The sequence below is a fragment of the Winogradskyella endarachnes genome (assembly GCF_009741275.1).
GTDB lineage: Bacteria > Bacteroidota > Bacteroidia > Flavobacteriales > Flavobacteriaceae > Winogradskyella > Winogradskyella endarachnes.
This window is the reverse complement of sequence record NZ_WOWS01000004.1, coordinates 115,344-173,014: the sequence shown is the minus strand read 5'-3', so window position 1 is coordinate 173,014 and position 57,671 is coordinate 115,344. Positions and strand designations below refer to the sequence as shown.

Sequence of the window (57,671 nt, the reverse complement as noted above, 5' to 3'; positions counted from 1 at the left end):
TGTATGTTGTTGATTTTAGATTATTTTTTAATTGATAGAAGTCAAGAAAATAGAAGAGATAAAAAATAAAAAAGCCTCTAAGAGAACTTAGAAGCTTTTTGAGGTGTCGAGCGGATTCGAACCGCTGTAGATGGTGTTGCAGACCACTGCCTAGCCACTCGGCCACGACACCTTATAATCATCTCAATAGATTTATTGAGAGCGCAAATATAAAAATTATATATGTTTTAGCCTAAATAGGATTACTTTTTTCGCTTCTGACACATTTTTATGGTAACCATCTCAACGTCACCACCTATTGGAGGATTTATTTTACTAACCGCAATTGTTGTTTTGGTAATTAATGAATCTTCTTTAAAAACACGGTCTAAAATACGCTGAGCAACCGTTTCTAAAAGTTTAGAAGGTTTAGCCATTTCTTCACGCACAACTTTGTTTAGAAAAACATAATCTACAGTATCACTTAAGTCATCAGATTTAGATGATTTTTTTAAGTCAGCCTTAACTTCAATATCAACTCTATAATCACTTCCAATAGCTGTTTCTTCTTTTAAACAACCATGATTTGCAAATACACGGATGTTTTCAACTTTTATTATTCCCATGATTCAAAAGTAATATTTCTTAATGAATTTCAGTCGCTTTTCGCAGTTGAAGGGATGTTCTCAGCAAACGTCTGGATTCTTGTCTATAACAGCGAAGCGGACTTTTATCTTTTTATACTAATTCGTAAATAAATCAAAAACATTACTCAATGCACTAGTTTTCGCTTTATAAAATTCTGTATAACTACATTTTTTACAAGTAACAGAGCTAAATTTTTTATTCTGAATATCAAATATTTTAGACCATCGTCCACCAGTGGCTCTCATTTCATCGACTTCATAGGTGGTATTATCACATTTTGGGCAGTTATAATTCATAATTTTCTGTATGTTTTGATTTATACTATCAGTCTAAAAAGATAAATAAATGTTACATTTTGTTTAATTTTACCAACTGGAATAATGATGTTGATATTTAGCGTTATGTATATATGTTTTACTTAGCACTAATAGCCAACAGCTAATACCTTACACATGTCAGAAGAAACAAAATCACTCAATTTTATTGAGCATATTATAGAAGAAGATTTAGCTAATGGTTTAGCAAAAGATAAACTTCGTTTTCGTTTTCCACCAGAACCAAATGGCTATTTACACATTGGTCATACTAAAGCTATTGGAATTAGTTTTGGCTTAGGAGAAAAGTATAACGCACCTGTTAATTTAAGGTTTGATGATACTAATCCTGCAAAAGAAGAACAAGAATATGTAGACGCTATAAAACGTGATATTGCTTGGCTAGGTTATAAATGGGAAAATGAATTGTACTCTTCAGATTACTTTCAGAAGTTATACGATTGGGCCATTTTAATGATAAAGGATGGTAAAGCTTATGTAGATTCTCAATCTTCTGAAGCTATGGCAGAACAAAAAGGAACACCGACACAAGTTGGTACTAATAGTCCTTATAGAGATCGTTCTGTTGAAGAAAATTTAGAATTATTTGAAGGCATGAAAGCCGGAAAATTCTCAGCTGGTACACATGTTTTACGTGCTAAAATAGACATGGAAGATCCAAATATGTTAATGCGAGATCCTATAATGTATCGTATTATGTATGCGCATCACCATAGAACTGGTGATGATTGGTGTATTTACCCAATGTACGATTGGACGCATGGCGAAAGTGATTATATAGAACAAATTTCACATTCATTATGTTCATTAGAATTTAAACCTCACAGAAAACTTTACGATTGGTTTAAAGATAATGTTTATGAATATAGTAAAGAAAACTATCCATTACCACCAAAACAACGCGAATTTGCACGCCTTAATTTAAGCTATACCATTATGAGTAAGCGTAAATTATTACGTTTGGTAGAAGAAGGTGTTGTCTCTGGTTGGGATGATCCACGTATGCCAACAATTTCTGGCTTGCGTCGTCGTGGTTATACACCAAATTCAATCAGAAAATTTATTGAAAAAGTTGGTGTTGCAAAGCGCGAAAACGTCATTGATGTTTCACTTTTAGAATTTTGTATACGAGAAGATTTAAATAAAACAGCAAATAGAGTTATGGCTGTTTTAGATCCCGTAAAAGTGGTAATTACTAATTATCCTAAAGATAAAGAAGAATGGTTAGAAGCCGAAAATAACCAAGAAGATGATTCAGCCGGATTTAGAAAAGTACCATTTTCTAGAGAAATCTATATTGAAAGAGAAGATTTTAAAGAAGAAGCCGGAAATAAATTTTTTAGATTAAAATTAGGAGGTGAGGTAAGATTAAAAAATGCTTACATCATTAAAGCTAATGAGGTTAGAAAAGACCAGAATGGCGATATTCTAGAAATTCAGTGTACCTATGATGAGGATACTTCTAAAAAAATAAAAGGGACGTTGCATTGGGTTTCTGTAAAACATGCTATTATTGCTGAGATTAGAGAATACGATCGTTTGTTTAATGATGAAGCTCCAGATAGTCATGGAGAAAAGGATTTTATGGAATTCTTAAATCCAAATTCTTTAACTGTAAAAACAGGTTATTTAGAACCAAGTTTGGCAGAAGCTAAAGTAGGAGAGCAGTTTCAGTTTCAACGTTTAGGTTATTTTAATGTAGATGATGATTCTACAACAGAGAAATTAGTTTTCAATAAAACGGTTGGTTTAAGAGATAGTTGGGCAAAACAAAAGCCTAATTCTCAAAATAACCAAAATAAACCTAATCCGCAACAGCAAAAGCGTTCTGCGATTAGTGTTATTCAACAATTTGGTAAGAAATACACTAAATTTCCAGAAGAAAAACAATTAAAGGCTAAAGCCGAAATACAAGAGCTTGCAAAAGATGTCTCTTATGATGATTTAGAGCCGTTATTTGGCACTGCAGTAAAAAAAGCAGGCACACGTATCGTTGTTTTAATTGCGTTAAAAGAATTGCTTAAAAATGGCTTAGAAAAAAACGAAGCTATTTCTCAATTTATTGAAAAAGCAAAAGAAGATAAAAATGACATTTTAGTTGCAGAAGCTTCTGATATTTAACAGTTTATTGAGAGCGTTTGTTTCTGTTAATTTGTAACTTATGGTAAACACTATAAATTATGAAAGAATCACAGAAAATATTAACAGAAATTTCAGCAGTAACCAGAGATATTGAAGACAATTACCCAGAGCTTCAAAAACATTTAGATGAAACACGAAGTACATTACCACAAGGTTCAAATGATAGTGCAAATTTAGATACTGCTGATTTAGAAAACTATCTTAACGAGTTAATCTCAATTAGAGATAAGTATAAAGAAGAACATTATTATTAAAATAAGAAAACCTCATAATTACTGATTATGAGGTTTTTTATTTGTGTCAATTTTAAAATTAAATTTTCTCTACCTGAACGGCATCCTCAGGGATTTCAAAACTGGTTTCAAAATTTGGAGCAATCTTATTTGCTAACACTTCATTTTTTAATTGTTTAGCTTCTATAAACCACCAATAGTTATCAACATCATTGTAGATACCAACAAAATGAATTGTAGATTTTACGCGTTGGCCAGACATAATCATTTCTGTATAACTTGTCATTATACAACGCGATTGACCTTGTTCTTTAGTAACTTTAGAAACACTAATAACGTCTGATTTCTCAATTACTAAACCTTGTGCTTTTGCACCTTCCATTGTAGATTTTAAAACTTGTAATGCGGCTTCTTTTCCACCCATCATATCTAGTACAGCAGGTAAAGTATGCTTTACTACAATATCAAAATTCATGTCTAAATTAGCTTTTACTGCAGCTGTAGCATCATTTAATGCACTTTCTTTAGTTTGAGAAAATGCAATTGTACTTACAGTGATTAAAGCTAACAGAACTATTTTTTTTAGTTTATTCATTATCTTTCTTTTTGTTTTTTGCCGCTTTCATAGCTTCTCCAATTTGGTTACTTGCTGTAAAACTAGCCACCATGTCATTTAACATTTGGCTACCAGCTTGTGGAGAATTAGGTAATAATATTAGGTTACTGTTTGTTTCTTGTCCTATAGATTGTAAAGTATCATAGTGTTGCGTCACAACAATAAGAGCTGATGCTTCTTGAGAGTTAATACCAACTCTGTTTAATACATCTACAGATTCTTCTAATCCACGTGCAATTTCACGTCTTTGGTCTGCAATACCTTGTCCTTGTAATCGTTTACTTTCTGCTTCTGCTTTTGCTTTTTCAACAATTAAGATTCTTGCGGCATCACCTTCATATTGAGCAGCAGTTTTTTCACGTTCTGCAGCGTTTATTCGGTTCATTGCAGCTTTTACTTGTGCATCTGGATCTATATCAGTTACTAAGGTTTTAATAATATCAAAACCATATTCTAGCATGGCATCATTTAATTCAGCTTTTACGGCTAATGCAATATCATCTTTCTTTACAAAAACATCATCGAGCTTCATTTTTGGTACTTCTGCTCTTACTACATCAAATACATAACTTGTTATTTGCTCATGCGGATAATCTAGTTTGTAAAAGGCATCATATACTTTTTGACTTAGTACCCGATATTGTACAGAAACTTTAAGACGCACAAATACATCATCTAATGTTTTTGTTTCAACAATTACATCTAATTGCTGAATCTTAAGACTTAATTTTCCTGCTACTTTATCAATTAATGGAATTTTTAACTGTAAACCAGAATGCCGTATACTTTGAAATTTACCAAAACGCTCAATAATTGCAGCAGTTTGCTGTTTTACTACAAAAAAAGAGGATATTAAGATAACAATTGCAAAAAATAGAATTGGAACGAAAATAAATTGACCCATAATATTAGTTTTTAAGATTAGAATTTAGAATGACTAAAAGTAAGTTATTTTAAATAATTTTAACTAGGTTTGTTTAGAACACCTATAATTTTTGTTATGAAAAACTTTAAGTCTATATCATTAGTCGCTATTTGTTTACTATTTGTTACACTAAGTTACGCACAACGTAAAAATTATAAGATTAAAAACGGAATTGGATTACAAGGTGGTATTACCCAATTTGATATTCTTACAGATAATTTTGAAACCAAATCTAATACAGGGTTTATTGGTGGAATGTCGGCTTCGGTAGATATTCCTCATAAGTGGTATAACGTAAGTTATAATATACAATTATCTCAAAATCATATAGATATAAGCGCTTCACCAGTTGGCCTTTTAACTAATGAGTTTGTAGAATACAAAATGTTTACAGCTGATATTTCCTTTTTACTTCATGTAAAATTAATAAGTAACAATTTAACTTTAGATGTTGGACCAATGCTGCAATATAATAGTGAGTTAGAACTTAAGGACAATTCTAAAGAAGGCTACATTTTAACTGGTTATAATAATTTATTGACAGAAGATATTAGAGAAATCTCTAACTTTAATGCTAATGGAGCAATTGGTTTATCATTAGGAGTAAGAAGATTTCAATTACGTGCGCAATATATTTATGGTTTTACCAATATTTTAAGAAAATTAAATGACAAAGATTTTAATCTTATTAATGATGAAAAATTTAAAGGGAATCAATCTTTAATTGCTTTAACGGCTATAATTACCTTATAATTAGTAGTTTATTTCTTATTTTCAGCATTTATTACTATTTTATGACATATTCTATTTAAGTTATTTTATGAATGCAACCAACATCAATGAGATTGAAAAATTTATACTAAACTATTTTAAACTATATTCTGCCAGAGATTTAGGTATTACAGATTTATTTACTGAAGATTTTATTGGTCTAGATGGTATTACCCAAACTATTTATAACAAAGAGAAATGGATTGAGGCTATTAAAAATGATTATAATCAAATTAATTATCCTTTTAAAATTAGTATCATAGAACAAGATGCTAGAGTAGATGACAGCGGACTTATTATTAGTGCAGTTGTATCGTTCTGGGACATTCCTTATTTTAAAGATTTTCCAGAATTTGATAAAATGAGATCAATTTTAGTACTGAAACCAGAAGGAGATTCTTTTAAAATAGCCCATTTAAGCAACTCAATAAGTTTAGTAACTATTAATAAAAAAGAAGTATATCCGTTATCGTTAATAAACCTATTGAGAAGTTTTAAATAATTTTGAAATAGAAATTAAGCGATTAATTGCTCAATACGTTTTACGGTTTCAGCTTTACCAATCATAAACATAATATCAAAAACATCTGGTCCTTGTAAAGCACCAACTAAAGCCAAACGTAAAGGCATCATTACTTTACCAAAACCAATCTCGTTATCAGTAATCCAACCTTTAATGTTAGTTTGAAGGTTTTCAACCGTAAAATCTTCAGTAGCATTAACAAGTTCTATAACCTTTGTCATAATTTCTGCAGTCCCTTCTTTTATGGCTTTTTTAGACGCTTTTTCATCATAAGATGTCGGAGCCGTAAAAAAGAAATGACTTAAATTCCAAAAATCAGAAATAAACGTTGCGCGTTCTTTTATCAAGCCAACACATAAAGCAATGTAATTAATATCAATATCTGCTAATTCTGGTTTAGAAGCTTTAAATTGCTCAGCTAAATCTAAATCTAACTGCTGTTGCATATAATGATGATTAAACCATTTCGTTTTATCTGGATCAAAACGTGCGCCAGCTTTGTTTACTCTCGCTAAATCAAAATCAGTAATCAATTGTTCTAAGCTAAAAATCTCTTGTTCGGTACCAGGATTCCATCCTAAAAAAGCTAAGAAATTTACAACCGCTTCTGGGAAGTAACCATCTTCTTTATAACCTCTAGAAACGGTTCCATCTGCTGCTGTATATTCTAAAGGAAATACAGGGAATCCCATTTTATCACCATCTCGTTTGCTTAGTTTTCCTTTTCCTGTTGGTTTTAAAATCAATGGTAAATGCGCAAATTCTGGTGCTTCCCATCCAAAAGCATCATATAATAATTTATGTAATGCTAAAGATGGTAACCATTCCTCACCACGTATTACATGTGTAATTTCCATTAAATGGTCATCTACAATATTGGCTAAATGATAGGTTGGCATACCATCACTTTTAAACAATATTTTATCGTCTAAAACATTAGTATCAATCTTAATATTTCCACGAATAATATCAGTTAAATGAAGCGTTTCATCTTGAGGCGATTTAAAACGAACCACGTAATGTTCACCAGCATCAATTTTAGCTTTAGTTTCTGCTTCAGTTAACACTAAAGAGTTTACTAAACGTCCTTTTTCGCGGTTATGCCAATTATAGATAAAGGTTTTGCCTTCCGCTTCATGACCTTTTCGTTCGGCATCTAATTGTTCAGCAGTATCAAAAGCATAATAGGCTTTTCCGTTTGCAATTAGTTCATCTGCATATTGCTTGTATAAATCCTTACGTTCACTTTGTCTGTATGGACCAAATTTTTCGTTTTTATCTGGACCTTCGTCAAACGAAATACCACACCAATCTAATGATTTAACAATATATTCTTCAGCACCTTCCACATAACGATTTTGGTCTGTATCTTCAATTCTTAATACAAAATCGCCACCATGTTTTTTGGCAAATAAATAGTTGAATAAAGCAGTTCTTACACCACCAATATGTAAAGGTCCTGTTGGACTTGGTGCAAAACGCACACGTACTTTTTTAGACATAACGGAAAATAGAAATAGTTTGTCATTCTGAATTTATTTCAGAATCTCGCGCAAAGATAAAATTATAGATTTTAAGTAGGAAGAACCAAGTGTGAAGTTTTATTTAAATTAAAGAATCGATTAACTAAACATTAGTTAAAATGCAATAAGCATCAAAAAAAGTCCTTTTTAGCCGAAATTAACACCAAATAAAGCACATATTAACAGAATCTTACCAATTTTACCGAATTTACATTTAAAATAAAATCGTAGTTTAGTCAGTTGATATTAGTAAGTAGTTGTTAGTTGGTAAGTTGTTAGTAAATTGAATACCTAATAATTGGCATCGAAACATTGAATCTTTATTGAATTAAAATTTCATTAAAAGTAAATAATTGTCAATGTATTAGCGATTAATGGTGCTTGCAATTTTCTAATAAATCGTTTTAAAATCGAAGATTCACGGCATCCTATTTAATAAAATATAAAAGTGAGTAATTTTTGTTTTGTATCAAGACAACTGCAAAGCACATCACGAATTCATCTATAAACTATGGAAACAGATGAGTAAAATGAAAAGAGAAAAAAGAGTAACGCAAATATTAAAAAGACAAATAAAGAATTGACCAATTTCGAAAATATAAAACAAAAACTAGAACAGTTCATAAAGAGGTACTACACCAATGAACTTCTAAAAGGCGCAATACTATTCTTCGCCATTGGCTTACTTTACCTAATTATCACAATTTTCATAGAATACGTACTTTGGTTGAATCCAACGGCCAGAACCATTTTATTTTGGGTATTTATAGCTGTAGAATTAGCCTTATTCGTAAAATTCATCGCCATTCCGTTGTCACATTTATTTAAATTAAGACAAGGTATTAATTACGAAACGGCGTCAAAACTCATCGGAAACCATTTTCCTGAAGTGAACGATAAATTATTAAACGTTTTACAACTCAACCAAAGCCCTCAACAATCCGATTTACTATTAGCAAGTATAGAGCAGAAGTCCCAAGAATTACAACCCATTCCGTTTAAATCTGCGGTTAATTTTAAATCGAATACCAAATACTTAAAGTACGCAGCAATTCCAATCGCAATTCTTTTATTGTCCTTTTTAACAGGAAAAATAAACTGGTTCAGTGATAGTTATGAGCGTGTAGTAAACTACAAAACTGCATACGAGCCACCAGCACCTTTTCAGTTTTTTGTATTAAATGAAAATTTACAAGCTATTGAAAATAAGGATTTTAAGCTGAATATCTCTACCGCAGGAAATGTAATTCCCGAAAACGCACAAATCAAATTCAATGGGCAATCTTACTTTTTACAACAAGTAGCCACTGGCGAATTTCAATACACATTCAGTTTACCAAAAGAAGCTATTGAATTTACATTATCAGCCAACGATGTTACATCAAAACCTTATAAATTAACGGTAGTTAATACACCAAATTTGGTCAATTTTGAAATGGTGTTAGATTATCCATCGCACACCAAAAAGCAAGATGAGGTTTTAAAAAGTACAGGTTCTGCTGTGATACCAGAAGGTACAAATGTCACATGGAAAGCAAAGACAAAATCTACAACAGGTGTTCAAATTTATGCCGAAGACACCTTAAGTTTTAAGTCCAATAGTAACGGAAATTTTGAAGCCTCAAAACGACTTTACAAAAACTACAATTACAGTATTACAACCAGTAATGAGGATTTAAAAGATTACGAGAATTTAGCCTACAACATCAGCGTCGTCAAGGATACTTATCCTGAAATGAAAATCAAGGTGCAAAAAGATTCCGTAGACCAACAGAGTTTATATTTCTATGGACAAGCGAGTGATGATTATGGATTAACCAAGTTACAGTTGGTCTATTATCCTACGGACGATGAGTCTAAAAAAGAGGTAGAACCGATAAATATTTCTAAATCTAATTTTACAGAATTTGTAAGCGCGTTTCCAAATCAATTTAATTTAGAAGACGGAGTAAGTTACCAATTGTATTTTGAAGTTTTTGATAACGATGCCTTACATAAATATAAACGCACCAAAAGTTCTACGTTCAGTTATCGAAAATTAACAAAAGATGAGGAAGAGCAGAAGCAGTTGAATGAGCAGAATGAAACCATAAAAGATATTAGTAAAACATTTAATAAACTTCAAGAACAAGATAAAAAGCTAGAAGAGTTTTCTAAAACCCAAAAGGAAAAAGAAAGTCTAAATTTTAATGATAAGAAGAAATTTGAAGAGTTCTTAAAGCGACAGAAAAATCAAGAACAGTTGATGAAAAATTTCAACAAAAAATTGCAAGATAATTTAGAAGAATTTCAAATAGACGAAAAGAAAGACGACCAGTTCAAAGAAGATTTAAAAGAACGTTTAAAAGAAAACGAAGAGCAATTAAAAAAGGATGAAGAATTGCTTAAAGAATTGGAAGAATTAAAGGATAAAATAAACAAGGAAGAATTCACGCAAAAGCTTGAAGAATTAGCCAAGCAAAACAAGAATAAAAAGCGAAGCATGAAACAGCTTTTAGAATTAACGAAGCGTTTCTATGTGATGAAAAAGGCTGAGAAAATGTCTAATGAATTAGAAAAGCTTTCTGAAAAACAACAAAAATTATCCGAAGAAGACAAAGTAAACAATAAAGAGGCTCAAGATAAATTAAACAAGGAATTTGATAAACTTCAAAAAGAACTTGAAGAATTAAAGCGTGAGGATAGACAACTTCAAAGACCAATGAAAATTGCAAGAGATGAGTTTTTAGAAGATGAAATAAAATTCGACCAAAAGGAAGCTAAAGAAGCGTTAGAAAAGAAAGAAGAAGCTGAATCTAAGGACGACCAAAAAGAAGCGCAAGAACAGAAGCAAAAGGCCAAAAAACAGCAAAAGAAAGCCGCTCAGAAAATCAAACAAATGAGCGACATGATGAAAATGAAAGCTGGAGGAGGTGGTGGAGGCGACCAAATGTCTGAAGATATTGACGCACTTCGTCAAATTTTAGAGAATTTATTATTGTATTCTTTTGACCAAGAAGCGCTCATGGAAACTTTTGAAAGCATTGGAATTAATAACAACAATTACGGAAAATACATCATAGAGCAAAGTAACCTTAGAGAACATTTCGAGCATATTGATGATAGTTTATTTGCACTGTCTTTAAGACAACCAAAGATTTCCGAAAAAGTAAATTCTCAGATTACTGAGGTGTATTTCAATATTGATAAGGCATTGGAGCAATTATGTGAAAATAGATTATATCAAGGTGTCGGAGCGCAACAATACGCGGTAACATCTACTAATGAATTGGCTAGTTTTTTAAGTGATGTTTTAGATAATATGGAAATGCAAATGAATCCTTCACAAGGGGAAGGTGGAGACTCACAATTAGAGGACATTATAATGAGTCAAGAAGAACTCAATAAAAAGATGGAAGAAGGCGTTAAAAAAGGAGAAGAAGGCAAAGAAGGTGACGAGGGAAATGAAGGCGAAGGTGAGAAACCAGGTAACGATGGAAAAGAAGGAAAAGAAGGACAAGGTGAAAAGCCTGGTGAGCAAGGTAAAGCTGGCAAGGAGGGCAAGGCAGGAAAAAGCGGAGAGAATGGAAAGAGTGGCGAAGGACAAGGTAAAAGTGGTCAAGGTGGTAAGTCTGGACAAAATGGGGAACAGCAAGGTGATGGAAACCAAAATGGACAAAAAGATGGTAGAAATGGCAAAGGTGAAGGTGAGAATGGTGAAGGCAAAAATGGTCAAGGAAAAGGAAAAAGTGGAAAAAATGGAGGTGATGGTAATGGTAATGGTGACGGCGAAGGTGATAAGAACGATGGTTATGGTGAAGGAGGAAGTGAAGAACAGAATGGTGAACTTTACAAAATCTACCAGAAACAACAATTATTGCGTCAGGCTTTAGAAGACAAATTTGCAAAGGAAGGAAAGATTGAATCTGCCGGACAATTAATAAAGCAAATGGAAGAGATAGAATTGGATTTATTAAACACCGGTTTCACAAATCAAACCCTTCAAAAAATGATGGATGTGCAGCATCAATTATTAAAATTAGAGAATGCAACCTTTATGCAAGGGCAAGATACTAAGCGTAAATCTGAGACTAATACAGAAGAATTCAATCATAATAATGGAAGTCAGATACCTACAGCAAAACAATATTTTAATACTACTGAGATTTTAAATAGACAAGCGTTACCTTTGCAAAATCATTTAAAAAAGAAAATTCAAGAGTATTTTAATAAAGCCAATGATTAGTTTTAATTACGAAATCGATTTTAATTTAGAGGACGAAGAACATATTTCAACCTGGATATCAAATACCATTCAAGAAGAAAATTGTAAAGAAGGAGATATAAATTACATTTTCTGTTCAGATGATTATTTATATAAATTGAATGTAGATTTTCTAAATCACGATACTTTAACGGACATTATTAGCTTCGATTACTCAGTAGGAAAAGAACTACATGGAGATATTTATATTTCTGTCGATAGAGTGAAGGAAAATGCTTCAGATTATATGGTCTCTTTTGAAGATGAAATGGCAAGAGTTATCATTCATGGAGTACTTCATTATTGTGGTTACAAAGACAAATCAGAAGACGAAGGGAAGTTAATGCGTTCTAAGGAAGATTACTATTTAGGGAAGCGATAAATTTCTTTGAAGAAATAAAGCTCTAATTCGGATAGCAAAAAGCCATTAATGAGAAGAGATTCAATTTCATTGTATATTTGCAGGCTGAAAATTTCGATTATAAAAAACTATGATTGTTCCACGTGGAACAGTTCTTTTTTAGAAGAGAAAACGTTCGAATTTATAGTTCTGAAATTGTTTTAGTATCTCGTAAAAAAGGTTATATATTTTCTGAAACAAGTTGAGAATTATAAATGTGATTTTTTAGGACTCAAGAATAAATTAAGATAAACCAAAGTTATGTTTAACGAAGAATATGATGTTGTAGTTGTTGGAGCAGGACATGCAGGTAGTGAGGCTGCTGCTGCTGCTGCAAATATGGGAAGTAAAACATTGTTAATTACAATGAATCTTCAAAACATTGCACAGATGTCTTGTAATCCTGCTATGGGAGGAATTGCAAAAGGACAAATTGTTAGAGAGATTGATGCGCTTGGTGGTTATAGTGGAATCGTTTCAGATACATCTGCTATACAATTTAAGATGCTTAATAAATCTAAAGGGCCAGCAATGTGGAGTCCAAGAGTGCAATCTGATAGAATGCGTTTTGCTGAAGATTGGAGAATGCTTTTAGAAAAAACTGATAATTTAGATTTCTATCAAGAAATGGTTTCAGGTCTTATTGTAGAAAATCATAAAGTTGTTGGTGTAAAAACATCACTTGGAGTTGAGGTAAGAGCAAAATCTGTTGTTCTCACAAATGGTACTTTTTTAAATGGCTTAATTCATATAGGAGATAAAAATTTTGGTGGTGGAAGAGCAGGTGAAAGAGCTGCAACAGGAATCACAGAACAACTCGTTAATTTAGGTTTTGAATCTGGTAGAATGAAAACGGGAACACCACCTAGAGTGGATGGTCGTTCTTTAGATTTTTCCAAAATGATAGAACAACCTGGAGATGTAAATCCTGAAAAGTTTTCTTATTTAGATACTACAAAGCCATTAACAGAACAACGTTCTTGTCACATGTCTTACACAAGTGAATTGGTTCACGATTTGTTGCGCGAAGGTTTTGACCGTTCACCAATGTTTAATGGTAGAATTAAAAGTGTTGGACCAAGATATTGTCCTTCAATTGAAGATAAGATTAATCGATTTGCTGATAAGGATAGACATCAATTATTTGTGGAACCAGAAGGATGGAATACTTGCGAATATTATATCAATGGATTCTCAACATCCTTACCAGAAGATGTTCAATTTAAGGCATTACGTTCTGTAGTTGGTTTTGAAAATGTTAAGTTCTTTAGACCTGGTTATGCTATAGAGTACGATTATTTTCCACCTACACAATTAAAACATACGTTAGAAACGAAGTTAGTTGAAGGTTTATATTTCGCAGGTCAGATTAATGGAACAACAGGATATGAAGAAGCAGCGTCTCAAGGTTTGATGGCAGGAATTAATGCGAGTTTAAAAGTCCAAGAAAAGGAAGCATTTACATTGCAACGTGATGAAGCTTACATAGGTGTTTTAATAGATGATTTAATTACTAAGGGAACAGAAGAGCCTTATAGAATGTTTACATCGCGAGCTGAATATAGAACGTTGTTAAGGCAAGATAACGCAGATTTTAGATTGACACCAAAAGGATATAAATTGGGTTTAGCTTCAGAACAGCGTCTAAGACGTATGGAAGAAAAACAAGCTAAATCGGAAGCTTTTGTTCAATTTTTTAGAGACACTAGTGTTACGCCAGAAGAAGCAAATCCGGTTTTAGAGTCAAAAAATTCTGCATTAGTGAAACAGCAAGACAAAATGTTTAAGTTGTATGCAAGACCTAATATTACAATAGAAGATGTTAGAAAATTTGAAGCTGTAGAGAATTATATTCAAGCTAATGATTTGGATAGGGAAGTGATAGAACAAACAGAGATTCAAGTTAAATACGCTGGTTATATTGAAAAAGAAAAGAACAATGCAGATAAACTTAATAGACTTGAAAATTTAAAAATTCCTGCTGATTTTGATTATTCAAAATTGAAATCTATGAGTATTGAGGCAAGACAAAAACTAAATAAAATACAACCTGTAACCATTTCTCAGGCATCTCGAATTAGTGGAGTTTCACCTAATGATATTTCTGTCTTATTAGTTTATTTAGGTCGCTAAATATCTTTTAAATAGGAAATCGAAGTTTCAGCGAAGCTAATCTCATGAAACATTATTTTAATGTTCCACGTGAAACAAATTGTTTTATTTGTGCAAATAAACACCCCTAAAGTCCCCTCAAGGGGACAATCGTTCTATTAATATTTAGTGGTTCTGATTATAAATATTTGTTTTAAATAGACCTTTTTTATCAGTAAATAAAATTTTTAAAATATAAATTGTCCCCTTGAGCGGACTTTAGGGGTGTTAGAAAAACGATTAAGATTATAAGAATAAATTTAGTTCAAGTTCAAAATTACTATTTGATAAACCATTATTACCTTCGAATTAGTGCCAAACAATAAACCAACATACCTAACCCTAAAAGACCATTCCGTTTCAAAAGAAGAGTTCCAATTGTTATACAATAAGGCACTCGATATGTTAGAAACTTATCCAGAACCTAAAGGTGAAAAACTTTCAGAATATTATAAAAGTGAAGATTATATTTCGCATACAGATACGAAGCGAAATCTATTAGAATTTGCCTATCACAAAGTGAGGGCAATTTCTCTAAAGCGAAAACTTAAATTAATCAATTCTTTTCAATCAGAAACAAAACAACTTTTAGATATAGGATGCGGAACAGGTGATTTTTTACAAACGGCTTTAAATGATAATTGGAATATTACAGGAATAGAACCAAATGAAAGCGCAAGACAAATTGCAAATTCCAAAACCAACAATGCTGTCTATGAAACCGAAGAATTATCAAAATTAAAACCTAACAGTTTTGATGTGATTACGCTATGGCATGTGCTAGAGCATTTACCAGATTTAGAAATGCACACGGCATTATTTAAATCCTTATTAAAGCCAAATGGTACTTTGGTCATTGCAGTTCCTAACTATAAAAGTTACGATGCGCAGTATTACAAAAACTTTTGGGCAGCTTATGATGTGCCAAGACATCTTTGGCATTTTTCTAAAACATCGATTTTAGAATTATTCAAAAAGAAAAGTATGACTTTAGAAAATATCTTACCAATGAAATTTGATGCTTATTACGTATGTTTACTTTCAGAAAAATATAAATCTGGATATATGAATGCTGTGAAAGCATTTTGGATTGCTTGGCAATCAAACCGGAAAGCAAAACGCTCTAAAGAGTATTCTTCACATATTTATATGCTTAAGAATGCTAATTTGTGATTTAAACACCTTCTTTATTTACTTCTTAGAGCGTAAGGCCTAAATATACCAGAAATTTTAGAAATGCGCTTAAAACGTCTTAAATGAAGTCGTTTTTAATAGGTTTTAAAAATAAAGGAGTCTGTTTTCTATAGAAAATATCAATATTTAAATTTTTCGATATTTCAGAGACTAAGTTTTATACATTTGCAAAAATTAAATTGAAACATAACAAGAAAGATTTTAGATTTCATAAAAAGTAAATAACAAGACAAAATGAAAAAAATAATTTTAGGTTTAATAATTTTAGTTGGAGCGGCTTCTTGCCAAGAACAACAAAAAATCGCTTTTGTAGATAATGCAAAAGTGGTGAACGAATTTAATAAGAAAGTTGATTTTGAGGCAAACTTTAAAACCAAAATAGATGCTTTTAATAAAAAGGCAGATAGTCTTAATAAAATGATCCAAATGGAAGCGCAAGCTTTTCAAGCGTCAGCATCAAAAATGAAGCAAAGTGTAGCAGAAGAAAAATACAATACGCTCTTGCAGAAAAAACAAATGCAAGATTATCAAATAAGCAATGAAGAAAAAGCTTTAACTGCAGAAGGGCAAAAGCAATTAGATACTATAGTAAAAGAAGTAAAAGCTTTTATTAAAGATTATGGTAAAACTAATGGATATACTTATATTCTAGGTGCTAACGATGCCGGAAGTGTTTTATATGGTAATGATACAAATGATATTACAGAAGAAATACTTTCAGCGTTAAATAAAGATTCTGAAAAAGAAGACGTTAAGTCTGAAGAATAAATTTCAACATTTTGAAATGAAATAATCTTAGAGTCAGGTGAAAAGCTTGACTTTTTTTAGTTTAAATAAAAACAACTATTGCGTTTGAAAACTAAACAAACAAATAGAATTGCCTTAAGTGTCTATTTTTTTCTGTCTGGTTTGTGTTTTGCCACTTGGGCATCTCGTATTCCTACGTTAAAGGAATTTTTTAATTTAAATGACGCTCAATTAGGTAGTATTTTACTTGTAATGCCAATAGCTGCTTTAATAGGTACAGTATCATCTGGCTGGTTAATTTCTAAATTTAATAATAGAGATTTACTACTGTTTTCTTTTCTATTTTTTGCCTTTGCTCTATTAGGAATAAGCCTTGTGCAAAGCACGTTTCTTTTAATTATTGTTTTGGCAATATTCTCTATTTGCATGCGTGTTTTAAATATTGCAATGAATGCGCAATCTATTACGTTACAAAGTCTGTTTGATAAAAAAATTATTGGTTCCTTTCATGGTATTTGGAGTCTTGGAGGTGTTATAGGCGTCTTATTTTCTACAATTATGGTAGAGTTTAGGGTTAATATTAAAAATCACTTCTTAATTGTTGCTTTAATAACCATTATTGCTGTTATGGCAGCTTATAAAAACACGCTAACAAAGGATAAATCTACTACAGGAAATAAGTTAATTATTGGTAAACCAGACCCATTTATATTTTATTTAGGTTTACTGATCTTTTTTGCTGCTTTATGTGAAGGAGGTATGTTTGATTGGAGTGGTATATATTTTAAAGAAGTGGTTAAAGAAGAGGTATTTACCTATGGTTATTTAATTTTTATGATTTTTATGGCATCATCGCGTTTTTTTCTAGACCAAATTCTAGATAAAATAGGTATGCCAAAGCTCTATATCATTAGTGGTTTGTTAATTTCTACAGGTACTTTAACTACTATTTTATTACCAAAATTTTGGACCGCTTTAATAGGCTTTTGCTTAGTAGGAATAGGTGTTTCAGCTATTTTTCCTATGACTTATATTTTGGCCGGTAAATCAAAAAAGTATTCGCCAGGCATGGCTATTTCAATAATAGGTACTTATGCAATTGTAGGCATGTTTATTGGGCCACCATTAATAGGCTATTTATCGCATAATTTTGGGTTAAAAAAGGCCTTTTTTACCTTAGTGTTTTGTGGAGCCATGTTTATACCAATTTCTCAATTGTTTTTTAAAACTCAAAAAGATAATCTATAGTTTATTCAGATTTTTTATGTAATAATCTAGTAAGTTTTATAGATAAATCCGTTAAAATTATCTTAGAATTACCATTACGCTCTATGTGATAAATAGCATCTTGCAATTGCTCTGAGATTTCCATAATATTAGAATTATGAACAAAAGGCGCAAAGTTTTCAAGCTTAAAATTATCTGATTTTGGTTCTAAATACACCAATTCATTGGCCTTATAATTAAGTAGTAAGGCCTGTCTAAAATAATCTAAGCAAAAGTTGAGAAATTTCTTCTGAGTTTCTCGTCCTGTTTTAGCAATTTCTTCAGACCAAGAAATTAAATCGTGAATAGCCGCTTTATTACCTTTAGCTTTAAATGCAGAACGAATCCATATAACAAACCATTTTTCAAATTGTATATCTTCACTATCTTGGTAAATTAAATCGCAAGCTTTGTTGTAATTTCCATTAGCCTGATGTGCAATTTTAATAGCAATAGATTGCTCAATTTGATAGTTTTTAACCAAAGCTTCAGAAATAGCGTCCTCAGCTAAAGGCGGAAAATGTAAAATTTGACAACGCGAGCGTATTGTATTAATAATTTGCTCCTCATCTTCAGCAATAAGTATAAATATGGTTTTTTCTGGTGGCTCTTCAATGAGTTTAAGTAGTTTGTTTGCACTAGCTGAATTCATCTTTTCGGCCATCCAAATTAGCATTACCTTGTAACCACCTTCGTAAGATTTTAGTGTCAGAGATTTTACAATTTGTAAGGCTTCTTCAACACCAATTTGCCCTTGTTTATTATCAACGCCAAGCATTTTATACCAATCGAATAGGTTACCATAAGGTTGTTGGTCTAGGAGTTGTCGCCATTCTTCGAGATAAAAACTAGAAACGGGTTTACTTTTTACCTTATCACTTGTGGTTACCGGAAAAGCAAAATGTAAATCTGGATGCGAATAGTTTTTAAATTTAAGATTACAACTGTCGTTTCCTCCACTATTTTCGCCATTGGTATTATTGCAAAGTATATACTGTGCATAAGCTAAAGCCATAGGTAACGTACCAGAACCTTCCGGACCAACAAATAATTGTGCATGCGCTATTCTACCAGCATCAACGCTTGTGGTAAGATGATTTTTAATATGTTTTTGCCCTAAAACTTCAGAAAATTGCATAACGCAAAACTATGTTTTTTTTATCAATCTGTTATTTAAATTTTAGATGGAAGATATACGTAAAATCTTTAATTGAATTTTTTGTTTAAAAATTACGTAATTACGAAAAGGTTATCGTAAATAATAGTGTGTTATTACTTAATTGGAACACTATGAAGTCTATATTTTAACTTTCAAATCTTTATATTTGTTATTCAAAATAAAAAATTTTTCACAACTTATTTATATTCTCATGAAGACACTAAACGATTTCAATTTTCAAAATAAAAAAGCACTAATCAGAGTAGATTTTAATGTGCCATTAAATGATAATTTTGATGTTACAGACGCAACTAGAATTGTATCTGCAAAACCAACAATTATTAAAATTTTAGAAGATGGTGGAAGCTGTGTTTTAATGTCGCACTTAGGCAGACCAAAAGGTGTACAAGAGGAGTTTTCTTTAAAACACATTATTCCAAAAATTGAAGATATTCTTGGTGTAGAAGTCAAATTTGCTAGTGATTGTGTTGGAGAAGAAGCTGAAGAAAAAGCAAATGCATTGCAACCTGGTGAAATTTTATTACTTGAAAATTTAAGATTTCATGATGAAGAAAAGCAAGGAGATAAGGCCTTTGCAGAGCAGTTATCTAAATTAGGTGATGTTTATGTAAACGATGCCTTTGGTACAGCACACAGGGCACATGCCTCTACTACAATTGTAGCTGAGTTTTTTAAAGATGCTAAATGCTTTGGAAGTTTATTGGCTAAAGAAATAGAGAGTATAAAAAAGGTATTAGAAGATGGAGAAAAGCCTGTTTTAGCAGTTCTTGGAGGAGCTAAAGTATCTTCAAAAATTACGGTCATTGAAAATATCTTAGACAAAGTAGATCATTTAATTATTGGTGGAGGAATGACGTTTACCTTCATTAAAGCAAGAGGAGGCAAGGTTGGTGATTCTATCTGCGAAGATGATAAAATGGAATTAGCATTAGATATTTTAAAGCAAGCCGAAGCAAAAGGAGTACAAGTTCATTTACCAGTAGATGTTATAGCTGCCGATGCATTTAGCAATGATGCAAATACACAACTTGTTGATGTTTTTAATATACCAGATGGATGGCAAGGTTTAGATGCAGGACATAAGTCTATAGAGATTTTTGATGATGTTGTTAACAAATGCAATACCATTTTATGGAATGGTCCTTTAGGTGTTTTTGAAATGGAAACCTTTTCTAAAGGAACTATAGCACTTGGTAATTCTATAGCCAATGCTACCAAAAATGGTGCTTTTTCTTTAGTTGGAGGAGGAGATTCTGTAGCAGCCGTAAAAGAATTTGGTTTTGAAGATAAGGTAAGTTATGTAAGTACAGGAGGAGGAGCTATGCTAGAAAGCCTAGAAGGTAAAACACTTCCAGGTATTGCTGCCATATTAGAAGAGTAGTAAAAAAACACTATTTTTAGCGATTCTAACGTTATTGTAACGTTGCTTAATAAGAATCAATTTTCAAACCATGACATCAAAAATGTTTTTATGGGCTTGCTTATGCTTGTCTTTTTTTAATGGATTTTCGCAAATAAAAACGGATAGTATTAGTTCATCTAAAGGAAAAGTTATAGATGGTAAGCTTTTTTCAAATGAAAAAGATATCAAAGCCAAAACAGATACTTTTGATATAAAAACCTTAAAAGATTTACCAGAAGCTGCTGAATTAGATGAAAAATGGTTAAAAGAGCTTTATAGTAATTCACTTTATGATACTATATATAAATCTGTAACTGAATTAGATTATAAACCCGTTTACTATCCAGATTTACCTACAGATACCTTAAAGGCTAGGTTAGCAACATTAAATGCTAGAACACCGTTTAATGTAGAATATAATCCTTCATTAGAAAGTGTAATAAAGGGGTATTTAAAACATAGACGATCGTCTATGGAGCGTTTAATGGGCTTAAGTCATTTTTACTTTCCAATGTTTGAACAAGAGTTTGACAACCATGATATTCCACTAGAAATGAAATATTTGGCCATAGTAGAATCTGCTTTAAAACCTAGAGCACGCTCTAGAGTAGGAGCAACAGGTTTATGGCAGTTTATGTATGGTACTGGAAAGGAACACAATTTAAATGTTAGTAGCTATGTAGATGATAGAAGAGATCCTATTAAATCTACAACAGCGGCTGCAGAATATTTAGGAAGAATGTACCGAATTTTTGGAGATTGGGATTTGGCTTTGGCAGCATATAATTCTGGACCTGGAAATGTAAATAAAGCTATAAGACGATCTGGTGGCTATAAGAATTATTGGAATATAAGAAGTAATTTACCGAGAGAAACGGCGGGTTATGTTCCGGCCTTTTTGGCAACTATGTATATTTTTGAATATGCCGAAGAACACGGTTTTAAACCAGAAAGACCACCTTTTCAATTAATAGAAACAGATACAGTACATGTAAAAAGAATGATTTCTTTAGATCATATTGCAGAGGCAACAGGTATTAAAATTGAGGAATTACAGTTTCTAAATCCTTCATATAAATTAGATATTATTCCAAAGATTGAAGGTAAAACTCATGTATTAAGATTACCTAGAGCAGCCGTAGGTACTTTTGTAACCAATGAAAATCTTATTTACGACTTTGCAAAGACAGAATTTGATCAACGAGAAAAACCTTTGCCGCAACTTTTTAACGCAGATACTAAAGTAAGTTACAGAGTAAAAAACGGAGATTATTTAGGTAAAATTGCCAGAAAATATGGTGTTAGAGTAAGCCAATTAAAACAATGGAATGGCTTAAGAAGTAATAATCTAAAAATAGGACAAAGGTTAATCGTTTATCCAAGAAATAGAGGTGCAATTACTGTATCATCTCCACCTAAAAAAGTAATTAATACTGAAGGAAAACAAACCTATAAAGTGAAGTCGGGTGATTCACTTTGGACCATTGCTCAGAAATTTCCGGGTGTATCAGTTCAAAATATAAAAGATTGGAATAAAATTAGCAGTAATAAACTTAAAATTGGAACAATTCTTGTTGTTTCACAGTAATTAACCAATTAAAACTTAAATCTATGAAAGCGATTTACACTCTATTATTTTGTGTATTGTTATTGTCTTGTGGAGAAACCAAAAAAGATGATGGCAAAAAATACTTACCAGACTCTAATGGAAATTTAAACACATTATCTGTTGTTGTAGATAACATGTTATGGGAAGACAATATTGGTGAAAATATTAGGAAGATATTTGCAGCACCTTTAAATGGTTTACCAACAGATGAACCAATGTATGATGTAAGACAAATTCCACCTCAAGTTTTTGATGGATTTGCAGCACGTAGTAGAATTGTTTTAAAAATTGAAAAGGGAGATGTAGAGTCAACAACAAAAATGCTTCATGAGGCTTACGCTAAACCACAAACAGTTGTTGTTGTAGCAGGTAAAACAGATAAAGAAATTATAGCGCAATTAACAGAGAATAAGTACAAAATTCTCGATGCATTTAATAAAGAAGAAGTAAAGGAGAATTTAAGACGTATTAATCTGTCTTTAATGGATGATAAAGCCATGGAAGATAAATTAGGTATCACTATTGATATTCCTTCAGCTTATAGAATAGGTAAGGCAGAAGATGACTTCTTTTGGATTAGAAAAAGTCTTTCTAACACAAAAACAATTGATTTAATGCTTTATGAAGTACCAATAGAAACCATTTCTAAAGGCGATAGTACAATCGTAGATATTGTTAAAATGCGAAACAAAATCACTAAAGAAAAAATTCTTGGAGAAGACGGTATTTATATGGCAGTAGAAGAAGCATATGCGCCATCTTTATTTACAACTATAATAGACAATAAACCAGCTTACGAGGTAAGAGGAATGTGGGATATGCAAGGTTACAGTATGGGAGGGCCATTTATTACCTATGCCATAGAAGATAAAATTAATAATAGATATTTGGTTGCAGATGGCTATGTTTATGCACCATCATTACCTAAACGAGACTATGTTTTTGAGTTAGAAGCTATGATTAAATCTATTGTAATAAATTAAGCTTTTAATTTTATTCAATTAAAAAAAGGTCTTCTAAAAATTATTTAGAAGACCTTTTTTTATAACGTAACTTAATTGTTGTTATTCTTTTTCCTTTAAATCTTTAGTATCATCTTTACTAGCGTCTTTAAACTCCTTTATTCCGCTACCTAAGCCCTTCATTAATTCAGGTATTTTTTTACCACCAAACAACAAAAGTATCGCAAGACCAATAATTACGTATTGCCATGGTCCAATGAACAAAAATATATTGCTGAAAATCATAATTTTAAAATTTAGATTACAAAGTTAGTAATTATAGTTTAAATAAAACGTTGTATTAACAACTTTAGGACTTTAAAATGGTACTATTTGAGTATTTTAATTAATTTTGTTTTAATGGCAAAAAAGAAAATAAAGGAAAAGAAATTAGCTAAAAAACTACTACATAAGTATCGTTTAGTCATATTAAACGAAGATACTTTTGAAGAACGTTTTGCTATTAAGTTAACACGTCTTAATGTTTTTATTTTAACATCAATATCTGCTATTTCACTGGTTTTTCTAACGGTTTTATTAATTGCTTTTACACCATTACGAGAATACATTCCTGGCTATTCGTCAGCAAAATTAAAGAAGGAAGCTACAATGCTTAACTACAAAACGGATTCTTTAGTTCAAAAACTAGAAGTTGATAAATTATACTATGCTTCAATAAGAAAAGTGTTAACAGGTGACGTTTCATCATTAGAATTAAATAGAGATTCTTTAATAGAAGCAGCTAAAAATGATTTAGATATTCTACAAGTACCAACAAATAGAGAAGACTCATTATTACGTGAAAAAGTGGGTAAAGAAGATAAATATAATTTGTTTGAAATTGCTGGTGACCAATCTAGTTATGTGCTTTTTCCACCAGTTAATGGTACCATTTCAGAACGTTATAATTTAGAAGAAAAGCATTTTGCTGTAGATGTTGTTGTCCCAGAAAACACACCAGTTAAAGCAACAGCAGACGGAACCGTTATTTTTGCAGAATGGACTGTAGAAACAGGTTATGTAGTTATCATAGAACACAATAGAGAATTAATTTCTGTATATAAACACAATGCTGCAATTACAAAATCTCAAGGAGATTTAGTTAAATCTGGGGAAGTAATTGCTATGTCTGGTAATAGCGGAGAATTAACCACAGGACCACATCTTCATTTTGAGTTATGGAGTAAAGGATATCCTGTAAACCCAACAAATTTTATAGATTTTGAATAATGCCATCAATTAAAGTCGCTCTTTCAAAACCGTTTGCAAAATATATTGCAAAAAAAATTAAAAAATGGTCATCTAAACCTATCGAAACCCAACATAAAGTTTTTAAGAATTTAATAGCAGAAGCTAAACAAACAGCATTTGGTAAGGACCATAATTTTAGTTCAATTTCGTCTTTTAAAGACTTTCAAAACAATGTTCCTGTAAGAGATTACGAAGAGTTAAAACCTTATGTAGAACGTGTTGTTGCAGGTGAGGAAGATGTCCTCTGGAAAGGCAAACCTATTTACTTTGCAAAAACCTCTGGAACAACTTCTGGTGCAAAATACATTCCTATCACCAAGGAGAGCATGCCAACACATGTTAATGCTGCTAGAAATGCAATACTGCTTTATATTCATGAAACAGGAAATGCAAAGTTTGTAGATGGTAAAATGATTTTTCTTCAAGGCAGTCCAATTTTAGACGAAAAGAATGGTATTAAACTCGGTAGGTTATCAGGAATTGTAGCGCATTATGTGCCTAAATATCTTCAAAAAAATAGAATGCCTAGTTTAAAAACCAATTGTATTGAGGATTGGGAAACTAAGGTAGATGCTATTGTAGAGGAAACCATAAATGAAGACATGAGTATTATCTCTGGTATTCCGTCTTGGGTACAAATGTATTTTGAAAAGTTAATTGAAAAATCAGGAAAAAGTGTTGGTGACCTTTTTAAGAACTTCAATCTTTTCATTTTTGGAGGTGTAAATTACGAACCATACAGGGCAAAATTTGAGAATTTAATAGGCAGAAAAGTAGATAGTATAGAATTGTATCCTGCGAGTGAAGGGTTTTTTGCATTTCAAGATAAACAAGATGAAAAAGGCATGTTACTTCAGTTAGATTCAGGAATTTTTTATGAGTTTATAGAAGCAGAGCACTTCTTTGAAGATAACCCAAAACGTATCACAATTGCAGATGTAAAGTTAAGTGTAAATTATGTTATGATTATTTCTACAACAGCAGGACTTTGGGCATACAATATTGGAGATACTGTTCAGTTTACATCACTAAAACCTTACAGAGTTATTGTAAGTGGAAGAATTAAGCATTTTATATCGGCTTTTGGAGAACATGTTATAGGAAAAGAAGTAGAACAAGCCTTAAGGGAAGCCACAGAAAATACCTCAATTTCGGTTAATGAGTTTACGGTTGCGCCGCAAATAAATCCTGAAGAAGGCTTGCCATACCACGAGTGGTTAATAGAGTTTGAAAACGAACCAGAAAATGAGGCTCAATTAATTGAAGGTTTAGAAGCCTCATTAAAACAACAAAATTCGTATTATTTAGATTTAATAGATGGTAAAGTTTTAAGACCTTTAAAAATTACAAAAATTAAGAAAGACGGATTTCAATCTTACATGAAATCTATTGGGAAGTTAGGTGGACAAAATAAAATTCCAAGATTATCTAATGACCGAAAAATAGCTGACAGTCTGTACCAATTTAATCTGACTAAATAAAGCTATATTTGTGTGTTAAAGTAATGAATGAATTCAATGAAAAAAATAGATAAAAGAACTAGAGCACAAGAAAGTTCTAGCGCCATAGAACGCATGTATATTACAATGCGTCACCTCTTTAATCGTGGGTTTTATAAACCTATGGGAGTTTCGGGTGAAACACTAAGGGAAGCCTTATTGCTTTTAAGACCAGAAATATATGGTTCTATTGGAGAGGAAAAAGCAGAATTAGAAGGTTTACTTTATGTTGTAGACAGATTACCTCAAGGTATTGAAGAATGTACGTTTATAAACCTTACAAGTGATGAAGGTTATGGAAATTCGCATTTTAAAGCTATAATTCCACCTAAAAGAAGACGTAATTGCTATCGCATTGACGATGAACAAATGAACATAGAAATTACCAGAGGGCGTTCTGAAATATATGATATTTTAACACACCTTACCTTCTTGTTTGTTGAGTCTCATAAAATAAGCAAACGTGTTATTATTGACGAAGATGGTTCAACAGTTAGAGATTGGAATAAATTAGAAAATGCCGTTACATCAACCAAAAAGTTAACCCAAAAGGAACGCGAAATTGCTATTACGCATACGGCCAATATTTTAGGAAGAACATTTAATGAATTAACGGAAGCATATCCAAAATTTGCAACAGATAATCAGCCAGAACGTTTATTACATATTGTATACTGGTTAGGTAAGTTGGCTATTGAAGAAACCATTAATAATAACAAACGAACTATTACATTTAGTCCGGTTTTAAGAGAGCGTTTAGGTCATCATATTCACGGAGAAATATGGGCAGATACTATTAAATCTACACTACACAAACATGGTTTATTAGAGCGACCAATTCACATTATTAGTGCAAATATGCACAGTGTAATGAATTCGCTGTTTGCAAAAGGAACACTTAAAGGCGCTGAGCTTAAAAAAGACATATTTGAAACCTATGAATCTTTAAGTGATTCTAAGAATGGAGCATTGCGCAATAAAGTAGAAAAGTCAGCGTTGCAAAGTGGAATGATTCAAATAAAAGACACCTCTGGTACCAATATAGATGTTCAGATTTTTGACACCGATAAAATAGATTTTTCTAAAACAGATTTTAAATATTTAGAGGAAGTGGTGGAGAATAAAGCTGTCATTTTTGTTATGGATTATGCGTTTGGAGAGCAAGCCTATGAAACCTTAGATGAATTTTTAAAACCAATAAAGGTTGATGGTAAAAAGATTCATTTAGATGTAAAGTCTATTTCTATAATGGGTAAAGCCGGAATTTTAGAAGGCGGAAAAGGTGACGTAATGATACCTAATGCTCACATTTTTGAAGGTACAGCAGATAACTACCCTTTTAAAAACGAATTAAGCAAAAACGATTTATCAGATTGTGGCGTTGATGTTTATGAAGGTACAATGGTAACGGTTTTAGGGACTTCGCTTCAAAATAAAGAGATATTAAAATTCTTTAAGAATTCTACATGGAACGTTATTGGTCTAGAAATGGAAGGCGCACATTATCAAAAGGCCATACAAGCAGCATCTAGAGTGCGAGGCAGTATTAATGAAGACGTTAAAGTAAGATATGCATATTACGCTAGTGATAATCCATTAGAAACAGGGAGCACATTAGCTTCAGGAGGCTTAGGAACTTCAGGTGTAAAACCTACATATGTAATTACAAAAAAGATATTAGAACAAATATTTAATTCATAAAATATGAGTGAAAAATTACCACAACAGCCAAATAACGAAGAGGTTGATTTAGGACAATTATTCAATGCTATAGGTCGTTTATTTGAAAGGTTATTTGCATTTATTGGAAGTGTTTTTAAGGGCATTTTCTCGGCGATTATATACGTTATAAAACCCTTGGTAGATAATTTTAAAATTGTGGTATCAGTTCTTGTTATCTCGGCCATATTAGGTTACATCTATGAAAAATCTAAAGATCCAATTTATTTTTCAGAAATGGTGGTTAAACCACATTTTGATTCTAAATATCAACTGGCTACTAATATTGGATATTTTAATACCTTGATAGGTTCACAAAACTATATTGAATTATCTAATATTTTTAAAATAGATACTTCTGATGCAAAAACATTGGTGAGTTTTGAGTTAGAAGCTGGTCCAGAATCACAAAACGATTTGTTTATAGAATATGATGAGTACGTACAGTCAGTGGATACTTCTTTGGTTGATGAGTTAAGTTTTATTGATTATATAAACAATAGAGATTTAATGTCTAGTAGATTATTCGCGATAAAGTCTAAATCTACTAAGATTGATATTTTCCCTCATTTACAAAAAGGGTTTAAGGAGACATTTGAGAACGATTTTTCCGGACATCAAAAAAAGGTTAGAGATACTTTAGCGTATATAGAACAAGAATCCTTAAAAATGCAATTGGATCGACTAGACAGCATTCAAAAAACGTATTTAGAAGCAATTAAAAATGATTCTAAAAATTCAAATTTATCTCTGGGATTAGGCAATGTTTTACCGCTTCAAGAAGAGAAAACAGCGACTAAGGAATTCGATTTATTTTTAAGAGAACTTAGCTTGAGGAGAGAATTAAGTCTCTTAAATAAAACAGTTGCTGAAGAAAATACATTTTATGATATTCTTTCTCCTTTTGATAAAATTGGTAAAAAAGACTACAGTTTTAAGCAACGTTACTCTTTATTGTTTCCTCTAATTTTATTAGTGCTTTTTCTATTTTTCTTTTTGTTTTTAAAAGTATTTAAATTCATTAAAAACTATGAATAAAAAAATTCTTGTAACTGGAGGTGCTGGTTTTATAGGTGCAAATTTTATTACTTATTTATTAAATACTAATACAGATATTGAAGTTGTTAATCTAGACCTATTAACCTATGCAGGTGACCTTGCTAATTTAACTGCATTAGAGTCAAATAATAATTATACTTTTATTAAAGGTGACATTTGCGACACCCAGTTAGTGGAAGCATTGTTTGAGCAATATAAATTTTCTGGAGTTATACATTTTGCCGCAGAATCTCATGTAGATAATTCTATAAAAAATCCCGATGCATTTATTAATACAAATGTATATGGCACATTCAATCTTTTAAATGTTGCAAAAAAGCATTGGATGGAAGCACCATTTTTATTTAAAGATGGTTGCAAAAACAATAGGTTTCATCATATTTCTACAGATGAGGTGTATGGTACATTAGGTGAAACAGGTTTATTTACAGAAAAAACACCTTATGCACCTAACAGTCCTTATAGTGCCTCTAAAGCATCTTCAGATTTTATTGTAAGAAGTTATTTTCACACCTACGGAATGAATGTGGTAACTACTAATTGTAGCAATAATTACGGACCTAAACAACACGATGAAAAGCTAATTCCAACAATAATAAGAAAAGCAATTAATAATGACCCAATTCCTATTTATGGAGATGGAAAAAACATTAGAGATTGGTTGTATGTAGAAGATCATTGTAAAGGAATTTATTTAGCCTTTAAAAATGGCAATCCAGGAGAAACTTATAATATTGGTGGTAAAAACGAACGTACTAACTTATATATTGCTAATAAAATCTGTGATATTTTAGATGAATTATTACCAAAATCTAAATCGTATTCTGAGCAAATTTCATTTGTAAAAGATAGACCTGGACATGATTTTAGATACGCAATTGATGCCTCTAAAATAGAGGACGATTTAAACTGGAAAGCCGACGAAAATTTTGAAAGTGGTATTATTAAAACTATTGAGTGGTATCTAGATAAATACAAAAAATAATTAATTATAATTTTTGATTAAAAAGTATAACAAACCAATAATATGAAAGGAATAGTTTTAGCAGGCGGATCTGGCACAAGATTACATCCATTAACCTTGGCTGTGAGTAAACAATTAATGCCTATATACGATAAGCCTATGATATATTATCCCGTATCCACTTTAATGTGGTCTGGGATAAGAGATATTCTCATTATTTCTACACCTCAAGATTTACCATTATTTCAAAAATTATTAGGCGATGGTAAATCTTATGGTTGTAACTTTCAGTACGCAGTACAAGAGGCTCCAAATGGTTTGGCAGAAGCCTTTATCATAGGAGAAGAATTTATTGGTAATGATAAAGTAGCATTAATATTAGGTGATAATATATTTTATGGTTCTGGTTTATCAGAATTACTTCAACAAAATAATGATCCAGAAGGCGGAATTATTTACGCGTATCATGTACACGACCCAGAACGCTATGGTGTTGTAGAGTTTGATGCTAATGATGTTGCTATCTCAATTGAAGAAAAACCAGAACATCCTAAATCTAATTACGCTGTTCCTGGTATTTATTTTTACGATAATACAGTGGTAGAAATAGCAAAAAATATAAAACCAAGTAAAAGAGGAGAGTTAGAAATTACAGATGTAAACAAGGCTTATTTAAAAAAGGGAAAGTTAAAAGTAAGTGTATTAGATAAGGGTACAGCTTGGTTAGACACAGGTACTTTTCAATCTTTAATGCAAGCGTCCCAATTTGTACAAGTTATAGAAGAGCGCCAAGGCTTAAAAATTGGTGCTATAGAAGAAGCAGCTTTTAAAATGGGATACATAGATAAATCCCAATTTAAAAAAGTCATTCAACCATTAACTAAAAGCGGTTATGGTAAACATTTATTAAGCTTAGTATCTGAATAATTATGACGATAAAAGAGACTAAATTAAAAGGGTGTTTTATTCTTCAACCTCAAATTTTTAAAGATAAACGAGGTTATTTTATTGAGTCTTTCAATCAACAAACTTTTAATGCAAAATTAGGATTAGATATTCAGTTTGTACAAGATAATGAATCTAAGTCATCTAGAGGTGTTTTAAGAGGTTTACACTATCAAATGGGCGAATATGCTCAAGCAAAACTTGTACGTGTTGTTAAAGGGGGTGTTTTAGATGTTGCTGTAGATATGAGAAAGGATTCCCAAACGTTTGGAGAACATATTTCTGTTGAATTAACTGAAGAAAACAAAACACAATTATTTGTACCTAGAGGATTTGCTCATGGATTTATAGTTCTAGAAGACGAAACTATTTTTAGTTATAAATGCGATAATTTTTATAATAAAGCCTCTGAAGCAGGCGTAATTTATAACGACGAAGATTTAAATATCAACTGGCAACTACAATCGTCTGACTTTATACTATCAGACAAAGATTTGTTATTGCCTAAATTTAAAGATGCACAATCATGTTAAAAGTATTAGTTACTGGAGGAGGAGGTCAGCTGGCTCAATGTATTAAAAGTGTAGCTGGTTTATACCCAAAGCTTAAGTTTACATATAAAACATCCTCAGAACTAGATATTACTAATAAAGATGAGGTTGAGTCTACTTTTAATTTTCAGGCCTTTGATTATTGTATTAATTGTGCGGCTTACACCAATGTAGATAAGGCAGAATCTGAAAAGGAGTTGGCCTATAAAATTAACGTATTAGGGCCTAAATATTTAGCAGAAACGTGCAGTAAACACCAAGTAACATTAATACATGTTTCTACAGATTTTGTGTTTGATGGTAATGCATCAAAACCATATAAAGAAACTGATAGTACAAATCCTATTGGTGTATATGGAAAAACTAAGTTAGAAGGCGAACAGCAAATTATAAACACAATAAAAAATCATTTTATTATAAGAACATCATGGTTATATTCTGAGTTTGGTAACAACTTTTTAAAAACCATGCTAAGATTGGCTGATCAAAGAGATGAACTAGGCGTTGTAGGTGATCAAATAGGTAGCCCAACCTATGCTATAGATTTGGCAGTGGTGATAGTAGAATTAATTGAATCTAAAAACAACGCATACGGTGTTTACCATTATAGTAATAAAGGAGTTATTAGCTGGTATGATTTTGCCAAGGAAATTTTTAGATTAAACCAAAGCAACATTCAATTAAATAAAATAGGAACTAAAGATTACCCAACACCTGCTAAAAGACCAAAATATAGTGTATTAGATACTTCTAAAATATCTCAAATATTAGATAAAAAAACTCTAAATTGGAAGGACAGTTTAGTTGTAGCTATTTCAAAATTGTAGTACTTTTGATAATTAAATATACTCAACTCTGCCTTCTAATTTACCACTTATAACAATATTGGGCTTCAATTTATTAATTTTTTTCATCTACATTCTCAAAATAAGACCGCTTGTTATACAAGATTACTATTGTATCTTTGTTTTAAGATTTTAAAACACAATTTCATGAGAAAAGTATTAGTAGTTTTTATTTTGCTAACACTTTTTTGTTGTGAGGAAAAAAATAAATCTTCTTCAATTGATAAAGCTAAAGTAAAACAAGGATTTTTAACCGTTATAGTAAAAGCTACTGTCTTAGAAGATGATATTTTTAATATGTTTTTTTCAGAGCACATTTTTAGTCAATATAGGTCAGACAATCAGGTAAGCGTGGGTGTAAAAGGAAGCAAAAAAATCCAAGAGTTAGTTTTTAATCTTCCTGAAGAAATATACCCAGTAAAACTTCGTTTTGATGTTGGGTCTAAAAAGCATAATTCCGTTATTAAAATTGATGAAGTCGTTTTTTCTTCTGGTAATAATAAAAAGATAATTAATTCTAATGAGTTCAACTTAATTTTTAAACCAAACAAACACTTAGTTAAAACAGACGGAATAAATACATATAAAAGACAAACAATAAATAATTTCTATGACCCATTTTTTATCACAGTAAATATTAGTGATATGGTAACGAATTTATTTAAGTAGAGTTATGAAAAAAGAATTTAAGACACTCGATTGTACATTAAGAGATGGTGGTTATTATACTAATTGGGATTTTAACAAAGATCTTGTTTTTGATTATTGTAAAACAATGGAGGTTCTTCCCATTGAATATGTAGAAATTGGTTATCGAAGCACACCATTAAATGGTTATTTGGGAGAATATTTTTATTGCCCAAAACATGTAATGGCAGAATTGAAAGCTTTAATGCCTACAAAAAAACTAACTATTATTCTTAATGAAAAGGATATAAGAGGTCATCATGTAGAAGAATTATTAAAGCCATGCCTTAAATATATTGCTATGGTTAGGATTGCAATAGACCCAAAAAACTTTAAAAGAGCAATAGAATTAGCAAAAGCCATAAAGTTGATGGGTTTTGAGGTTGCTTTTAATGTTATGTATATGTCTAATTGGAAACAAGATTCTGATTTTTTAAATGGCTTAGAAGGATTAGAAGATACTATAGACTATTTTTATATGGTAGATTCTTTTGGAGGTATTATGCCAAATGATGTTATAGATATTATGACTTTAGTAAAAACCAAAACGAATGTAAAACTTGGTTTTCATGGACATAATAATTTAGAAATGGCGCTCATTAATACTATTACTTCAATAAATGAAGGTTGTGAGATTGTAGATTGTACAATTACAGGAATGGGAAGAGGAGCAGGTAATCTAAAAACAGAACTTTTCTTAACCTATTTAAATAAGGTTAAAAACATAGAAATAGAGTATACTAAATTAGGTAAAGTGGTTGCTTTATTTGAAGAAATGAAAAAGAAACATGGATGGGGAACAAATTTACCATATATGTTTTCTGGTGCTTTTTCACTTCCTCAAAAGCAAGTAATGGAATGGGTAGGGATGAATAGATATCCTATGAGTAGTGTTGTAAATGCTCTTAAAAATCAAACGGAAGATATTAAGGATAATTTTAAATTACCAACTCTACAAAAAAAAGAAAAGATTTACAATTCGGCAATAATATTAGGAGGAGGGAAATCTGCAAAAAATCATAACAATGCCATTAAAAAACTAATAAATAAAGAAAAGAATGTTTGTCTAATACATGCTGGGGCCAGAAATGTTTCTGATTATTTAGATGTGAAATGCGATCAGTTTTATGCTTTATCTGGTTTTGAGAGTGAAAAGTTATTAAGTAACATAAACGATCACACAAAACTATCTCAAACCTGTATATACCCGCCATTTCCTAGGGTAATGGGTACGGTTATTCCCAAAGAGATTAAATCAATATCTAAAGAACTCTCTTCTATAAGTTTTACTAAATCATCCACGGAATCACCTCTAACTATTGCTATTCAAATAGGATTAGATCTTGGAGTCTACAATGTGTTTTTAGTTGGTTTTGATGGTTATGATGCTTTAATTAACCAAACACAACAGATATTAGCACAAGAAAATCAGGCTATTATTAACGATTTGTTATTAATTAAAAACTTAAATGTATTAGCCTTAACACCTACAAAATATAAGAATTTATCAACATCTTCAATTTATAGTCTAATATAATGATGACAGTATTTTTACCATGTAGAGCAGGTAGTGAAAGAGTTCCTAACAAAAACACGAAGCCTTTTGCTGAAGTAGAAGGAGGATTATTATTTTTAAAGATTAAACAATTATTAAAAGCTAAGCTAGTTGACAATATAGTTGTTTCTACGAATGATAATGAAGTGAAGAAAATTGTAGAGCGCTTTGGTGATAAAATTATTGTAGACAATAGACCAGAGCATCTAGCATCATCCTCTACTAGTACAGATGATTTAATTAAGTATGTACCTAAAATAATTAAATCTGGTCATGTATTATGGACACATGTTACATCACCATTTTTAAAATCAGAACATTATGATTTAGCTATAAAAACTTATCTTAAGAATTTAGAAGAAGATACATTTGATAGTTTAATGTCTGTAAATAACTTACAAACGTTTTTATGGGATAAAAACGGAAGTATTAATTACGATAGAAATAAAGAAAAATGGCCAAGAACTCAAACCTTACCAAAACTATACGAGATAAATAGTGGTATTTTTATAAATTCTGTTTCTAATTACAAGGTTATGTTAGATAGAATTGGTGCTAAACCATTTCTGTTCGAAACAAAAGGCTATACTTCATTTGATATAGACTGGCCAGATGATTTTGATATGGCAGAATTAATATATAAACACAATAATTAAATGAAATTTAAAACAATTCTATGGGATTTTGATGGTGTAATATTAGACTCCATGCAAGTTAGAGACTTTGGGTTTAGAGAGATTTTTAAAGATTTTAAACCGTTAGACGTAGATAAGCTTATTGACTATCATAGATATAATGGAGGTCTTTCTAGATATGTTAAAATAAGATATTTTTTTGAAGAAATTATTGGTAGAGCAACAACTGAACAAGAAATTTTAGAATACGCTAGTCGTTTTTCTGATATTATGCTAAATGCGCTTGTAGATCAAAAGAATCTAATAAAAGATAGTGTATCATTTATAAAGGGAAATTATAATAACTATAAGTTTCATATAGTCTCAGGATCTGACCAAGAAGAACTTCGGTTTTTGTGTAAAGCATTAAATTTAGATAAATATTTTTTATCTATTGAGGGTTCTCCAACAGCAAAATCCAAGTTAGTTAAAGATATTATTATTAAACATAACTACGCAATGGAGAGTACATGCTTAATTGGTGACTCTATTAATGATTTTGAAGCCGCTGATAATAATGAAATATCTTTTTTTGGTTACAACAACGAAACTCTAAAGGAATTAAGTCCCAATTATATTTCTACATTTAGAAAAGATGCTATAAAACTAAATTGAAAACTCAATTAAAATATAGTGCGAGTAATTTTATTAGACTTCTAGAGACTTTAGTTTTAAATATTGGTTTAGCTAGAGTAATATTAGATGTTTCAGAATTTGGTAAGCTTCAACAGTTTTTTGTTATCTTAACCTTTGCTGTAACGGTTGCATCTTCATTTCCTACATCACTTAATTATTATATTAGTAAATACACTACTTTATTAGAGAAGAATGCCTTATATAAGCGATTTTTCTTTAGTATGATGTTCTTTTCGGTATTAGCCGCATTTCTTTTTTTTGTACTAAAGGACAAGCTTGCTCTATGGTTCGAAAATGATTTTTTCCCAATCTATATTGTCTATTTTGTATTTATTATTTTATTTAAAATAACTAATACTTTTTTCTCTAATTTTTTCTTATTCTCTAATAAGCTCAATTATCTAAACGTAACGAGCTTTTTGTTTTTAATTAGTTATCTAGGTGGCTTTTTTTATTTCGGTACCCATGAGTTTACAATTACTGAAATCTTACAGTTTTTTCTTATATATGAAATTGTAAAGTTTGTAGTGTTTAGTATTCCTTTCGCTAAATCTTTTAAAACATTTAATTTTAAAACAGATGTTAATTTAAAAAATGAAGAGTTAAAATTTGTTTTGCCAACCATATTTTTGGTTTTAGCAGGTATATTAAATATGCAGATAGATAAGTATATGATTTCTGGTTTAGAAACTCCAGAGGTATTTGCTTTTTATCAAGTAGGAGCATTTAATATTCCTTTTATTGCTGTGATTACAACATCTTTGTTTACAGTTGTTACGCCCCAAATAACAGAATTATTGAGAGCCAATAATATTGCCGAAACACTAAAAATCACAAAAGCAACAACCAAACAAACGTCAGTTTTACTGCTGCCGATTATAGTTTTTTGTTTTTTGTTTTCTGCTGAAATAATCATATTTTTATTTGGTTCTCGATTTGAAGCATCAGGAAGTATTTTTAAAATATATACCTTACGTTTTTTAATCTCAGTTTTTCCGTTTAGTATTTTTATGGGTATAATTGGCCTAAAGAACTTAGCACCAATCCATGTTATTGCTAGCGCTGTTGTTAATGTGTTTTGTAATCTAATATTAATTCCAATATATGGTAATATTGGTGCTGTTATAGCAACATTAATAGCAAGCTACACTACTGTAATTATTCCAATTTTATTTATTAATAGAAGGCTATCAACAAATTTGTTGTCGTACTTTCCTGTTGTTCAGTTTTTTAAAGTAATAGTGGTGTCTGCTTTAGTAGCTATTCCATTTTATTACATTGCAAAAAATCTATTCATAACTGATGAAAAAAAGTATTACATAGTACCTTTGTCTATCTTTTATTATTTAATTACTTTATTAATTTTAGAACGTAAATTCTTCAAAAACCTGTTGAATAAGTTTAAATGAAAAATCTCTTTTATATACATAGCCATTTAACTTATTATGTGACTAAAGCAATAATTAAAAAATTTAAACTAAAAAACGATGAAATTGTTTTAGTAACCTCAAGAAACTATAAGCATAAAGAGATTGGTAGTTATACTGTTTTAGACGTTACAACTATACATGATCATTTAGACTCTTTTAATATTTATAACTTCTATAAAAAGCATAAATATATCAACCAGATTGATGAATTGTTAAATAATTTATTTAGCCAAGAAATAAAGTTCAGGGCCTATTTGCCTCATGTTTTTCACCCAGTAATGCAAATTATTGCAACTCATAATTTATGTGAAGAAGTCCATATAATAGAAGAGGGCGTTAATGCATACTCTAAGTACTTAATGCATAAAAAAGACAAAAGTTTAATAAAAAAAATGGTTAAGAGTACTATAAACGCATTATCATTTATTGGTAAAAACCGTATTTTTTATGTTAAAAACTTTGATTTAACAAGGTTTGCAAAAAATACACCACCAATATTTTATTCTATTACTTCAAAAGGGTTTCAGGGTTTATCATATCATGTAGAAAGAATAAAAATGCTACCATCTAATCATATCGATTATGACATCTCTGGGAGCTCTGTATTAGTTTTAGAAGGAGCTGTTGAGCAGGGCAATATGAAGTTAAGCACAATGCTAAACGGAATAAGAAGAATTCTAGAAGATATTAATGCCGGAAGTATTTATATAAAGTTTCATCCTGCTCAATCTAAAGCGAACTGTGTTAAAATAGAAAACCTAATTAAACAACATAAAATAAAAACAGAAGTAATACCAAACGAAATAGCATTTGAGGAAATTATTTTAACAAACTCTGGGTTAAAAGTATATGGTTTTACAACTTCTTTATTGTTTTATGCCAGTGAATATGGTTGCGATGTTTTTTCTTATGAAGACTATTTAAGAAGTGATTTATTATTTAAAAAATTCAGAGAAAAGAATAATTTTGACTTAAAAGGACTTTTAAATGGATAAAACACTAATAGTAAAAAAAGGTTCTTTATTACTATGGTTTTTATGCTTATTAGTGGGCGTATCTGCAATTGCTACTAATTATGGTTCTAGTTTGCGTTACACCAAATACCTAATACCTCCTGTTTTTTTATTGTTCGCTTTTTTTGGCATTAGAAAATTAAAAATATATGCATCACCACTAAAGAATCTTCTTTTGTTTTCTAGTTTAATTGCACTTAATTTGATTGTCTCAATCATTAGCTTTGATTTATCATTTAGATTTTTTGAAGAGTCCCTTTTAATATTACTACCTATTCTTTCTGTAATACTAATAACAACCGTTATAAAAAAGCCTGTAGGCGTTATTTTAGATCACCTATTTTTTGTTTACGCTATTATTTTTATAGTTACTAATATTAACTTTTTTTTTAACGTAAATATCATTAATGATTTTATTCTGGCTTTAACAACATCGACTCTCAAAACAGAGTCGTGGATGGCTTTTCCATTTGGCCTGTTTACTATTTTTTATTTGATAGAAAAGCGTAAAAAACGCGCTATTATATCTGTCATTTTGTTTTTGTTAGCATTTAAAAGAATATCTATTTTAGGAGCAATCCTTGGTTTGTCTATATACTGGTTTTTTAGTATTAGAAATAAAAGAGCATCAAACAAAAAAAACGTTTATTATTGGTTTATATTTTTAAATTTTGCGCTTCTTATAATAGTTTATAATTTCATTCAAGGCAACTTTGATGAATTGATAACAAACATTACAGGTATTAGTCCCAATTGGTTTACACAAGGACGATTAAGAGTTTATACAGATACTCTCAATCATTTCTCATCAAACCTATTATTTGGTAATTCATTAGGTTCTACTAATTTATTTCTAACAGACAATTTTGAAAACATCAGTTTCTTACATTCAGATATTTTAAAAATAATAATTGAAATGGGTTTCATTTCTTATTTGGTTTGGGTTTTTGGATTTTTTAAAATTAATTTAGTAAACAAAAAAGTAATTCCACTTCTGGTATTTATGAATCTATTATTTTTGTCTGATAATGTCTTTATTTATTTCGATACACTTTTCATTTTTTATCTATTGATAATTTATTATAGCCTACACCCAAAAAGGTATGAAGTTTGAAAAATTAATTGAATTTTTATTAATCTCAACGGCAGCTACAATTCCGTTGTGGATGTTAGCAAACAATATTGCTATTATTTTAACATTAATTTCAGCTATTGTTTATTCTATTTTAAACAAGACGGCGGAAAAAAAATGGCAGCTTTTATACACCTTATTTATTTTACTATTTGTATTAATGGTCATTGCTCTTCTATATACCAATAATTTTGAAAGAGGTCTGAGAAAACTTGAATATCGTGCGGCTTTTGTTATAATTCCTTTTATCTGCTATTTACTTTCAAGTTTGATAACTAATAAATTAATACACAAAGTTTTAAAGTGGTTTGTTTATTCCGTATTAATAGTAAGTTTAATTTTTTTTATTACAGCCATTTTTAGAACATGGCAATATGCATCACCTAATCCATTCAATGAGGCTAATGGTAATTTTTTTGCCTATATGGAGCTTACCAAAGTTATGGAAAATACACACCCTATTTATTTTGGTACTCAAGTATTATTTGCTTTGTTTATTATTTGTTACGATGCAATTGAGGTAAAAAAAATCTTTAACATTAGGTTTAGAATTAAGCTATTACTAATACTATATTTAACAGTTTTAGTATTTTTTCTAAACTCTTTTTTATTGACGGGTCTATTTATTGTGCTTATAATATATTTTACGTTTTTATTAAAAACACACACAAAATTTAAGCTACTTATACTAGCCTTATTGGTTTCAAGTATATCTCTATCATCTATATTTGTTGTAGATAAACTAAATGGAATTAATTTTAAAAGAGATTTTACTTCTCGGGATTTTTCTGGTTCAGATTTTACAGCCGTTAGAGCTAGAGTGGCCAAGTATTATTGCTCAATAGACCTTATTAGTGATAATTTTTTTATTGGAGTTTCTCCAGGTGATGAGATTGACGAATTACTTAAGTATTATGAAAAGAATAAATTTACGCATGGTATGATTAAAAAGTTTAATTCTCATAACCAATATTTAACAGAATTCATTTATACAGGTGTTTTTGGTTTTTTAGTCCTTGTTTACTTATTCTTTATTATATTTAAAAAAGGACTTATTGATCATAATAAGCTTTTAGTTGCTATTGGATTTATATATTTGTGTTTTAACCTAACGGAGTCTGCTTTAGTAAGAAATAAGGGAATTATTTTCTTTGTGTTTTTTACATGTTTACTCGTAAATGCAAATTTTAATAATAAAAAATTAAGTGAAAACGCTCAATGAGTCTATTTTTTGTTTTTCCTATTTCTGGACCTAATAATGGAGTAAAAATTATATCAACACATATAAAAAACGCTCTAGCGCTAGATAATGAAATAGAAATTAAGACAATTGATACCGCACAGGCAAAAGATTACGGTAATTTTGGCAAGTTTAGTTTTAAAAAAATATCATTTCTATTTAAAATTTTAAAAAATGTTTTAAAAGTTAAGAATAAAGACCGTGTTTATCTTAATTTTACGCCTAAGGGATTTGCTTTTTATCGAGATTTTATAATATTATTGGTTTGTCATTTTAGAACATCCAATGTTACTATCCATATACATGCTAATGGTTTAGAACATAAAATTAAGTTTTATAACAAATGGTTGTTTTTAAGAACAAAAATTATAGTTATTAATGAGGTTCAATTAAAAAGTGTTGAAAAATTTGGGCTAAACTGCTATTTATTACCTAATGCGTTGCCGGATTATTATAAGTCTATACCGTTGAGGTTTAATAAATCTAATGAGGTGCATTTTATTTTTTTATCTAATCTTTCCAAAGAAAAAGGTATCTATAGAATTCAAAAGCTAGCAGAGTTAATTAAATCACAAGAAATTAAGTGTAAACTTAATATTTATGGAGGAACCTTATCAGAAAAAGACGAGACCTTAATTAATATTTTGAATAAATCATATGAATTTCTTACCTATTATGGACCATTATTAAATGAAAAGGATAAATTTGAAGCAATACAGCAAAACGATGCGTTATTATTTTTAAGCGATGAAAATTATGAAGTTTCTCCACTAGTATATATTGAGGCATTAATGAGTGGATTAACAATCTTCACTACAAAACAAAACATATCGGACAAACTCAGAAATGATAATGTAGCCAAAGTTCTAACTTGTAATTTAGATAACTTTGTATCACTTTTAGATGATTTTTCAAGAAATAAAAAGAATTCGAAAGCAATTATTAGAAATTCTTATCTTAAGAAATATAAGTTTGCTGATTATATTAAGGAACTAAAAAAAATTACCTTACATGGTTAAAGAAGGAGATATTAGTATTCTTGTGGTTACACATAATCACGGAGACTATATTCAAAAATTACTAGACTCTTTAATAAAATTTAATATAAAAAATGTTTATTTCTGTGACGCAAAATCTACAGATAATACTTCTGCAATACTTTTAAATAGTTTTTATAGTAAATCAGTATTAATAAAAGAGAAATTAGAGGGTTTCTCAAAGAACAATAATGATTTAATCAGGCATTTTAATCTTAAAACAAAATATTTCTTGCTGCTAAATCCAGACACTTATTTTGAAATGGATTTTATAGATTTACTTTACAAGGCCATGATTAAGAATCCTCAAATAGCTATAACAACTCCATTGATGAAATATCCAGACGGTAGGCTTCAGAAAACTTGGAAACAATTTCCTAATTTTATAAATGTATTTAAGAAAAGACTAGGCATTTTAAAAGCTATTGACGAAATGCAAATGGAAGGTCCTGAAATAGATTGGTGCCTTGGGGCATGTATGTTAATTAGTGATAAATTGTTAAAACCTAATAGTTGTCTATTAGACGAAAGATATAGATTGTATTGTGAGGATATTGATATTTGTTTCTCTGCACATAATAAAGGGTTAAAGGTAATTGCTGTAAAAGATTCAGTTGTTTTTCATCATCTAAACGAATCTAGCGCAAGGTATTTTTTTAGTAAGTATAATTTTTGGAATTTAAAAAGCATAATAAAGTTTATTTTAAAATGGAATGTTAAATACTTCAAAACTCTTCAAGCTAAAAAGGCCCAATCCTAATTTAAGGCTAGTAATACCATCACTCCTAATTCTAGGTTTTTATTTTAGTGAATTTGTTAGCAAATATCTAAAGTATAGTTACTATGAATTTACGAGAGTTTCAGGGGTTATCAAGCTTATAGCGGAAGTTTTATTATTAATATATATATTTAAATTTAAAAAGGAGTCAGGTAAAAACCTAATTAAAATAATTGCGATTTTTACTGTTTTTTATTTTTTTGGTCAATACTTTCTGTTACGCGGAGATTTTTTAAATAGAACAATACTAAACGTATATACACTTAATTCTTATATGTTTATATTTGTTTTGTATTTTGCTCTCGAACCGAATTCAAAACATAACCTTGAAACCTTAAGAAAGCAGTTAAATTATTTAGATTTTAGCATTAAAAGTATATTTGTTATAAATGCTATTGCAATTTTTACAGGGTTAATTTTTGATTTAGATTTATTTAAAAGCTACTTAGGCTTCTCTAATAGATTTGGGTATAATGGTTTTTTTCTCCACGCTAGTCACTCTAGTTATATATATATTATTTTTATTTTGTATTTTTTTTCTAGCTACTTAAAAACACACACCACAATTAATTTTTATTTTTTAATAGCTTCAGTCGTTATTTCTTTCTTAATAGGTACAAAAACAGTTTATTTATTTAATTTACTTTTTTTACTATATGTTCTATTTGCTTATATAAAAAGAGCTTATGCTTTGTTAATCTTAACGACGTTAGGATTATTATTTGTTTTTACATTTTCAAATAGTGTTATGGTTTTTAGAAATAATTTTCAGGTACTAAATAATGTATATGAAAATCACGGTATAACAACGATGTTATTTAGCTATAGAGATTTAAATGTAACTCATGAATTTATTCCATACATTCTAAAAAACTGGAATTTCTTTAACTATATTTTTGGTGGAGCAGAGTTTCACCAATTTAGAACAGAAATTGAAATTATTGATTTGATTTGGTTTCTAGGTGTTGCTGGGACCTTACTTTATCTTACATTATTATACAATAAAATACTTTCTCAAATACTTAAAATTAAAACCTTAAAATTACCGATTATTATATTTTTATTTTGTGCACTTTTATCTGGTAGTTTTTTTACAAATGTGCCAATAATCCCTTATTTAATAATTTTTTATTTTAGTGTAACGGTTGGTTATGGTCAAACTGTTAATAACAATTAAATGTAATGGTAATAGCTTTGTTGTAAATATTGTAAACGATATCTTTACATTCGAATTTTAGAATATTAAAAAATTTGAGTCTATTTAAACAAGGAAGATATTCAGGTTACATAAGACCTATTTCATACATTATTGATTTATCAATCATTAATATAATTGCTCTTTTATACCTACTTAAAGGCAAGGATCCATTAATCTTTTCAGTCTTTATATCTATTGGTTGGGTTTTATTGTCTGTTTATTCAAATTTTTACGAGGTTTACAGATTTACAAGACCAATAAGTATTTTGGCATTAATTGTAAAACAATTTATTTTGTTTTTGCTTATAGTGTTTGCATTTTCGGGATTATACCATGAATTAGATATATACCCAAGACCAATTGTAAAATATGCACTTTTATGTTTTGTGTTTATTACCATTTTAAAATTTGCCATCTATTATTTACTTCAAAAATATAGAACTTCCTTAGGCGGAAATTATAGAAGAACTGTAATATTTGGCCACAATAAAAAGACAATAGCATTAAACAATTTTTTTAATAAAAATCCAGAATATGGATATACTCACAAAAAAACCTTTGATTTTAAGAATAATAATTTCTCTTTAGAAGATTGTTTTCAGTATATATTAAAAGAAAATATAGATGAAATTTATTGCTCTATTTCCGAACTTACAAATACACAGATAGCAGATACGGTTGATTTTGCGGATAACAACTTAAAAATTTTAAAATTCATTCCAGATAGTAAAGAAATCTATTCTAAAAAACTTCAATACGAGTATTACGATTACATCCCAATTTTAAGCCTTAGAACAATTCCTTTAGAAGAGTCTGTAAACAAGTTTTTAAAACGTGGTTTTGATATATTATTCGCCAGCTTTATGATAATTTTTGTATTATCATGGTTAACACCTTTAATAGCTATTTTAATTAAATTAGAATCTAAAGGACCTGTTTTTTTTAAACAATCGCGTAATGGTTTTAATTACAAAGAATTTGATTGCTATAAATTTAGGTCAATGATGCCAAATGAAGATGCTCATTTATACCAAGCGACTAGAGGTGATGAACGTGTTACTAAAGTGGGTAAATTTATTAGAAAAACAAGCATAGATGAACTTCCGCAATTTTTTAATGTACTTTTTGGAGATATGTCTGTTGTTGGTCCTAGACCACACATGGTAAGTCATACAAATATGTATGCCAAAAAAATAGATAAATTTATGGTAAGACACTTTGTTAAACCAGGTATTACAGGTTTAGCACAAACTAGTGGATTTAGAGGCGAAGTAGAAACCGATAAGGATATTATTGGAAGAGTAAGATTCGATATATTTTATATAGAAAACTGGTCTTTACTTTTAGATTTTAAAATTATAATTCAAACCTTTATTAACGCGGTTAAAGGTGACGACAAAGCTTATTAAACATAACAAACAACCCTTAGTTTCTATAATAACTCCAATGTATAATAACGCTAAGGTTATTAAAGAAACTATTTCTAGTGTTCTAAGCCAATCATACTCTAATTGGGAATTGCTGTTAATAGACGATGCGTCTTCAGACGAAACAACAACTGTTTTAAAGCCATTTACTAAATCGGATTCCCGAATTAAAGTGTTTCAACACAAAACAAATAAAGGTGCCGCAGAGGCACGTAATTTAGGCACCAAAATGGCAAATGGTCAGTATATCGCCTTTTTAGATGCAGATGACCTATGGTTAGAGAATAAATTAGAGCTGCAAGTAAGTCAATTAACTACTAATATCACAGATGTTAGTTTTGGTACTTATGAATGGATTAATTCTAAAGGTGAACCTTTGCATAAAAGAGTTGAAGCCTTAAAACAATTAAGCTATAATAAATTGCTTAAAGCAAATTATATTGGCAATTTAACAGGAATCTATAATTGCGAAAAACTCGGAAAAATATACACTAAAGATTTAAAAAAACGTCAAGATTGGTTATTATGGCTAGAGGCTATAAAACGAAGCGATAAACCAGCCATTGGCATCCAAGAGACCATTGCTTATTATCGTATTTCGGAAGGCTCACTGTCTTCTAATAAAGTCAATTTAATAAAACACAATTTTAATGTATATTATAAAGGCTTAGGCTATTCTTACTTTAAATCTTCGTTTTATTTAATTCAGTTTTTATTTGAACATTTATTCATTAAAACCCGCTTAATAAAGTCTATAGCTTAGAAATAAACTGTTTTAGTTTTCCAGATTTACTACGTTTTAATATTTCAACGCGTTCAAAATCAACATTAATTCCTGGTTCTAAGTAACGTTCCATTTCTGTTGTAATAACCATTTTTTGTTCATTTGAAAGTTCTTCTTTGCTGACAAAACGAATGATAAAATGGTCTAAAGCTAATTGCTCTATCACAAATTCTGAAACATTACCATCATTTTCAATAACACTTTTAGTTATGTAATAAAAGGTTAAACCAGCTGCTTTTTTTCCGCTAGGTAAAACGGCAACATCATTAGTTCTTCCAATTAGTTTTTTTAGAATAGGCTTTCTTAAAGTACTTTTTTCAGAGAGCACACCAACATCACCAACATCATATCTTATTAATGGATGTGCTTTGTTGTATAATGATGTAATTACAATTCTACCCTCTTCTCCATAAGGTAAAACATTTCCTTTTTTATCTAGGATTTCAACATATAAGGTTTCATTATTTACTTGCCATTCATCATTAGTATTTTCAAAAGCAATTAAATCTAATTCTGATGCTCCATATTCATTAACAACAGGCACACCAAATTGAGTTTCCATTAACGTTTTATCATCTTCAAAAAGCATTTCAGACGTTACAATACAAACTTTAAGACTGGGACAAATAGAGGTTAAAATAACATCTTTTCGTTTTAAGTATTTAGCAAATTGTACTATAGGACTGGTGTAACCATTAATAAAATCGAATTTATCTGATTTAAATCTATCTAAAGTCTCTTTAAAAGCAGTATCACTCAAATCAAACACCGAAAACCGATAACGATTACTAAACCAATCCTTTACACGTTCTTTATAATAGCCTTTTTTATCTAATGGAATTCCGTAAAAACGCGCTTGTCTAGAGCTATTAAAATCAATACCATACCAAGCAAATCTGCTCATAATTTCGGCCCAAGTCATCGCATGGCACCATTTGTCTTTAGCAAAAATAAAAGGGTCTCCAGAGCTGCCAGATGTTTTATTTAAATAGACGTTTTTAGTTGTAAAACCATTACTTAGGCGTTGCTCAATAGGTTGTTGTAAATGACGCTTGGTAATTACTGGAACAGAATTCCAATCATTAATAGTTATCGATTTCCCTAAAGCTTTATAAAACGAATTATGTTTTAAATGATATAGAATAATCTCTTGTTTTTTTTGCTCTATGTACGTTTTAAAATCAGCGTCATTTTTAGCCTGAATTTTAGCCAAAGCAGTTTTAGCCTTGTCTATTTTAAAGCCATTTACTTTTAAAGAAAAATCGAATAGTCGCAAGTTGTATTTTTAGACTTTAATGTTTGTGTAAAATAATTATTTTTTAATCTTAAAACCAATTATTTTTGTCGAAACAAATTTGAAACATGAATATTTTAGTACTTGGCTCTGGCGGAAGAGAACACACATTTGCATGGAAATTAGCACAAAGCAGTCGTTGTAAAGCAGTTTTTGTTGCACCAGGAAATTCTGGAACCGAAGCTATTGCCACCAATTTAAATATTGGTGTTACCGAATTTGAAGCTATTAAATCTGCAGTTTTAAAGCATAAAATTGATATGGTTGTGGTAGGGCCAGAAGATCCATTAGTACAAGGTGTTCACGATTTCTTTTTACAAGATGAAGCTTTAAGACATGTTTCAGTTATTGGGCCACAAAAAGCAGCAGCAGAATTAGAGGGCAGCAAGGAATTTGCTAAAGAGTTTATGATGCGTCATAACATTCCTACTGCAGCTTATGAGAGTTTTACTAAGGATAATGTAGAGGAAGGTTATAAATTTTTAGAAACCTTAAATGCACCGTACGTTTTAAAAGCAGATGGTTTAGCAGCTGGTAAAGGTGTTTTAATACTAAATGACTTACAAGAAGCTAAAGACGAACTTAAAAGCATGCTTGTAGATTCTAAATTTGGAGAAGCTAGTACTAAGGTAGTAATTGAAGAGTTTCTCGATGGTATTGAACTTAGCTGTTTTGTCCTTTCTGATGGCAAAGACTATAAAATTTTACCAACAGCAAAAGACTACAAGCGCATTGGAGAAGGAGATACTGGTTTAAACACAGGCGGAATGGGAGCTGTTTCACCAGTACCTTTTGCAACTAAAGAGTTTTTAGATAAAATTGAAAACCAAATTGTAATCCCAACGGTTGAAGGTTTAAAGAAAGATAATTTACCATACGTAGGTTTTATATTTATTGGGTTAATTAAAGTAGGTGATGCCCCTAAAGTAATTGAATACAATGTAAGAATGGGAGATCCAGAAACAGAAGTTGTTTTACCAAGATTAAAAACGGATTTGGTTGAGGTTTTTGAAGCGATGGCAAGCCAAACATTATCTAAAATTAATATTGAAATTGATGAGCGTGCAGCAACAACCGTAGTGTTAGTGTCTGGCGGTTATCCTGAGGCTTACGAGAAAGGAAAAGAAATTACAGGTATAGAAGTAGTAACTGATTCTATTGTGTTTCATGCAGGTGCAAAATCTCAAGATGGAAAAGTAGTAACGTCTGGTGGTCGTGTAATGGCAATAACGTCTTACGGAAACACGTATCCAGAGGCCATAAAAAAATCTTACCAAAGCATAGATAAACTAAACTTTGATAAGATGAATTATCGTAAGGATATTGGTTTCGATTTATAAACCAATAAGAATATTATAAATAAGAGTGCGAAGAAATACTTTTGTCCTCTTCGTCATTATCATTGTATTTTTTAAGTTGTAGCATCCAGTATACCATTGCTACAAAGCCTATAGCCATAAAAATCCAAGACATAAAATTAGCGCCAAACCAGCTTTCTAATTCTAATGCTCTAAGAGCATCAAAAGGTGCGAATAATACATTCACAAATAAATCCGCTATTGCGTTAAAGAAATCATTCATAACTTTATAAATTTACACCAATTCTAGTTTAATATCGAATTGGATTCGAGCAGCAAAAATACAAAAAGAGTTCATGATTACAAGTGTTTTTAGTAAATCTAAGCCTATAAACTTCATAATTGTTACGGTTTATGTTACGCTACTTTTTCTAATTACTAGGTATTCTTTCATTTTTTCTGATTTAAATACTGCTATTTCAGCACTTTTTAAATGGGTAATTACCTTGTTATTGGTATTTTTACTAGACTTTATTGTGTCTAAAAACAGCCTTACGCAGCAAAACAGTTATGCTATAATGACCTTTGGTTTGTTGTTAGGAATTTTTCCAGAAGCTATGGCGCATTTAGATTTATTATTATCTAATTTATTTGTGTTTTTTGCTTTAAGAAGATTAATAAGTCTGCACACTAAATTAAATATAAAAAAGAAACTTTTTGATGCAGCTTTTTGGATTACAATAGCCTCATTTTTCTTTTTTTGGTCAAGCTTGTTTTTTGCTTTAGTAATAGTAGCCTTAATTTACTACTCTCAAAATGACTTTAAAAATATAATTATTCCGTTTATAGGTACATGTACGGCCATTATATTATTGCTTATTTTTAATGTTTTAGTGCATGATGCCTATTTTAGAAGCACAGATTTTGAACGTTATGCAAGTTTAGATTACACGGTTTATAACTCTAAAACAGGCATTATTAAGCTCACTTTGCTGTTTACCTACCTTGTTTGGACACTTATATATTATTTTAAGAGTATTCCAGATAAAAATAAAAAATTAAAACCATCATATTTTATAATAGCTTGGGCATGCACCATTGCGGTTTTAGTAGCTATTATAGCACCAATTAAAAACGGAAGTGAGTATTTATTTTTATTTGCGCCTTTTTCTATTGTAATGGCTAATTACCTCGAAGTTATTTCAGAGCGCTGGTTTAAAGAAGTATTTATAGCGCTCTTAATCCTTGCACCCATTATTAGTTTACTGCTGTAATTTATTACCAAAGGCTAAATCGCCAGCATCACCTAATCCTGGAATTATATAGCCTTTTTCGTTCAATTTTTTATCAATAGCAGCAATCCAGAGTTTTACATCAGAATTAAAAGTCTTAGAAACATAATCTACACCTTCTTGCGCACCAATTATACTAACCAAATGAATTTCTTTTGGTGTTCCAAAAGGCTTTAAAGCTTCAAAAGTAGCCACCATAGATTGCCCTGTAGCAAGCATTGGATCGGCTAATATTAAGGTCTTACCTTCTAAACTTGGACACGCTAAATATTCTACTATAATTTCAAAACTTTCAGGATTATGCTTGTGATGTCTATACGCTGAAATAAAAGCGTTTTCAGCTGCATCAAAGTAATTTAATAAACCATTATGTAATGGAACTCCTGCTCTTAAAATAGAACATAGTACGATGTCTTTTTTATGTAACACAGTAGTAGAAGTGCCAAAAGGTGTTTCTACTTCATGAGCTTCAAATTGAAGCGATTTACTTAATTCATAACCCATTATTTCTCCAATACGTTCTATGTTTCGCCTAAATCGCATACTATCCTTTTGTGTGGTTTTATCTCTTAATTCAGACATAAAAGTATTTAATATTGAAGGCGTTTCAGAAAGGTTATGAATTTGCATAATATGTAATTTAGTTCGGTCGTTAAAGTTAATAATTCAAACTATATTTGCATATAATAAATCGATTTCATTATGTTTTCAGAAAAAGCAAACACTATATTTCAAGAGGTTATTAAAACGTATAAAGTTTTAAACACCGTAGACCAGTCATTTACAAATAAATACAATAAAGACGAAGATTTAATAGCACATTTATTATACAGAAAATGTTGGATAGACACGGTTCAATGGGCTTACGAAGATATTATTAGAGACCCAAACATTGACCCAGTTGCAGCTCTAAAATTAAAGCGAATGATTGATGCTTCTAACCAAGACAGAACAGATACTGTAGAATTTATAGACAGTTATTTTTTAGATAAATATAAAGACGTTACAGTAAAAAGTGATGCTAAAATTAATTCTGAAAGTCCGGCTTGGGCAATCGATAGACTATCAATTTTAGCGCTTAAAATTTACCACATGCATCTTGAAACCGTGAGAGAAGATGCCAGTGAAGCTCATAAAGCAACTTGCCAAAAGAAATTAGACGTTTTATTAGAACAACGTGTAGATTTAAGTACTGCTATTGATGATTTATTAGAAGACATTTCAAAAGGCGATAAGTACATGAAAGTGTATAAGCAAATGAAAATGTACAACGACGATGAACTTAATCCTGTTCTAAGAGGACAGAAATAACTTTCTAAATAAACCTGTCAAGTTTTTAAAATCTGGCAGGTTTGGTACAAAATGCCAAACCCAAAACACATACTAGTTCTTAGGTTTTCTGCAATGGGAGACGTAGCAATGACAGTGCCTGTGTTGCGAGCCTTAACTACACAACATCCCGAACTTAAAATAACAGTAGTTACAAGAGTATTTTTTAAACCTTTCTTTCAAGATTTAGAAAATGTAACAGTTTTTGAAGCTGATTTAAAAGGCAAACATAATGGTGTATTTGGACTTTATAAATTATCAAAAGAGCTAAAAGCACTAAATTTTGATGCTGTTGCAGACTTACATAATGTATTACGAAGTAAGATTTTAAAGTTCTTTTTCTTCGGAAAAAAAGTGGTGCAATTAGATAAAGGTAGAGCTGAAAAAAAAGCATTGGTGTCTGGTCAAAAGTTTCAACAATTAAAAACCACTCATCTACGATACGCTGAGGTTTTTGAAGCTTTGGGTTATTCTGTAGATTTATCACAACCGAGATTTCCAGAACCTAAATATTTATCTGAAAATTTAAATTCTTTTATATCTAAAAAGGACCTAAAAACAATTGGTATAGCGCCTTTTGCAGCACACCAAAGTAAAATGTATCCTTTATCACAAACGGAAGATGTAATCCAAGAACTATCAAAAAGTTACAATATCATTTTATTTGGAGGAGGAAAAAAAGAAGTAGAGATTTTAAATCAATTTGAGGCTAAATTCAATAACGTAACATCTGTAGCAGGAAAATTGAATTTAGAAGAAGAATTAAGTCTCATTTCAAATTTAGACCTCATGTTAGCTATGGATTCTGGCAATGCACATTTAGCCGCAATGTTAGGTAAAAAAGTTATAACTATTTGGGGTGTTACGCATCCATTTGCTGGTTTTGCGCCTTTTAATCAGCCTAAAGATTTTGCACTTACGGCTGATAGATTGCAATTTCCACTAATTCCAACATCTATATACGGAAATAAATTTCCTGAAGGTTACGAAAATGCTGCAGGTACTGTACTTGTAAAAGATATTATAAAAAAAATAAAGACCAGTTTATGAAGTTAGAGTATGTGTTGGAGCAAGATGATTTGGTTAATTATCACTTGTTTTTAATTTCAGAAAGTAAAAAATCTAAAATATTTTTAAACTTTTTGAGAGTTGGCATTACGGTTGCTTTTCTTTTTATGAGTTATAAAATATATAATCAAGGCAGAATGTTTTTAGCGCTTATAGCAGTTTGTGTTGCTATTTCTTTTTTCCTTTTTTTTAGTAAACTGTATAAATCAAAATTAGAAAAATTCTATTCTGAGTTTGTAAAAAAAGATTATGCCAATAAAATAGGAAAACTTGAAAGTATAGTATTTAAAAATGAGTATTTGATTGCAAACACTAAAAGTGGAACAGATAAAATTATGGTTTCAGAAATTGAAATTATTAACGAAACTCAAGACAATTTTTTTATTAATATCTCAAATAATTCTACATTAATAATCCCTAAAAGAGGGATTGAAAATATCGAATTAATCAAAGAAAAGTGGAAAGATTTAAAAATTCCAATGGCGGATTACCTGTCTTGGAAATGGTAATTTCTTTATCGAAAAAAGACTTTGGCTGAATTTATTTGACTCCTTTTTTTTAAGAGTTTTCAATAATAAGTGTTGTAAATAAAAAAGACCTTTCATGTTTCAAAACATAAAAGGTCAGTTTCTTTTTACTTAAGTAGCTAGTTCTCTTCTTCTGGAAGGGTTAGGGAAGGCTATTTAAACATCATCAAAATCTACAGCAATTGTAGCTGAGGTAGGATGCGCTTGGCACGTTAAAATTAAACCTTCGGCAACTTCGCTATCCGTTAAAATATTATTCTGACGCATTTCTGCGGTACCTTCTGTAACCTTTGCAATACAACTACTACAAATTCCACCTTGGCAAGAGTAAGGTGCATCAATATCTTGTTTTAAAGCAGCATCAAGAATGGTCGATTTTTGAGACATGTTAAATTCAAATTCTTCTTCATCAACCACCACTTTAATTTTAGTTTCGCCAGATGGTAGATCTGATGTAGAAACTTCAGTTTTAGCTTCAACTGGTGCTGTAAATAATTCAAACTTAATGGCTTTTTCTTTCACACCATTTTCAATCAAAACATCCTTTACGGTATGAATCATTTGTTCTGGTCCACATAGGTAGAAATTTTCTATAGTAACACCTTTGTATTTGTTTTTTACAATGAGGTTAACAGTGCTTTTTTCAATACGTCCAAATAAGGCATCTTCTTCTTGCGCTTGACTGTAAATAAAGTGTACATGAAAACGATTATCGTACTGTTGTTTCATCTGTAATAATTGGTCAATAAACATAGCATCAGCTAATGTTTTATTTCCATAAACCAATATAAAATTACTAAAAGGCTCTTCCTCTAAGAGTGTTTTTGCAATACTAAGTATAGGTGTAATTCCACTACCAGCAGCAAAAGCAGCAATAGTTCTGGTTTTAGCCGCATTCGCTTCAAGCACAAAACGACCATTAGGTTCTGCAACCTCTAAAGTATCGCCAGCTTTAAGCGCTGTGTTGGCATAAACAGAAAAAGTTCCGTTTTCAACCGCTTTTACGGCAACTGTTACATTTCCACTATTTTGAGACGCACATATAGAGTAATCTCTTCTAATATCTTCGCCTTTTATGGTGGTCTTTAAGGTAATATATTGGCCGGCTTTAAAGCTAAATGTTTCTTTAAGAACATCAGGAATATCAAAGGTAATGGCAACCGAATTGTCCGTTACTTTATCAACTGATTTTATAGTGAGAGAATGAAATTGTGACATTATAAATAATTTTGCGCAAAGATAAACATTCTACTTTAGACCTGGCAGCTTTCAAAAACCTGTCAGGTCTTTTTTTAGAACATCTTATACCTAAGTTTCTTATACATAAGAAAATTATGTATATATTTGTAATACAATGAGCAATTCAAAATTATATAAAGGGAGTTTAAATACTATTATTTTAAAGCTTTTAAATGAGCACGATAAAATGTATGGTTACGAGATTACCCAAAAAGTAAAGGCATTAACCAAAGGCGAACTTAAGATAACGGAAGGCGCACTTTATCCTGCATTACACAAGCTAGAAGCTGAAGGTTTACTAGATGTTGAAGTCGCAAAAGTAGATAACCGTTTACGTAAATATTACAAATTAACAGAAACCGGAACCAAAGAAACTGTTACTAAGCTTGAAGAATTAGCGGAATATATTAAAACAATGCAAGCTTTGGTAAATCCAAAACTGGCTTAATCATGGTTGACCTAGCAGGTTTTAAAAACCTAGCAGGTCTAAATTTGATTATTAAACAATGAAACTAACAAAACAAGAAATACAATTTATAGACAGCTACCTCATTAAAAACGAGGTTAAGTTTTGGGATGTGCGTTTAGAATTACTAGACCACATTGTTTCTGCGGTTGAAGATAAAATGACTAATGAAGGTATTTCGTTTAATGAAGCTTTACTTGATGTGCATAGAGGTTTTGGAAACCAATTTATTGAATATGGTGTTTCAAAAAACAAGATTTTTGAAAAAGGATTGTATCAGAGTAATTCAGGTTTTAAGAAGTTTATTAGACAAAAACAAAAAGAATTAGGCAGAAAGTATAGAAAAATCATATGGAAACATTTAAAAATTAAGTTTTCTACTTTTAAATTTTGGTTAGAGTATGCTTCAGTTATTTTGCTATTTATAATACTTTATCAGTTTAAGCCTGAAGCATGTTTTGGCGTTGGACTACTGGTATTAATTTTACCAACAATATATTCTTCATATTATTCTTTTAAAGATAAGTCTACACGAAAATCATTAAGCTTTTCAATGGCTACAAGTTCAGCCATGGCTGTTTGGTCTTTGTATAATCTTTCATTTTATATCTTAAAAAATAATTATGAAAATGTGTTAAGTATGCCTCATAGTTTCTTTGCTATCGTAGCATGCGTTTTTTACCCAATGATAAGAGTCAATATAGAAGTTTATAAAAAAGTTTATAACGAGAATAAGAAAACGTTTGACCTTAAGTTTTTATAGATGAAACTAACAGAATCTCAAATACAAGACCTCTACGCCTTTACAAGACAACATTTTGTAGAACACTACGATTTACAAACCGAACTTGTAGACCATTTAGCCAATGATATTGAAACACAGTGGCAAGAGCAACCAAAACTCAGTTTTGAAGATGCTAAAAATATAGCCTTTAAAAAATTTGGCATTTTTGGTTTTATGGATGCCATTGAGCAAAAACAAAAGGCGATGAATAAGCGCTATAGAAAGTATTTGTGGGCAGAGCTTAGAAAATGGTTTGAGTTGCCACAAATTATCGGAACCATAGCTTTGTTTGGGATGTTTTATGTTATGTTTTCAATAGGTTACACTAACGTTTTTTCTATTGTTATTTATGCTCTTATTACAGCATGGGCTATGTATAAAAGTATACAATTGAATAGGCAATTTAGAAAACGGAAAGAAATATCTAATAAAAAATGGCTCTTAGAAGAAATGATTTTTAAACAAGCAGGAGGTACATCATTGATTTTTCTTTCGCAATTATATAATGTATTTATAATTCCAGAAAAATTTGAAATGAGCACCTTATTCTTAACGCTTTTTTCCTTGGCATTTACAGCATTAGTTTTAATTAACTATATCAGTTTTAAAATTCTCCCAAACAAAGCCGAAAAACTGCTAAACGAAACTTATCCAGAATTTAGTTTGTAACAAATTCTTCATTTTTAATACTTACTACATAAACCAACCCATCATAACACTATGATAAAACATTTTCTCAATTTAGAATGGAAACAATATTTCCGTTCGTCTTATTGGCAAAAAAACATGGCCATCAATATTTTTATGGTGTTTTTTGCGCTTTATTTTATTGGTGTGTTTCTGTTTATTGGCGCTTTTTTATTTAAAATCGTTGGTAAATTGGTTCCAGACCAAGACCCTTTTAAGGTAGTTAATTATTATTTGTTTTATTGGATTATAGGAGACCTTCTTATGCGATTCTTTTTGCAAAAACTACCAGTAATGAGCGTAAAACCATTATTAACATTACCTATAAAACGGTCTACTGTAGTTAATTTCGTTTTAGGGAAATCAGCATTATCATTTTTTAATTTCTTACCGTTATTTGCTATTATTCCTTTTAGTATTTCACTTTTTTTAAATGGATATGAAACTTCTACAGTTTTAACATGGCTAATTACTATGATAATTACAGTGCTAATTATCAATTTTTTAAATTTCATTATTGAAGCTTTCTCGGCAGAGTCTGAGCTGTCTATGCTTCCAATACTCACTGTAGTAGGTGTTTTGTTTAGTTTAAATTATTTTGAAATTTTACCAATGACAACATTGGTTGGTAGTGCATATCTGGCAGTTTCAAACAATCCTATTCTAATACTAGTTCCAATACTAATTTTGGCCGCATGCTATACTTACAATTATAAACTTTTAAGAAGTAAACTCTTTTTGGATAGTTCACTAAAATCTAAAGTAACAGAAGTTAATGCAGCAGATTTATCTTGGACAGAGCGTTTTGGAGATGTTGCACCATTTATGAAGCTAGATTTAAAACTCATTTGGAGAAATAAGCGTACCAAATCTATGGCATTTTTATTGTTAATTGGTGTTTTATATGGTTTATTCTTTTATCCGCAACCCATGTATAGAGAAATGACCTTTATGTATGCCTTTATTGGGATTTTTTCAACAGGATTCTTTCTTATTAATTTCGGACAATTCATTCCGGCTTGGGATAGTGGTTATTACAAACTACTAATGAGTCAAAATATAAAATACGAGCAGTATTTACGTTCAAAATTTATCTTAATGGTTATTAGTGTAGTGCTACTTTTTGTACTAGGCATTCCTTATGTGTATTTTGGTTATAAAATTTTAATTGCACATTTTGCTGCAGCTATTTATAATATTGGAGTAAATACACACGTGATACTTTGGGGAGGATCCTTTAACAGAAAAAAAATAGAATTAGATAAAAAAGCTGCTTTTAATTACCAAGGTACAGGCGCTGTACAATGGCTAATAGGTATTCCGTTAATGTTGGTGCCAATGGCAATGTTTGGCCTAGTAAATTGGTTGGTAGGTTTTGCAGCTGCAGTAGCTTTGCTTATCGTTTTAGGATTGGTAGGCATTATTTTTCATAAAAAACTAATGAAAGCTATTACACAGAAATATCTAGATTCAAAATACAAAATGATTAACGCGTTTAGTCAAGATAACTAATACAACACAACCATGATATATACAAAAGATCTTTCAAAAACATATAACGGAACAACGGTTCTAAATATTGAAGAATTAACCATTCCAAAAGGCCAAAGTTTTGGTTTGGTAGGAAATAATGGCGCAGGTAAAACAACCTATTTCAGTCTGTTATTAGATTTAATTAAACCTACCACAGGAAACATTACAAGTAATGAAGTCGTTGTGGACCAAAGTGAGGATTGGAAACCATTTACATCATCATTTATAGATGAAAGTTTTCTTATTGGCTATTTAACGCCAGAAGAATACTTCTATTTTATAGGAGAATTAAGAGGACAAAATAAAGCAGATGTTGATAGCTTAACAGCTCAGTTTGAAGATTTCTTTAATGGAGAAATTATAGGCAAGAAAAAATACCTACGAGATTTAAGTAAAGGAAACCAGAAGAAAGCCGGAATTGTAGCTGCATTAATAGGTAATCCTGAAGTCATCATCTTAGATGAACCTTTCGCTAATTTAGACCCAACAACCCAAATAAGACTAAAACAAATTATAAAAGATTTAGCCGAAAAACAAGGTGTTACTGTTTTAGTCTCTAGTCACGATTTAATGCATGTTACAGACGTATGCGAGAGAATTGTGGTATTAGAAAAAGGGAATGTAGTCAAAGATTTAGAAACAAATCCGGCAACCTTAAAAGAGTTAGAAGCACATTTTGGAAGCAATGCAGTTGTTTCTCAAGAGGAGGAGTAAAAGCCCCTTTAATTCCCCAAAGGGGAAAACTGATTTAAAATATTATAAGAGATGCGGACAACATATCGGTTGTCCGTACGTATTTTAATTTCATTTTTTAAGGAATATTGGATATTTGCGTCTTTGTG

The 57,671-nt window shown here is 30.5% G+C and carries 56 protein-coding genes and 1 tRNA gene (1 of these 57 only partly in view); 45 read left to right on the top strand and 12 right to left on the bottom strand.

What is annotated here, in order from left to right:
• On the top strand, positions 1-69 hold the 3' portion of the coding sequence (locus GN138_RS11620; RefSeq protein ID WP_157364167.1) for a GldL-related protein. Its footprint begins 477 nt before the window's first position; 69 of the gene's 546 nt are visible here — the last part of the coding sequence; its start codon lies beyond the left edge, outside the window; it ends in the stop codon at positions 67-69.
• Between the two features lie 32 nt (positions 70-101).
• Here the strand turns inward: GN138_RS11620 and GN138_RS11615 are convergent.
• The 3 genes from GN138_RS11615 to GN138_RS11605 form a co-directional block, all read right to left on the bottom strand.
• A tRNA-Cys gene (locus GN138_RS11615) sits at positions 102-172 on the bottom strand.
• 70 nt (positions 173-242) lie between these two features.
• On the bottom strand, positions 243-605 hold the full coding sequence (folB, locus tag GN138_RS11610) for a dihydroneopterin aldolase (protein WP_157364166.1): 363 nt from the start codon (positions 603-605) through the stop codon (positions 243-245).
• Between the two features lie 117 nt (positions 606-722).
• Positions 723-923, bottom strand: coding sequence for a zinc ribbon domain-containing protein (locus GN138_RS11605; protein WP_157364165.1), 201 nt, complete (start codon positions 921-923; stop codon positions 723-725).
• 156 nt (positions 924-1,079) lie between these two features.
• Between GN138_RS11605 and GN138_RS11600 the strand changes: the two genes are divergently transcribed.
• Together GN138_RS11600 and GN138_RS11595 are read left to right on the top strand one after the other, a co-directional pair.
• Positions 1,080-3,083, top strand: a complete 2,004-nt coding sequence (locus tag GN138_RS11600; protein ID WP_157364164.1) for a glutamine--tRNA ligase/YqeY domain fusion protein — start codon at positions 1,080-1,082, stop codon at positions 3,081-3,083.
• A 59-nt stretch (positions 3,084-3,142) separates the two neighbouring features.
• Positions 3,143-3,358 carry a hypothetical protein gene (locus tag GN138_RS11595; protein WP_157364163.1) on the top strand — a complete coding sequence of 72 codons (216 nt, stop codon included), beginning with the start codon at positions 3,143-3,145 and terminating at the stop codon, positions 3,356-3,358.
• Positions 3,359-3,416: 58 nt separating this feature from the next.
• On the opposite strand, the gene GN138_RS11590 is transcribed toward GN138_RS11595, so the two are convergent.
• Together GN138_RS11590 and GN138_RS11585 are read right to left on the bottom strand one after the other, a co-directional pair.
• A complete protein-coding gene (locus GN138_RS11590; RefSeq protein ID WP_157364162.1) occupies positions 3,417-3,932 on the bottom strand; it encodes a hypothetical protein in 516 nt (171 codons plus the stop codon).
• The gene (locus tag GN138_RS11585) at positions 3,925-4,857 is read right to left on the bottom strand and encodes an SPFH domain-containing protein (protein ID WP_157364161.1); all 933 of its coding nucleotides are present in this window, start codon (positions 4,855-4,857) and stop codon (positions 3,925-3,927) included. Before GN138_RS11585 ends, GN138_RS11590 begins: the two co-directional genes overlap by 8 nt.
• A 96-nt stretch (positions 4,858-4,953) precedes the next feature.
• Here GN138_RS11585 and GN138_RS11580 point away from each other — a divergent pair, with 96 nt between their 5' ends.
• Both GN138_RS11580 and GN138_RS11575 read left to right on the top strand, forming a co-directional pair.
• On the top strand, positions 4,954-5,631 hold the full coding sequence (locus GN138_RS11580) for a hypothetical protein (RefSeq protein WP_157364160.1): 678 nt from the start codon (positions 4,954-4,956) through the stop codon (positions 5,629-5,631).
• Between the two features lie 67 nt (positions 5,632-5,698).
• A complete protein-coding gene (locus GN138_RS11575) occupies positions 5,699-6,151 on the top strand; it encodes a nuclear transport factor 2 family protein (protein ID WP_157364159.1) in 453 nt (150 codons plus the stop codon).
• A 14-nt stretch (positions 6,152-6,165) separates the two neighbouring features.
• On the opposite strand, the gene gltX is transcribed toward GN138_RS11575, so the two are convergent.
• Positions 6,166-7,674, bottom strand: coding sequence for a glutamate--tRNA ligase (gene gltX / locus GN138_RS11570; protein WP_157364158.1), 1,509 nt, complete (start codon positions 7,672-7,674; stop codon positions 6,166-6,168).
• Positions 7,675-8,275: 601 nt separating this feature from the next.
• On the opposite strand from gltX, the gene GN138_RS11565 reads away from it, so the two are divergent.
• The 6 genes from GN138_RS11565 (at position 8,276) to GN138_RS11540 (ending at position 17,678) form a co-directional block, all read left to right on the top strand.
• Positions 8,276-11,920, top strand: a complete 3,645-nt coding sequence (locus tag GN138_RS11565) for a DUF4175 family protein (protein WP_157364157.1) — start codon at positions 8,276-8,278, stop codon at positions 11,918-11,920.
• Positions 11,913-12,320: an rRNA maturation RNase YbeY gene (ybeY, locus tag GN138_RS11560; protein WP_157364156.1), complete on the top strand. Its 408-nt coding sequence runs from the start codon at positions 11,913-11,915 to the stop codon at positions 12,318-12,320. Before GN138_RS11565 ends, ybeY begins: the two co-directional genes overlap by 8 nt.
• A gap of 279 nt (positions 12,321-12,599) precedes the next feature.
• On the top strand, positions 12,600-14,471 hold the full coding sequence (gene mnmG, locus GN138_RS11555; RefSeq protein WP_157364155.1) for a tRNA uridine-5-carboxymethylaminomethyl(34) synthesis enzyme MnmG: 1,872 nt from the start codon (positions 12,600-12,602) through the stop codon (positions 14,469-14,471).
• A gap of 330 nt (positions 14,472-14,801) precedes the next feature.
• On the top strand, positions 14,802-15,662 hold the full coding sequence (locus GN138_RS11550) for a class I SAM-dependent methyltransferase (protein ID WP_317162747.1): 861 nt from the start codon (positions 14,802-14,804) through the stop codon (positions 15,660-15,662).
• A gap of 255 nt (positions 15,663-15,917) precedes the next feature.
• The gene (locus tag GN138_RS11545) at positions 15,918-16,451 is read left to right on the top strand and encodes an OmpH family outer membrane protein (RefSeq protein ID WP_157364154.1); all 534 of its coding nucleotides are present in this window, start codon (positions 15,918-15,920) and stop codon (positions 16,449-16,451) included.
• An 84-nt stretch (positions 16,452-16,535) separates the two neighbouring features.
• Positions 16,536-17,678: an MFS transporter gene (locus GN138_RS11540; protein ID WP_157364153.1), complete on the top strand. Its 1,143-nt coding sequence runs from the start codon at positions 16,536-16,538 to the stop codon at positions 17,676-17,678.
• Between the two features lies 1 nt (position 17,679).
• Here GN138_RS11540 and GN138_RS11535 read toward each other — a convergent pair whose 3' ends face one another.
• Complete coding sequence (locus tag GN138_RS11535; RefSeq protein WP_157364152.1) at positions 17,680-18,834, bottom strand: DNA polymerase III subunit; 1,155 nt, start codon at positions 18,832-18,834, stop codon at positions 17,680-17,682.
• A 232-nt stretch (positions 18,835-19,066) separates the two neighbouring features.
• Here GN138_RS11535 and GN138_RS11530 point away from each other — a divergent pair, with 232 nt between their 5' ends.
• From GN138_RS11530 to GN138_RS11520, 3 genes are all read left to right on the top strand, one after another.
• The gene (locus GN138_RS11530; RefSeq protein WP_157364151.1) at positions 19,067-20,257 is read left to right on the top strand and encodes a phosphoglycerate kinase; all 1,191 of its coding nucleotides are present in this window, start codon (positions 19,067-19,069) and stop codon (positions 20,255-20,257) included.
• 70 nt (positions 20,258-20,327) lie between these two features.
• Positions 20,328-21,866, top strand: a complete 1,539-nt coding sequence (locus GN138_RS11525; protein ID WP_157364150.1) for a LysM peptidoglycan-binding domain-containing protein — start codon at positions 20,328-20,330, stop codon at positions 21,864-21,866.
• 23 nt (positions 21,867-21,889) lie between these two features.
• Positions 21,890-22,870, top strand: a complete 981-nt coding sequence (locus GN138_RS11520) for a DUF4837 family protein (protein ID WP_157364149.1) — start codon at positions 21,890-21,892, stop codon at positions 22,868-22,870.
• An 81-nt stretch (positions 22,871-22,951) separates the two neighbouring features.
• Here GN138_RS11520 and GN138_RS11515 read toward each other — a convergent pair whose 3' ends face one another.
• The gene (locus GN138_RS11515; protein WP_157364148.1) at positions 22,952-23,134 is read right to left on the bottom strand and encodes a Sec-independent protein translocase subunit TatA/TatB; all 183 of its coding nucleotides are present in this window, start codon (positions 23,132-23,134) and stop codon (positions 22,952-22,954) included.
• Positions 23,135-23,248: 114 nt separating this feature from the next.
• Here GN138_RS11515 and GN138_RS11510 point away from each other — a divergent pair, with 114 nt between their 5' ends.
• From GN138_RS11510 to GN138_RS11410, 21 genes are all read left to right on the top strand, one after another.
• Entirely contained in the window at positions 23,249-24,118 is an 870-nt protein-coding gene (locus tag GN138_RS11510) for a M23 family metallopeptidase (RefSeq protein ID WP_157364147.1), read from the top strand.
• Positions 24,118-25,620 carry a GH3 auxin-responsive promoter family protein gene (locus tag GN138_RS11505; protein WP_157364146.1) on the top strand — a complete coding sequence of 501 codons (1,503 nt, stop codon included), beginning with the start codon at positions 24,118-24,120 and terminating at the stop codon, positions 25,618-25,620. Before GN138_RS11510 ends, GN138_RS11505 begins: the two co-directional genes overlap by 1 nt.
• Positions 25,621-25,656: 36 nt before the next feature.
• Entirely contained in the window at positions 25,657-27,339 is a 1,683-nt protein-coding gene (locus GN138_RS11500) for a DUF6909 family protein (RefSeq protein WP_394366132.1), read from the top strand.
• A 3-nt stretch (positions 27,340-27,342) separates the two neighbouring features.
• Entirely contained in the window at positions 27,343-28,395 is a 1,053-nt protein-coding gene (locus GN138_RS11495) for a hypothetical protein (protein ID WP_157364144.1), read from the top strand.
• Positions 28,388-29,401, top strand: a complete 1,014-nt coding sequence (rfbB, locus tag GN138_RS11490) for a dTDP-glucose 4,6-dehydratase (protein WP_157364143.1) — start codon at positions 28,388-28,390, stop codon at positions 29,399-29,401. Before GN138_RS11495 ends, rfbB begins: the two co-directional genes overlap by 8 nt.
• A 42-nt stretch (positions 29,402-29,443) precedes the next feature.
• Positions 29,444-30,307: a glucose-1-phosphate thymidylyltransferase RfbA gene (rfbA, locus tag GN138_RS11485; protein WP_157364142.1), complete on the top strand. Its 864-nt coding sequence runs from the start codon at positions 29,444-29,446 to the stop codon at positions 30,305-30,307.
• Positions 30,308-30,309: 2 nt separating this feature from the next.
• A complete protein-coding gene (gene rfbC / locus GN138_RS11480; RefSeq protein ID WP_157364141.1) occupies positions 30,310-30,858 on the top strand; it encodes a dTDP-4-dehydrorhamnose 3,5-epimerase in 549 nt (182 codons plus the stop codon).
• Positions 30,852-31,703: a dTDP-4-dehydrorhamnose reductase gene (gene rfbD, locus GN138_RS11475; protein ID WP_157364140.1), complete on the top strand. Its 852-nt coding sequence runs from the start codon at positions 30,852-30,854 to the stop codon at positions 31,701-31,703. Before rfbC ends, rfbD begins: the two co-directional genes overlap by 7 nt.
• Positions 31,704-31,868: 165 nt before the next feature.
• Positions 31,869-32,390 carry a hypothetical protein gene (locus GN138_RS11470; protein ID WP_157364139.1) on the top strand — a complete coding sequence of 174 codons (522 nt, stop codon included), beginning with the start codon at positions 31,869-31,871 and terminating at the stop codon, positions 32,388-32,390.
• A gap of 4 nt (positions 32,391-32,394) precedes the next feature.
• Positions 32,395-33,945 carry an aldolase catalytic domain-containing protein gene (locus GN138_RS11465; RefSeq protein WP_157364138.1) on the top strand — a complete coding sequence of 517 codons (1,551 nt, stop codon included), beginning with the start codon at positions 32,395-32,397 and terminating at the stop codon, positions 33,943-33,945.
• Positions 33,945-34,619, top strand: coding sequence for an acylneuraminate cytidylyltransferase family protein (locus tag GN138_RS11460; protein WP_157364137.1), 675 nt, complete (start codon positions 33,945-33,947; stop codon positions 34,617-34,619). The genes GN138_RS11465 and GN138_RS11460 overlap by 1 nt, the downstream gene beginning before the upstream one ends.
• Positions 34,620-35,252 (top strand): HAD family hydrolase, encoded by a 633-nt coding sequence (locus GN138_RS11455; RefSeq protein ID WP_157364136.1) that lies wholly within the window; start codon positions 34,620-34,622, stop codon positions 35,250-35,252.
• Positions 35,249-36,682 carry an MATE family efflux transporter gene (locus GN138_RS11450; protein ID WP_157364135.1) on the top strand — a complete coding sequence of 478 codons (1,434 nt, stop codon included), beginning with the start codon at positions 35,249-35,251 and terminating at the stop codon, positions 36,680-36,682. Before GN138_RS11455 ends, GN138_RS11450 begins: the two co-directional genes overlap by 4 nt.
• Positions 36,679-37,698, top strand: a complete 1,020-nt coding sequence (locus tag GN138_RS11445) for an alpha-2,8-polysialyltransferase family protein (RefSeq protein ID WP_231743074.1) — start codon at positions 36,679-36,681, stop codon at positions 37,696-37,698. Before GN138_RS11450 ends, GN138_RS11445 begins: the two co-directional genes overlap by 4 nt.
• Positions 37,691-38,830, top strand: a complete 1,140-nt coding sequence (locus GN138_RS11440; protein ID WP_157364133.1) for a hypothetical protein — start codon at positions 37,691-37,693, stop codon at positions 38,828-38,830. Before GN138_RS11445 ends, GN138_RS11440 begins: the two co-directional genes overlap by 8 nt.
• A complete protein-coding gene (locus GN138_RS11435; protein WP_157364132.1) occupies positions 38,820-40,070 on the top strand; it encodes an O-antigen ligase family protein in 1,251 nt (416 codons plus the stop codon). The genes GN138_RS11440 and GN138_RS11435 overlap by 11 nt, the downstream gene beginning before the upstream one ends.
• Complete coding sequence (locus GN138_RS11430) at positions 40,067-41,107, top strand: glycosyltransferase (protein WP_157364131.1); 1,041 nt, start codon at positions 40,067-40,069, stop codon at positions 41,105-41,107. Before GN138_RS11435 ends, GN138_RS11430 begins: the two co-directional genes overlap by 4 nt.
• Positions 41,100-41,885 (top strand): glycosyltransferase, encoded by a 786-nt coding sequence (locus tag GN138_RS11425; protein ID WP_157364130.1) that lies wholly within the window; start codon positions 41,100-41,102, stop codon positions 41,883-41,885. Before GN138_RS11430 ends, GN138_RS11425 begins: the two co-directional genes overlap by 8 nt.
• The gene (locus GN138_RS11420) at positions 41,839-43,080 is read left to right on the top strand and encodes a hypothetical protein (protein ID WP_157364129.1); all 1,242 of its coding nucleotides are present in this window, start codon (positions 41,839-41,841) and stop codon (positions 43,078-43,080) included. The genes GN138_RS11425 and GN138_RS11420 overlap by 47 nt, the downstream gene beginning before the upstream one ends.
• A gap of 74 nt (positions 43,081-43,154) precedes the next feature.
• Positions 43,155-44,510, top strand: a complete 1,356-nt coding sequence (locus GN138_RS11415) for an undecaprenyl-phosphate glucose phosphotransferase (RefSeq protein WP_157364128.1) — start codon at positions 43,155-43,157, stop codon at positions 44,508-44,510.
• Entirely contained in the window at positions 44,491-45,291 is an 801-nt protein-coding gene (locus GN138_RS11410) for a glycosyltransferase family 2 protein (RefSeq protein WP_317162746.1), read from the top strand. The genes GN138_RS11415 and GN138_RS11410 overlap by 20 nt, the downstream gene beginning before the upstream one ends.
• On the opposite strand, the gene GN138_RS11405 is transcribed toward GN138_RS11410, so the two are convergent.
• A complete protein-coding gene (locus GN138_RS11405) occupies positions 45,281-46,588 on the bottom strand; it encodes a phenylacetate--CoA ligase family protein (protein WP_157364127.1) in 1,308 nt (435 codons plus the stop codon). The genes GN138_RS11410 and GN138_RS11405 overlap by 11 nt on opposite strands.
• An 86-nt stretch (positions 46,589-46,674) precedes the next feature.
• Between GN138_RS11405 and purD the strand changes: the two genes are divergently transcribed.
• A complete protein-coding gene (gene purD / locus GN138_RS11400) occupies positions 46,675-47,946 on the top strand; it encodes a phosphoribosylamine--glycine ligase (protein ID WP_157364126.1) in 1,272 nt (423 codons plus the stop codon).
• A 13-nt stretch (positions 47,947-47,959) separates the two neighbouring features.
• On the opposite strand, the gene GN138_RS11395 is transcribed toward purD, so the two are convergent.
• Complete coding sequence (locus GN138_RS11395; RefSeq protein ID WP_157364125.1) at positions 47,960-48,187, bottom strand: DUF6341 family protein; 228 nt, start codon at positions 48,185-48,187, stop codon at positions 47,960-47,962.
• A 73-nt stretch (positions 48,188-48,260) separates the two neighbouring features.
• Between GN138_RS11395 and GN138_RS11390 the strand changes: the two genes are divergently transcribed.
• The gene (locus tag GN138_RS11390; RefSeq protein ID WP_157364124.1) at positions 48,261-49,178 is read left to right on the top strand and encodes a DUF6427 family protein; all 918 of its coding nucleotides are present in this window, start codon (positions 48,261-48,263) and stop codon (positions 49,176-49,178) included.
• Here the strand turns inward: GN138_RS11390 and upp are convergent.
• On the bottom strand, positions 49,167-49,826 hold the full coding sequence (gene upp, locus GN138_RS11385) for a uracil phosphoribosyltransferase (RefSeq protein WP_157364123.1): 660 nt from the start codon (positions 49,824-49,826) through the stop codon (positions 49,167-49,169). The genes GN138_RS11390 and upp overlap by 12 nt on opposite strands.
• Before the next feature lie 72 nt (positions 49,827-49,898).
• On the opposite strand from upp, the gene GN138_RS11380 reads away from it, so the two are divergent.
• The 3 genes from GN138_RS11380 to GN138_RS11370 are packed head-to-tail and all read left to right on the top strand — an operon-like array spanning position 49,899 to position 52,102.
• Positions 49,899-50,507, top strand: coding sequence for a DUF4254 domain-containing protein (locus tag GN138_RS11380; protein WP_157364122.1), 609 nt, complete (start codon positions 49,899-49,901; stop codon positions 50,505-50,507).
• Between the two features lie 51 nt (positions 50,508-50,558).
• A complete protein-coding gene (locus tag GN138_RS11375; RefSeq protein ID WP_231743073.1) occupies positions 50,559-51,575 on the top strand; it encodes a glycosyltransferase family 9 protein in 1,017 nt (338 codons plus the stop codon).
• On the top strand, positions 51,572-52,102 hold the full coding sequence (locus tag GN138_RS11370) for a YcxB family protein (RefSeq protein ID WP_157364121.1): 531 nt from the start codon (positions 51,572-51,574) through the stop codon (positions 52,100-52,102). Before GN138_RS11375 ends, GN138_RS11370 begins: the two co-directional genes overlap by 4 nt.
• 174 nt (positions 52,103-52,276) lie before the next feature.
• Here the strand turns inward: GN138_RS11370 and GN138_RS11365 are convergent, their stop codons facing one another.
• Complete coding sequence (locus tag GN138_RS11365; RefSeq protein ID WP_157364120.1) at positions 52,277-53,338, bottom strand: ferredoxin--NADP reductase; 1,062 nt, start codon at positions 53,336-53,338, stop codon at positions 52,277-52,279.
• A 136-nt stretch (positions 53,339-53,474) separates the two neighbouring features.
• On the opposite strand from GN138_RS11365, the gene GN138_RS11360 reads away from it, so the two are divergent.
• Genes GN138_RS11360 through GN138_RS11340 form a run of 5 tightly spaced genes read left to right on the top strand, consistent with a single transcriptional unit; the run spans position 53,475 to position 57,543 of the window.
• Positions 53,475-53,807: a PadR family transcriptional regulator gene (locus GN138_RS11360; protein ID WP_157364119.1), complete on the top strand. Its 333-nt coding sequence runs from the start codon at positions 53,475-53,477 to the stop codon at positions 53,805-53,807.
• 58 nt (positions 53,808-53,865) lie between these two features.
• Positions 53,866-54,588: a hypothetical protein gene (locus GN138_RS11355; protein ID WP_157364118.1), complete on the top strand. Its 723-nt coding sequence runs from the start codon at positions 53,866-53,868 to the stop codon at positions 54,586-54,588.
• The gene (locus tag GN138_RS11350; protein WP_157364117.1) at positions 54,589-55,278 is read left to right on the top strand and encodes a hypothetical protein; all 690 of its coding nucleotides are present in this window, start codon (positions 54,589-54,591) and stop codon (positions 55,276-55,278) included.
• 51 nt (positions 55,279-55,329) lie between these two features.
• Entirely contained in the window at positions 55,330-56,808 is a 1,479-nt protein-coding gene (locus GN138_RS11345) for a DUF5687 family protein (RefSeq protein WP_157364116.1), read from the top strand.
• Positions 56,809-56,820: 12 nt separating this feature from the next.
• Positions 56,821-57,543 (top strand): ABC transporter ATP-binding protein, encoded by a 723-nt coding sequence (locus GN138_RS11340; protein WP_157364115.1) that lies wholly within the window; start codon positions 56,821-56,823, stop codon positions 57,541-57,543.
• Positions 57,544-57,671: the final 128 nt, after the last annotated feature.

Excerpts from the sequence above, each read along its gene's own strand:
- folB (WP_157364166.1), bottom strand. The coding sequence starts at position 605 with ATGGGAATAATAAAAGTTGAAAACATCCGTGTATTTGCAAATCATGGT.
- GN138_RS11605 (WP_157364165.1), bottom strand. The coding sequence starts at position 923 with ATGAATTATAACTGCCCAAAATGTGATAATACCACCTATGAAGTCGAT.
- GN138_RS11600 (WP_157364164.1), top strand. The coding sequence starts at position 1,080 with ATGTCAGAAGAAACAAAATCACTCAATTTTATTGAGCATATTATAGAA.
- GN138_RS11595 (WP_157364163.1), top strand. The coding sequence starts at position 3,143 with ATGAAAGAATCACAGAAAATATTAACAGAAATTTCAGCAGTAACCAGA.
- GN138_RS11590 (WP_157364162.1), bottom strand. The coding sequence starts at position 3,932 with ATGAATAAACTAAAAAAAATAGTTCTGTTAGCTTTAATCACTGTAAGT.
- GN138_RS11585 (WP_157364161.1), bottom strand. The coding sequence starts at position 4,857 with ATGGGTCAATTTATTTTCGTTCCAATTCTATTTTTTGCAATTGTTATC.
- GN138_RS11580 (WP_157364160.1), top strand. The coding sequence starts at position 4,954 with ATGAAAAACTTTAAGTCTATATCATTAGTCGCTATTTGTTTACTATTT.
- GN138_RS11575 (WP_157364159.1), top strand. The coding sequence starts at position 5,699 with ATGAATGCAACCAACATCAATGAGATTGAAAAATTTATACTAAACTAT.
- gltX (WP_157364158.1), bottom strand. The coding sequence starts at position 7,674 with ATGTCTAAAAAAGTACGTGTGCGTTTTGCACCAAGTCCAACAGGACCT.
- ybeY (WP_157364156.1), top strand. The coding sequence starts at position 11,913 with ATGATTAGTTTTAATTACGAAATCGATTTTAATTTAGAGGACGAAGAA.
- mnmG (WP_157364155.1), top strand. The coding sequence starts at position 12,600 with ATGTTTAACGAAGAATATGATGTTGTAGTTGTTGGAGCAGGACATGCA.
- GN138_RS11545 (WP_157364154.1), top strand. The coding sequence starts at position 15,918 with ATGAAAAAAATAATTTTAGGTTTAATAATTTTAGTTGGAGCGGCTTCT.
- GN138_RS11535 (WP_157364152.1), bottom strand. The coding sequence starts at position 18,834 with ATGCAATTTTCTGAAGTTTTAGGGCAAAAACATATTAAAAATCATCTT.
- GN138_RS11530 (WP_157364151.1), top strand. The coding sequence starts at position 19,067 with ATGAAGACACTAAACGATTTCAATTTTCAAAATAAAAAAGCACTAATC.
- GN138_RS11525 (WP_157364150.1), top strand. The coding sequence starts at position 20,328 with ATGACATCAAAAATGTTTTTATGGGCTTGCTTATGCTTGTCTTTTTTT.
- GN138_RS11520 (WP_157364149.1), top strand. The coding sequence starts at position 21,890 with ATGAAAGCGATTTACACTCTATTATTTTGTGTATTGTTATTGTCTTGT.
- GN138_RS11515 (WP_157364148.1), bottom strand. The coding sequence starts at position 23,134 with ATGATTTTCAGCAATATATTTTTGTTCATTGGACCATGGCAATACGTA.
- GN138_RS11510 (WP_157364147.1), top strand. The coding sequence starts at position 23,249 with ATGGCAAAAAAGAAAATAAAGGAAAAGAAATTAGCTAAAAAACTACTA.
- GN138_RS11505 (WP_157364146.1), top strand. The coding sequence starts at position 24,118 with ATGCCATCAATTAAAGTCGCTCTTTCAAAACCGTTTGCAAAATATATT.
- GN138_RS11500 (WP_394366132.1), top strand. The coding sequence starts at position 25,657 with ATGAAAAAAATAGATAAAAGAACTAGAGCACAAGAAAGTTCTAGCGCC.
- GN138_RS11495 (WP_157364144.1), top strand. The coding sequence starts at position 27,343 with ATGAGTGAAAAATTACCACAACAGCCAAATAACGAAGAGGTTGATTTA.
- rfbB (WP_157364143.1), top strand. The coding sequence starts at position 28,388 with ATGAATAAAAAAATTCTTGTAACTGGAGGTGCTGGTTTTATAGGTGCA.
- rfbA (WP_157364142.1), top strand. The coding sequence starts at position 29,444 with ATGAAAGGAATAGTTTTAGCAGGCGGATCTGGCACAAGATTACATCCA.
- rfbC (WP_157364141.1), top strand. The coding sequence starts at position 30,310 with ATGACGATAAAAGAGACTAAATTAAAAGGGTGTTTTATTCTTCAACCT.
- rfbD (WP_157364140.1), top strand. The coding sequence starts at position 30,852 with ATGTTAAAAGTATTAGTTACTGGAGGAGGAGGTCAGCTGGCTCAATGT.
- GN138_RS11470 (WP_157364139.1), top strand. The coding sequence starts at position 31,869 with ATGAGAAAAGTATTAGTAGTTTTTATTTTGCTAACACTTTTTTGTTGT.
- GN138_RS11465 (WP_157364138.1), top strand. The coding sequence starts at position 32,395 with ATGAAAAAAGAATTTAAGACACTCGATTGTACATTAAGAGATGGTGGT.
- GN138_RS11460 (WP_157364137.1), top strand. The coding sequence starts at position 33,945 with ATGATGACAGTATTTTTACCATGTAGAGCAGGTAGTGAAAGAGTTCCT.
- GN138_RS11455 (WP_157364136.1), top strand. The coding sequence starts at position 34,620 with ATGAAATTTAAAACAATTCTATGGGATTTTGATGGTGTAATATTAGAC.
- GN138_RS11445 (WP_231743074.1), top strand. The coding sequence starts at position 36,679 with ATGAAAAATCTCTTTTATATACATAGCCATTTAACTTATTATGTGACT.
- GN138_RS11440 (WP_157364133.1), top strand. The coding sequence starts at position 37,691 with ATGGATAAAACACTAATAGTAAAAAAAGGTTCTTTATTACTATGGTTT.
- GN138_RS11435 (WP_157364132.1), top strand. The coding sequence starts at position 38,820 with ATGAAGTTTGAAAAATTAATTGAATTTTTATTAATCTCAACGGCAGCT.
- GN138_RS11430 (WP_157364131.1), top strand. The coding sequence starts at position 40,067 with ATGAGTCTATTTTTTGTTTTTCCTATTTCTGGACCTAATAATGGAGTA.
- GN138_RS11425 (WP_157364130.1), top strand. The coding sequence starts at position 41,100 with ATGGTTAAAGAAGGAGATATTAGTATTCTTGTGGTTACACATAATCAC.
- GN138_RS11420 (WP_157364129.1), top strand. The coding sequence starts at position 41,839 with ATGTTAAATACTTCAAAACTCTTCAAGCTAAAAAGGCCCAATCCTAAT.
- purD (WP_157364126.1), top strand. The coding sequence starts at position 46,675 with ATGAATATTTTAGTACTTGGCTCTGGCGGAAGAGAACACACATTTGCA.
- GN138_RS11395 (WP_157364125.1), bottom strand. The coding sequence starts at position 48,187 with ATGAATGATTTCTTTAACGCAATAGCGGATTTATTTGTGAATGTATTA.
- GN138_RS11390 (WP_157364124.1), top strand. The coding sequence starts at position 48,261 with ATGATTACAAGTGTTTTTAGTAAATCTAAGCCTATAAACTTCATAATT.
- upp (WP_157364123.1), bottom strand. The coding sequence starts at position 49,826 with ATGCAAATTCATAACCTTTCTGAAACGCCTTCAATATTAAATACTTTT.
- GN138_RS11380 (WP_157364122.1), top strand. The coding sequence starts at position 49,899 with ATGTTTTCAGAAAAAGCAAACACTATATTTCAAGAGGTTATTAAAACG.
- GN138_RS11375 (WP_231743073.1), top strand. The coding sequence starts at position 50,559 with ATGCCAAACCCAAAACACATACTAGTTCTTAGGTTTTCTGCAATGGGA.
- GN138_RS11370 (WP_157364121.1), top strand. The coding sequence starts at position 51,572 with ATGAAGTTAGAGTATGTGTTGGAGCAAGATGATTTGGTTAATTATCAC.
- GN138_RS11365 (WP_157364120.1), bottom strand. The coding sequence starts at position 53,338 with ATGTCACAATTTCATTCTCTCACTATAAAATCAGTTGATAAAGTAACG.
- GN138_RS11360 (WP_157364119.1), top strand. The coding sequence starts at position 53,475 with ATGAGCAATTCAAAATTATATAAAGGGAGTTTAAATACTATTATTTTA.
- GN138_RS11355 (WP_157364118.1), top strand. The coding sequence starts at position 53,866 with ATGAAACTAACAAAACAAGAAATACAATTTATAGACAGCTACCTCATT.
- GN138_RS11350 (WP_157364117.1), top strand. The coding sequence starts at position 54,589 with ATGAAACTAACAGAATCTCAAATACAAGACCTCTACGCCTTTACAAGA.
- GN138_RS11345 (WP_157364116.1), top strand. The coding sequence starts at position 55,330 with ATGATAAAACATTTTCTCAATTTAGAATGGAAACAATATTTCCGTTCG.
- GN138_RS11340 (WP_157364115.1), top strand. The coding sequence starts at position 56,821 with ATGATATATACAAAAGATCTTTCAAAAACATATAACGGAACAACGGTT.